This is a genomic window from Streptomyces sp. NPDC053665 (assembly GCF_055585285.1).
The window spans coordinates 1017825-1072974 of sequence record NZ_JBVJKK010000002.1 but is presented as its reverse complement, the minus strand read 5'-3'; the positions used below and the strand labels follow the sequence as shown (position 1 = coordinate 1072974).

At 70.0% G+C, this 55150-nt stretch carries 56 protein-coding genes, 1 tRNA gene and 1 riboswitch (2 of these 58 only partly in view); of the genes, 36 read left to right on the top strand and 21 right to left on the bottom strand.

From position 1 onward, the window contains the following. Window positions 1–640: the 3' portion of an RDD family protein gene (locus ACZ6ZN_RS12390; protein ID WP_469645492.1), read on the top strand. 140 nt of this gene lie to the left of the window's left edge; 640 of the gene's 780 nt are visible here — the last part of the coding sequence; its start codon lies off the left edge, out of view; it ends in the stop codon at window positions 638–640. Window positions 641–657: 17 nt separating this feature from the next. Here ACZ6ZN_RS12390 and ACZ6ZN_RS12385 read toward each other — a convergent pair whose 3' ends face one another. Continuing rightward, window positions 658–933, bottom strand: a complete 276-nt coding sequence (locus ACZ6ZN_RS12385; protein ID WP_469645691.1) for a hypothetical protein — start codon at window positions 931–933, stop codon at window positions 658–660. Between the two features lie 412 nt (window positions 934–1345). On the opposite strand from ACZ6ZN_RS12385, the gene ACZ6ZN_RS12380 reads away from it, so the two are divergent. Together ACZ6ZN_RS12380 and ACZ6ZN_RS12375 are read left to right on the top strand one after the other, a co-directional pair. Further along, entirely contained in the window at window positions 1346–3700 is a 2355-nt protein-coding gene (locus ACZ6ZN_RS12380; RefSeq protein WP_451877790.1) for an immune inhibitor A domain-containing protein, read from the top strand. Window positions 3701–3822: 122 nt separating this feature from the next. Then, entirely contained in the window at window positions 3823–4167 is a 345-nt protein-coding gene (locus ACZ6ZN_RS12375) for a hypothetical protein (RefSeq protein WP_469645487.1), read from the top strand. A 27-nt stretch (window positions 4168–4194) separates the two neighbouring features. Here the strand turns inward: ACZ6ZN_RS12375 and ACZ6ZN_RS12370 are convergent, their stop codons facing one another. Together ACZ6ZN_RS12370 and ACZ6ZN_RS12365 are read right to left on the bottom strand one after the other, a co-directional pair. Continuing rightward, window positions 4195–4785, bottom strand: a complete 591-nt coding sequence (locus ACZ6ZN_RS12370; RefSeq protein WP_469645485.1) for a nicotinamidase — start codon at window positions 4783–4785, stop codon at window positions 4195–4197. A 112-nt stretch (window positions 4786–4897) separates the two neighbouring features. After that, window positions 4898–6247 (bottom strand): nicotinate phosphoribosyltransferase, encoded by a 1350-nt coding sequence (locus tag ACZ6ZN_RS12365; protein ID WP_469645482.1) that lies wholly within the window; start codon window positions 6245–6247, stop codon window positions 4898–4900. A gap of 107 nt (window positions 6248–6354) precedes the next feature. Here ACZ6ZN_RS12365 and clpS point away from each other — a divergent pair, with 107 nt between their 5' ends. From clpS to ACZ6ZN_RS12330, 7 genes are all read left to right on the top strand, one after another. Beyond that, window positions 6355–6672 (top strand): ATP-dependent Clp protease adapter ClpS, encoded by a 318-nt coding sequence (gene clpS / locus ACZ6ZN_RS12360; protein ID WP_020270284.1) that lies wholly within the window; start codon window positions 6355–6357, stop codon window positions 6670–6672. Between the two features lie 32 nt (window positions 6673–6704). Then, window positions 6705–7313, top strand: coding sequence for a DUF2017 domain-containing protein (locus tag ACZ6ZN_RS12355; RefSeq protein ID WP_398110033.1), 609 nt, complete (start codon window positions 6705–6707; stop codon window positions 7311–7313). 365 nt (window positions 7314–7678) lie between these two features. Beyond that, a complete protein-coding gene (locus ACZ6ZN_RS12350; protein ID WP_467734052.1) occupies window positions 7679–9103 on the top strand; it encodes an amino acid permease in 1425 nt (474 codons plus the stop codon). Window positions 9104–9235: 132 nt separating this feature from the next. Continuing rightward, window positions 9236–9658: a M67 family metallopeptidase gene (locus ACZ6ZN_RS12345; RefSeq protein WP_451877787.1), complete on the top strand. Its 423-nt coding sequence runs from the start codon at window positions 9236–9238 to the stop codon at window positions 9656–9658. A 100-nt stretch (window positions 9659–9758) separates the two neighbouring features. After that, window positions 9759–9854: a putative leader peptide gene (locus tag ACZ6ZN_RS12340; RefSeq protein ID WP_349362267.1), complete on the top strand. Its 96-nt coding sequence runs from the start codon at window positions 9759–9761 to the stop codon at window positions 9852–9854. Window positions 9855–9975: 121 nt separating this feature from the next. Next, window positions 9976–10254, top strand: coding sequence for a MoaD/ThiS family protein (locus ACZ6ZN_RS12335; protein WP_333933582.1), 279 nt, complete (start codon window positions 9976–9978; stop codon window positions 10252–10254). 6 nt (window positions 10255–10260) lie between these two features. Beyond that, a complete protein-coding gene (locus ACZ6ZN_RS12330) occupies window positions 10261–11211 on the top strand; it encodes a PLP-dependent cysteine synthase family protein (RefSeq protein ID WP_398110037.1) in 951 nt (316 codons plus the stop codon). 76 nt (window positions 11212–11287) lie between these two features. On the opposite strand, the gene ACZ6ZN_RS12325 is transcribed toward ACZ6ZN_RS12330, so the two are convergent. Beyond that, window positions 11288–11737 (bottom strand): type II toxin-antitoxin system PemK/MazF family toxin, encoded by a 450-nt coding sequence (locus tag ACZ6ZN_RS12325; RefSeq protein WP_469645477.1) that lies wholly within the window; start codon window positions 11735–11737, stop codon window positions 11288–11290. A 212-nt stretch (window positions 11738–11949) separates the two neighbouring features. Here ACZ6ZN_RS12325 and ACZ6ZN_RS12320 point away from each other — a divergent pair, with 212 nt between their 5' ends. Next, the gene (locus tag ACZ6ZN_RS12320; protein WP_398110039.1) at window positions 11950–12702 is read left to right on the top strand and encodes an MBL fold metallo-hydrolase; all 753 of its coding nucleotides are present in this window, start codon (window positions 11950–11952) and stop codon (window positions 12700–12702) included. Between the two features lie 65 nt (window positions 12703–12767). On the opposite strand, the gene ACZ6ZN_RS12315 is transcribed toward ACZ6ZN_RS12320, so the two are convergent. Together ACZ6ZN_RS12315 and ACZ6ZN_RS12310 are read right to left on the bottom strand one after the other, a co-directional pair. Beyond that, entirely contained in the window at window positions 12768–14030 is a 1263-nt protein-coding gene (locus tag ACZ6ZN_RS12315; RefSeq protein ID WP_398110040.1) for a PTS transporter subunit EIIC, read from the bottom strand. Between the two features lie 176 nt (window positions 14031–14206). Beyond that, window positions 14207–15520, bottom strand: coding sequence for a PTS transporter subunit EIIC (locus ACZ6ZN_RS12310; protein WP_398110041.1), 1314 nt, complete (start codon window positions 15518–15520; stop codon window positions 14207–14209). Between the two features lie 176 nt (window positions 15521–15696). Here ACZ6ZN_RS12310 and ACZ6ZN_RS12305 point away from each other — a divergent pair, with 176 nt between their 5' ends. The 4 genes from ACZ6ZN_RS12305 to rdgB all read left to right on the top strand — a co-directional run bounded on the left by ACZ6ZN_RS12305 (window position 15697) and on the right by rdgB (window position 18040). Beyond that, the gene (locus ACZ6ZN_RS12305; RefSeq protein WP_398110042.1) at window positions 15697–15930 is read left to right on the top strand and encodes a glucose PTS transporter subunit EIIB; all 234 of its coding nucleotides are present in this window, start codon (window positions 15697–15699) and stop codon (window positions 15928–15930) included. Window positions 15931–16033: 103 nt separating this feature from the next. After that, window positions 16034–16771, top strand: a complete 738-nt coding sequence (gene rph, locus ACZ6ZN_RS12300; RefSeq protein ID WP_398110043.1) for a ribonuclease PH — start codon at window positions 16034–16036, stop codon at window positions 16769–16771. Between the two features lie 141 nt (window positions 16772–16912). Further along, complete coding sequence (locus ACZ6ZN_RS12295) at window positions 16913–17311, top strand: hypothetical protein (protein ID WP_469645472.1); 399 nt, start codon at window positions 16913–16915, stop codon at window positions 17309–17311. A 126-nt stretch (window positions 17312–17437) separates the two neighbouring features. Continuing rightward, the gene (rdgB, locus tag ACZ6ZN_RS12290) at window positions 17438–18040 is read left to right on the top strand and encodes an RdgB/HAM1 family non-canonical purine NTP pyrophosphatase (protein ID WP_398110045.1); all 603 of its coding nucleotides are present in this window, start codon (window positions 17438–17440) and stop codon (window positions 18038–18040) included. A gap of 43 nt (window positions 18041–18083) precedes the next feature. Here rdgB and ACZ6ZN_RS12285 read toward each other — a convergent pair. The 4 genes from ACZ6ZN_RS12285 to bcp form a co-directional block, all read right to left on the bottom strand. Next, window positions 18084–18158: transfer RNA gene (locus ACZ6ZN_RS12285), tRNA-Leu, on the bottom strand. Window positions 18159–18173: 15 nt separating this feature from the next. Next, complete coding sequence (locus ACZ6ZN_RS12280) at window positions 18174–18593, bottom strand: HNH endonuclease (RefSeq protein WP_469645469.1); 420 nt, start codon at window positions 18591–18593, stop codon at window positions 18174–18176. Between the two features lie 71 nt (window positions 18594–18664). Beyond that, window positions 18665–19327 carry an HNH endonuclease signature motif containing protein gene (locus ACZ6ZN_RS12275; RefSeq protein WP_469645466.1) on the bottom strand — a complete coding sequence of 221 codons (663 nt, stop codon included), beginning with the start codon at window positions 19325–19327 and terminating at the stop codon, window positions 18665–18667. Window positions 19328–19470: 143 nt separating this feature from the next. Next, window positions 19471–19938: a thioredoxin-dependent thiol peroxidase gene (bcp, locus tag ACZ6ZN_RS12270; protein ID WP_398110048.1), complete on the bottom strand. Its 468-nt coding sequence runs from the start codon at window positions 19936–19938 to the stop codon at window positions 19471–19473. 105 nt (window positions 19939–20043) lie between these two features. Between bcp and ACZ6ZN_RS12265 the strand changes: the two genes are divergently transcribed. The 3 genes from ACZ6ZN_RS12265 (at window position 20044) to ACZ6ZN_RS12255 (ending at window position 21256) form a co-directional block, all read left to right on the top strand. Next, window positions 20044–20373: a DUF3618 domain-containing protein gene (locus ACZ6ZN_RS12265; protein ID WP_369196487.1), complete on the top strand. Its 330-nt coding sequence runs from the start codon at window positions 20044–20046 to the stop codon at window positions 20371–20373. A 44-nt stretch (window positions 20374–20417) separates the two neighbouring features. Next, on the top strand, window positions 20418–20774 hold the full coding sequence (locus tag ACZ6ZN_RS12260) for a GroES family chaperonin (RefSeq protein ID WP_369196488.1): 357 nt from the start codon (window positions 20418–20420) through the stop codon (window positions 20772–20774). A gap of 57 nt (window positions 20775–20831) precedes the next feature. Continuing rightward, a riboswitch (guanidine-III (ykkC-III) riboswitch) is annotated at window positions 20832–20900 on the top strand. Window positions 20901–20935: 35 nt separating this feature from the next. Then, complete coding sequence (locus ACZ6ZN_RS12255) at window positions 20936–21256, top strand: DMT family transporter (protein WP_333933570.1); 321 nt, start codon at window positions 20936–20938, stop codon at window positions 21254–21256. A gap of 34 nt (window positions 21257–21290) precedes the next feature. Here the strand turns inward: ACZ6ZN_RS12255 and ACZ6ZN_RS12250 are convergent, their stop codons facing one another. Then, on the bottom strand, window positions 21291–23681 hold the full coding sequence (locus ACZ6ZN_RS12250; protein ID WP_469645464.1) for a transglycosylase domain-containing protein: 2391 nt from the start codon (window positions 23679–23681) through the stop codon (window positions 21291–21293). 469 nt (window positions 23682–24150) lie between these two features. On the opposite strand from ACZ6ZN_RS12250, the gene ACZ6ZN_RS12245 reads away from it, so the two are divergent. The 4 genes from ACZ6ZN_RS12245 to ACZ6ZN_RS12230 are packed head-to-tail and all read left to right on the top strand — an operon-like array spanning window position 24151 to window position 27533. Next, window positions 24151–24951 carry an ABC transporter permease gene (locus ACZ6ZN_RS12245; RefSeq protein ID WP_451877828.1) on the top strand — a complete coding sequence of 267 codons (801 nt, stop codon included), beginning with the start codon at window positions 24151–24153 and terminating at the stop codon, window positions 24949–24951. After that, window positions 24944–25765 carry an ABC transporter permease gene (locus ACZ6ZN_RS12240; protein WP_398110050.1) on the top strand — a complete coding sequence of 274 codons (822 nt, stop codon included), beginning with the start codon at window positions 24944–24946 and terminating at the stop codon, window positions 25763–25765. The genes ACZ6ZN_RS12245 and ACZ6ZN_RS12240 overlap by 8 nt, the downstream gene beginning before the upstream one ends. Before the next feature lies 1 nt (window position 25766). Then, window positions 25767–26774 carry an ABC transporter ATP-binding protein gene (locus tag ACZ6ZN_RS12235; RefSeq protein ID WP_469645462.1) on the top strand — a complete coding sequence of 336 codons (1008 nt, stop codon included), beginning with the start codon at window positions 25767–25769 and terminating at the stop codon, window positions 26772–26774. Window positions 26775–26807: 33 nt separating this feature from the next. Next, the gene (locus ACZ6ZN_RS12230) at window positions 26808–27533 is read left to right on the top strand and encodes a DUF1707 SHOCT-like domain-containing protein (protein ID WP_469645459.1); all 726 of its coding nucleotides are present in this window, start codon (window positions 26808–26810) and stop codon (window positions 27531–27533) included. Window positions 27534–27653: 120 nt separating this feature from the next. Here ACZ6ZN_RS12230 and ACZ6ZN_RS12225 read toward each other — a convergent pair whose 3' ends face one another. Next, entirely contained in the window at window positions 27654–28988 is a 1335-nt protein-coding gene (locus ACZ6ZN_RS12225; RefSeq protein ID WP_469645457.1) for an SGNH/GDSL hydrolase family protein, read from the bottom strand. 196 nt (window positions 28989–29184) lie between these two features. Between ACZ6ZN_RS12225 and ACZ6ZN_RS12220 the strand changes: the two genes are divergently transcribed. Both ACZ6ZN_RS12220 and ACZ6ZN_RS12215 read left to right on the top strand, forming a co-directional pair. Continuing rightward, a complete protein-coding gene (locus tag ACZ6ZN_RS12220; RefSeq protein WP_451877778.1) occupies window positions 29185–30525 on the top strand; it encodes a DUF445 domain-containing protein in 1341 nt (446 codons plus the stop codon). A gap of 53 nt (window positions 30526–30578) precedes the next feature. Then, on the top strand, window positions 30579–32111 hold the full coding sequence (locus ACZ6ZN_RS12215) for an MFS transporter (protein WP_398110055.1): 1533 nt from the start codon (window positions 30579–30581) through the stop codon (window positions 32109–32111). A gap of 790 nt (window positions 32112–32901) precedes the next feature. Here the strand turns inward: ACZ6ZN_RS12215 and ACZ6ZN_RS12210 are convergent. Next, window positions 32902–33216, bottom strand: a complete 315-nt coding sequence (locus ACZ6ZN_RS12210; protein WP_398110056.1) for a hypothetical protein — start codon at window positions 33214–33216, stop codon at window positions 32902–32904. A gap of 212 nt (window positions 33217–33428) precedes the next feature. Between ACZ6ZN_RS12210 and ACZ6ZN_RS12205 the strand changes: the two genes are divergently transcribed. The 8 genes from ACZ6ZN_RS12205 to ACZ6ZN_RS12170 all read left to right on the top strand — a co-directional run bounded on the left by ACZ6ZN_RS12205 (window position 33429) and on the right by ACZ6ZN_RS12170 (window position 43276). Further along, window positions 33429–33851: an Hsp20/alpha crystallin family protein gene (locus tag ACZ6ZN_RS12205; RefSeq protein ID WP_398110057.1), complete on the top strand. Its 423-nt coding sequence runs from the start codon at window positions 33429–33431 to the stop codon at window positions 33849–33851. A gap of 154 nt (window positions 33852–34005) precedes the next feature. Then, window positions 34006–34503: a DUF2267 domain-containing protein gene (locus ACZ6ZN_RS12200; protein ID WP_469645455.1), complete on the top strand. Its 498-nt coding sequence runs from the start codon at window positions 34006–34008 to the stop codon at window positions 34501–34503. 303 nt (window positions 34504–34806) lie between these two features. Further along, a complete protein-coding gene (locus ACZ6ZN_RS12195; RefSeq protein ID WP_469645453.1) occupies window positions 34807–35181 on the top strand; it encodes a VOC family protein in 375 nt (124 codons plus the stop codon). 186 nt (window positions 35182–35367) lie between these two features. Further along, entirely contained in the window at window positions 35368–36897 is a 1530-nt protein-coding gene (locus tag ACZ6ZN_RS12190; protein ID WP_469645450.1) for an ATP-binding protein, read from the top strand. After that, complete coding sequence (locus ACZ6ZN_RS12185) at window positions 36897–37910, top strand: PD-(D/E)XK motif protein (protein ID WP_469645449.1); 1014 nt, start codon at window positions 36897–36899, stop codon at window positions 37908–37910. Before ACZ6ZN_RS12190 ends, ACZ6ZN_RS12185 begins: the two co-directional genes overlap by 1 nt. Before the next feature lie 50 nt (window positions 37911–37960). Further along, window positions 37961–40939: a Z1 domain-containing protein gene (locus ACZ6ZN_RS12180; RefSeq protein ID WP_469645447.1), complete on the top strand. Its 2979-nt coding sequence runs from the start codon at window positions 37961–37963 to the stop codon at window positions 40937–40939. Window positions 40940–41024: 85 nt separating this feature from the next. Continuing rightward, entirely contained in the window at window positions 41025–42053 is a 1029-nt protein-coding gene (locus ACZ6ZN_RS12175) for a DNA cytosine methyltransferase (RefSeq protein WP_469645445.1), read from the top strand. A gap of 44 nt (window positions 42054–42097) precedes the next feature. Further along, window positions 42098–43276: a DNA cytosine methyltransferase gene (locus ACZ6ZN_RS12170; RefSeq protein ID WP_469645443.1), complete on the top strand. Its 1179-nt coding sequence runs from the start codon at window positions 42098–42100 to the stop codon at window positions 43274–43276. A 61-nt stretch (window positions 43277–43337) separates the two neighbouring features. Here ACZ6ZN_RS12170 and ACZ6ZN_RS12165 read toward each other — a convergent pair whose 3' ends face one another. From ACZ6ZN_RS12165 to ACZ6ZN_RS12145, 5 genes are all read right to left on the bottom strand, one after another. After that, a complete protein-coding gene (locus ACZ6ZN_RS12165; protein WP_469645440.1) occupies window positions 43338–44306 on the bottom strand; it encodes a DUF6339 family protein in 969 nt (322 codons plus the stop codon). Continuing rightward, entirely contained in the window at window positions 44306–45280 is a 975-nt protein-coding gene (locus tag ACZ6ZN_RS12160) for a hypothetical protein (RefSeq protein WP_469645439.1), read from the bottom strand. The genes ACZ6ZN_RS12165 and ACZ6ZN_RS12160 overlap by 1 nt, the downstream gene beginning before the upstream one ends. Further along, the gene (locus tag ACZ6ZN_RS12155; RefSeq protein WP_469645438.1) at window positions 45277–47394 is read right to left on the bottom strand and encodes a helix-turn-helix transcriptional regulator; all 2118 of its coding nucleotides are present in this window, start codon (window positions 47392–47394) and stop codon (window positions 45277–45279) included. Before ACZ6ZN_RS12155 ends, ACZ6ZN_RS12160 begins: the two co-directional genes overlap by 4 nt. Window positions 47395–47526: 132 nt before the next feature. Beyond that, window positions 47527–48021, bottom strand: a complete 495-nt coding sequence (locus ACZ6ZN_RS12150; RefSeq protein ID WP_469645435.1) for a very short patch repair endonuclease — start codon at window positions 48019–48021, stop codon at window positions 47527–47529. After that, window positions 47993–49009: an SEC-C domain-containing protein gene (locus ACZ6ZN_RS12145; protein WP_469645432.1), complete on the bottom strand. Its 1017-nt coding sequence runs from the start codon at window positions 49007–49009 to the stop codon at window positions 47993–47995. Before ACZ6ZN_RS12145 ends, ACZ6ZN_RS12150 begins: the two co-directional genes overlap by 29 nt. Window positions 49010–49211: 202 nt before the next feature. On the opposite strand from ACZ6ZN_RS12145, the gene ACZ6ZN_RS12140 reads away from it, so the two are divergent. The 3 genes from ACZ6ZN_RS12140 to ACZ6ZN_RS12130 all read left to right on the top strand — a co-directional run bounded on the left by ACZ6ZN_RS12140 (window position 49212) and on the right by ACZ6ZN_RS12130 (window position 51350). Continuing rightward, window positions 49212–49523, top strand: a complete 312-nt coding sequence (locus ACZ6ZN_RS12140; RefSeq protein ID WP_398110068.1) for a DUF6412 domain-containing protein — start codon at window positions 49212–49214, stop codon at window positions 49521–49523. 114 nt (window positions 49524–49637) lie between these two features. Beyond that, window positions 49638–50348, top strand: coding sequence for a YidC/Oxa1 family membrane protein insertase (locus ACZ6ZN_RS12135; protein WP_469645429.1), 711 nt, complete (start codon window positions 49638–49640; stop codon window positions 50346–50348). A 144-nt stretch (window positions 50349–50492) separates the two neighbouring features. Next, entirely contained in the window at window positions 50493–51350 is an 858-nt protein-coding gene (locus ACZ6ZN_RS12130) for a fumarylacetoacetate hydrolase family protein (protein ID WP_469645427.1), read from the top strand. 122 nt (window positions 51351–51472) lie between these two features. On the opposite strand, the gene ACZ6ZN_RS12125 is transcribed toward ACZ6ZN_RS12130, so the two are convergent. From ACZ6ZN_RS12125 to ACZ6ZN_RS12115, 3 genes are all read right to left on the bottom strand, one after another. Continuing rightward, window positions 51473–52339 (bottom strand): LLM class F420-dependent oxidoreductase, encoded by an 867-nt coding sequence (locus ACZ6ZN_RS12125; protein WP_469645424.1) that lies wholly within the window; start codon window positions 52337–52339, stop codon window positions 51473–51475. Between the two features lie 80 nt (window positions 52340–52419). Beyond that, window positions 52420–52938 (bottom strand): heme-degrading domain-containing protein, encoded by a 519-nt coding sequence (locus ACZ6ZN_RS12120; RefSeq protein ID WP_398110072.1) that lies wholly within the window; start codon window positions 52936–52938, stop codon window positions 52420–52422. Beyond that, window positions 52935–54026 carry a Gfo/Idh/MocA family protein gene (locus tag ACZ6ZN_RS12115; RefSeq protein ID WP_469645422.1) on the bottom strand — a complete coding sequence of 364 codons (1092 nt, stop codon included), beginning with the start codon at window positions 54024–54026 and terminating at the stop codon, window positions 52935–52937. The genes ACZ6ZN_RS12120 and ACZ6ZN_RS12115 overlap by 4 nt, the downstream gene beginning before the upstream one ends. Before the next feature lie 95 nt (window positions 54027–54121). Here ACZ6ZN_RS12115 and ACZ6ZN_RS12110 point away from each other — a divergent pair, with 95 nt between their 5' ends. Further along, window positions 54122–55150, top strand: the 5' portion of a protein-coding gene (locus ACZ6ZN_RS12110; RefSeq protein WP_469645686.1) for an ROK family transcriptional regulator. It continues 57 nt past the right edge of the window; the window shows 1029 of its 1086 coding nt (coding positions 1–1029); the start codon lies at window positions 54122–54124; its stop codon lies off the right edge, out of view.

Here is a 55150-nt window from a genome sequence, read left to right as displayed (position 1 = left end):
CGGTCCCGGCGGCCCGGGGAGCCCCGGCGGCGGCCCCGGGGGCCCGTACGGCGACCCCCCGGGCGGTGGCGGCGGCCCGTACGGCGGCGGCCCTCCCGGGGGCGGTGGCGGCCCCTACGGCGGCCCTCCGGGCGGTGGTGGCCCCTACGGCGGCGACCCCTACGGCGGTGGCCCCGCCGACCCCCTCGCCGGCATGCCGCCGCTCGCCGACAGCGGCAAGCGCACTCTCGCCCGCATCATCGACATGATCCTGGTCGGGGTCGTCGTCTGGCTGCTCACCTGGGGCTTCGGGGTCAGCGAGTACGACGTGGACAGCGACCGCATCGAAGTCGGCAAGTCCTTCTGGCAGTCGGCGGTCGCCGCCGTGCTGTACATCGCGTACGACACCATCATGACCGTCCGGACCGGCCAGACGCTGGGCAAGAGGCTGCTGCACCTCCGCGTGGCCAACCTGGACAACGGCGCCACGCCCTCCGTGCAGAACGCGCTGATGCGCGCGGCGGTGCTGTGGATCCCCTTCGCCTTCTGCTGCGCCTGCGTGTGGACCGCCATCGCGGGCGGCTGGAGCTTCTTCGACCGGCCCTACAAGCAGGGCCTGCACGACAAGGCGGCCAAGACGGTCGTCGTCAGCACCAGGTGAGGCCGCGGGCGGGCCGCTCAGGCCGCCCGCTCGCGCACCGGCTCCTGGGCCGGCGCGGTCTTCGACGCCCGTACGGGTTCCCGCGGCGCGGGCTGCTCGACGGCGGCCTGGCGCCGCTGGGGCAGCGGTACCGTCATGGCGACCAGCAGCCCCAGGGCCAGGGCCGCGACGGCGATGACGGCGATCCAGGCACCCGAACTCGTCTGCGACAGCAGCAGCATGGCGAGGGTCGAGAAGATCACGGTGCACGCGCCGTAGGCGAGCTGTGCGGCAGTCGGACGGGGCATGGCCATCATGTCCTCGGAAGTGGGGGTCCACGGGGGTGTCGTCCTGGCATGGCGCCGGCTTCCGGGCGTCTGCCGACCGACATTCTCTCCCGCAGGGTGCCCGAGCGGAACGCGCGGTAAGCGTGACCTGCTCAACAAGGGCGGTGCACGGGGGGCGCACGGAGTCATGACGTCCACGGAGTGGACGGGGCACGCGCCCGAGGGCCCGGCCCCGGAGCTTCGGGACAACCGTTTGGTTGTTCGTAAAACGAACGTCGACTCCGCATAGTGCACTTGACTTGTCCAAGTCAAGGTCTGTCTTTTCCGGTGAACCTCTAGTCAAATGTCGTCACTTGACTACACGCGTTGATCACGCGCGCTTGCGGACCGCACCTACCCCCTTCCCTTCCGCACGCGCGAACGCGGGGGAGGAAAGCAAGTGACCAGTAGACCCTGGACGTTCAGAGCAGCCGCCATCTCAGTGGCGCTCGCGGCGGCCACCGCCACCGTCACCGCCTCGACGTACGCGGTGGCCGACGACGCCTCCGCACCCCGGTCCACCACCGTGGACCGGCACGACCCGGCGGACCGTCACCACGACGGGCACGACCTCGAAGGCCCTCTGAGCAAGACCCAGGAGGCGCAGCGCCAGGAAGCCCTCAAGCAGGTCATATCCGGCAAGACCAAGGTCAAGAACCGCGAGGGTTCCAAGGTCGTCCAGCTCGCGAGCAAGAAGGGCGACAACAAGTACGTCGAGCTCGGCCGCGAGAAGACCGACAAGATATTCACGATCCTGGTCGAGTTCGGCGACCAGGTCGACAGCCGCTACGGCGGCACCCCGGGACCGCTGCACAACACGATCCCCAAGCCCGACCGCAAGAAGGACAACTCCACGGCCTGGCGGGCCGACTACGACCAGGAGTACTTCCAGGACCTGTACTTCGGGTCCGGCAAGGGCGTCGACTCCGTCAAGACGTACTACGAGAAGCAGTCCTCGGGCCGCTACTCGGTCGCCGGTGAGGTCTCCGACTGGGTCAAGGTGCCCTACAACGAGGCCCGTTACGGCAACAACGCCTGCGGCGACACCAACTGCCCGAGCGTGTGGAACGTCGTCAGCGACGGTCTGAACGCCTGGGTCGCCCAGCAGAAGGCGGCCGGCCGCACCGACGCCCAGATCAAGGCGGACGTGGCGCGGTTCGACGAGTGGGACCGCTACGACTTCGACGGCGACGGCGACTTCAACGAGCCCGACGGCTACATCGACCACTTCCAGATCGTGCACGCGGGCGAGGACGAGTCCGCGGGCGGCGGCGCCCAGGGCACCGACGCGATCTGGGCGCACCGCTGGTACGCCTTCGGCACCGACGCCGGCGCCACCGGCCCGGCGAACAACAAGCTCGGCGGCGCGAAGATCGGCGATACCGGCATCTGGGTCGGCGACTACACCGTCCAGCCGGAGAACGGCGGACTCGGCGTCTACGCCCACGAGTACGGCCACGACCTCGGTCTGCCGGACCACTACGACACCGCGGGCGGCGAGAACTCCACGGGCTTCTGGACGCTGATGTCGTCCGGTTCCTGGCTGGGCACCGGCAAGAACGAGATCGGTGACCTGCCCGGCGACATGACCGCCTGGGACAAGCTCCAGCTCGGCTGGCTGAACTACGACAAGGCCAAGGCCGGCGTCAACTCCTGGCACAAGCTGGGCGTGGCGGAGTACAACACCAAGCACAAGCAGGCTCTGGTCGTCGACCTGCCCAAGAAGGCGGTCACCACCGAGATCGTCACGCCCGCCGAGGGCAAGACGCAGTGGTGGAGCGGCAGCGGTGACAACCTCAAGAACACCCTGACGCGTCCGGTCGACCTCACCGGCAAGTCCAAGGCGCAGCTGACCCTCGACGGCTGGTACGACATCGAGGCCAACTACGACTACCTCTACACCGAGGTCTCGACCGACGGCGGCGCCAACTGGACCGCCCTCGACGGCACGGTGGACGGCCAGCCGATCCCGCGCGACGGCAGCGACAAGCCGGTCCTGACCGGCACGGTCGACGGCTACAAGAAGCTCGCCTTCTCGCTGGACGCCTACGCGGGCAAGAAGATCGACCTGCGCTTCCGCTACCAGACCGACGGCGGCGTGGCCCAGAAGGGCTTCGCGGCCGACTCGATCACGGTGACCGCCGACGGCACGCCGGTCTTCTCCGACAACGCCGAGAGCGCGGACGCCGCGTGGAAGGCCACCGGCTTCTCCCGCATCGGCGCGTCCTTCACCAAGGACTACGCGCAGTACTACATCGCCGAGAACCGCCAGTACGTGTCGTACGACAAGACGCTGAAGACGGGTCCGTACAACTTCGGCTTCACGGCGCGTCCCGACTGGGTGGAGCACTACGCGTACCAGAACGGCCTGCTGATCTGGAAGTGGGACACCTCCCAGGCGGACAACAACACCAGCCAGCACAAGGGCACCGGTCTGGTCCTGCCGATCGACTCGCACCCGGACGCGCTGAAGTGGGCCGACGGCACGCTGATGCGCAACCGCATCCAGGCCTACGACTCGCCGTTCAGCCTCTACCGCACCGACGGCATGACGCTGCACAAGGCGGACGTGGCGAAGTACATCCCGGGCTCGAAGGGCGTCTCGGTCTTCAACGACCGCAAGAACGACTACTACGACGAGTCGAACCCGACCGCGGGTGTCAAGATCACTGACACCAACACGAAGATCAAGATCCTCAAGGAGGCCAAGAACGGCTCGACCATCGAGCTGGAGGTCGGCCCCGCGGGTAGGTAATCCGCATCCTTGCAGGTCAGAACATGATCGGCGGTGACCCACTGGCGGGTCACCGCCGATCCGTGTTTAGGTGCGTCCTGTGGCTCTCTTATTGACACCGACCGACACGGGGGGATGAGCGCATGGCCGCAGGAGGCTTCTGCAAGCTGCCGAACGGCACGGTGGTGGTGGCGCTGAACCTGCCCAGCCCCGCCGCCGACAGCCCCGGGGCGGTCCGCGTCCTCGTCCACTCCGTGAACCGCGCGCGGGCCCTGACCAGGCTCCGCAACCTCGGTCTGCGGTCGGTCTACCTGCGCGGCAACGCCGCCCCGCCCACCCCGGACGAGATCACGGCCGTGCTGCACCACCCCGACGGCCTCATATGGCGCACGGCCCCCGACAACGGTGTCGCGACGGCCCCGGAGCTGGTCCAGGAGCTGTGGCGCCCGATCAGGTCCCTGCTGCGGCGTCCGCCGGCCCGGACCTGACCCGGCCCGGGCCCGCCGAGGCCCGGACTACTGCACGACCGGCTTGCCCGACAGCTCCACGCCCGCCGCGCGCAGCTCCTCCAGCGCCCGGTCCGTCGTCTCCTGCGCCACCCCGGCCGTCAAATCCAGCAGCACCTGGGTGCGAAAGCCCTCGCGGGCGGCGTCCAGGGCCGTGGCCCGTACGCAGTGGTCCGTGGCGATGCCGACCACGTCGACCTCGGTGATCTCGCGCGAGCGCAGCCAGTCGGCCAGCGCGGTGCCGTTCTCGTCGGTGCCCTCGAAGCCGCTGTAGGCCGCCGAGTACGCCCCCTTGTCGAAGACGGCGTCGATGGAGCCGGAGGCGACCGCCGGCGCGAAGTTCGGGTGGAATCCGACGCCCTCCGTGCCGGCCACGCAGTGCGCGGGCCAGGAGTGCACGAAGTCGGGGCTGGCGGAGAAGTGCCCGCCCGGGGCGATGTGGTGGTCCCGGGTGGCCACGACGTGCCGGTAGCCGGAACCGGCCGCCTGCCCGACCAGCTCGGTGATGGCGGCGGCCACGTCGGCACCGCCGGACACCGCGAGGCTGCCCCCCTCGCAGAAGTCGTTCTGCACGTCTACGACGATCAAGGCGCGGCGCATGGTCGGCATCCTTCGGCTATGGGGTCGGCGGGCCCGGCCGGTGGACGGCCGAGCCGGGGAGCGGGGACGGGAGGAGGGGAGAGGGGACGGGTCGGCGCGTCACGGCACACCGCTATTGGCTACCCGAGGTGCCGTGCACGTACTCCGTGGGAAGCACGGGCTCCCCGCGCGAGAGCTGCGTGGCCGACATCGGCAGGCCCGCGCGCGCGGTGATGTGCCGCTCCCGTGCCGCGTCCAGCGGCTCGCGCGCCACGACCTCGCCGCCCTTGACCAGCTCCACCAGCAGCTGCCGGCCGGCCAGCTCGCCCGGCACGGGACCGGTCCCGACGACCTCGGCCTCCGCGATGCCGTGGGCGTCCAGCCGCCGCGCCGCCCACTTGCGCCCGCCGACCGACGTCTTGCCGCCGCTGGACTTCTTCGCCACCGCCACCAGCGGCGCGTCCGGGGCGTCGGACCCGGCCCGGGCCACCAGCTTGTAGACCATCGAGGACGTGGGGTGGCCGGAGCCGGTGACCAGCTGCGTGCCCACGCCGTAGGCGTCCACCGGCGCCGCCGCCAGGGAGGCGATGGCGTACTCGTCGAGGTCGGAGGTGACGACGATCTTCGTGCCGGTGGCGCCCAGCTCGTCCAGCTGCCGGCGCACCCGGTGCGCCACCAGCAGCAGGTCCCCGGAGTCGATCCGCACCGCGCCCAGCCCGGTCCCGGCGACCTCCACGGCCGTACGGACCGCCTCGGCGACGTCGTAGGTGTCCACCAGCAGCGTCGTGCCCCGGCCCAGCGTCTCCACCTGCGCGCGGAAGGCGTCCCGCTCGCTGTCGTGCAGCAGGGTGAAGGCGTGCGCGGAGGTGCCGACCGTGGGGATCCCGTAGCGGAACCCCGCGGCCAGGTCCGAGGTGGTCGCGAAGCCGCCGACGTAGGCGGCCCGGGAGGCGGCCACCGCGGCCAGCTCGTGGGTGCGCCGGGCGCCCATCTCGATCAGCGGCCGCTCGCCCGCGGCGGCCGACATCCGCGAGGCCGCCGCGGCGATCGCCGAGTCGTGGTTGAGGATCGACAGGATCACCGTCTCCAGCAGGACGCACTCGGCGAAGGTGCCCTCGACCCGCATGATCGGCGAGCCCGGGAAGTACACCTCGCCCTCGGGGTAGCCCCAGATGTCCCCGCCGAAGCGGTAGCCGGACAGCCACTCCAGCGTCCGCCCGTCGACGATCTCCCGCTCCTGGAGGAAGCTGAGGACGGCCGGGTCGAAGCGGAAGTTCTCCACCGCGTCCAGCACCCGCCCGGTGCCCGCCACGACGCCGTAGCGGCGCCCCTCCGGCAGCCGCCGGGTGAAGACCTCGAACACGCTGCGCCGCTCGGCCGTGCCCGCCGCCAGGGCGGCGCGCAGCATCGTCAGCTCGTACTGGTCCGTGAAGAGCGCCGTCGACGGGACATCCACCGGCAGCGAAAGGTCCGCTGTGTTCATGGGAAGGAGCGTACCCCCATTTCGTCAATCTGACGATTGCAGGTCCGCGGTCGCCGATCGCCTTGCGGCCAGGCCCGTTTGTGCGACCACCCCCCTCGGGTGGCAGCATGGGCAGTGTGACGTCACCCGCGCCCCTGGAGATCGAACGCACCGAGTCGGCGGAGGAGGTCTTCGCCGTACCCGAGCCGGACCTCCCGTGGGTCACGATCGTCCACAACGACCCGGTCAACCTCATGAGCTACGTGACGTACGTGTTCCAGACGTACTTCGGCTACTCCAAGGACAAGGCCACCAAGCTCATGCTCGACGTCCACCACAAGGGCCGGGCGGTCGTCTCCAGCGGCAGCCGCGAGGAGATGGAGCGCGACGTGCAGGCCATGCACGGCTACGGCCTGTGGGCCACCCTCCAGCAGGACCGCAAGTAGCCAGCACCCCGCCCAGCAGCGAAAAGGCGTTCATGCCCGGAACCTTCGAACCGCTCCCCGGCGGCGGCGCGGCCGTCGCCCTCGACGACGTCGAGATCTCCATCATCCGGTCCCTGGCCGTCCAGCTCCTGGAGCTGATCGGCCCCGGCCCCGCCGAGGACGCCTCCGCCGATCCGCTCGCCGGGCTGTTCGCCGAGGGCCCGAGCGAGCCGCCCTCCGACCCGGTGCTCAGGCGCCTGTTCCCGGACGCCTACGGCGACCCCGAGCAGTCCGCCTCGCCGCGCGACGCCGAGGAGCAGCGCGCGTACTCCGCCGAGTTCCGCCGCTACACGGAGAACGACCTGCGCGCCGGCAAGCGGGACAACGCCCTCGCCGTGGTGCGCTCGCTGGACGCGCTGTCCTCCGCCTCGGCCGGCGAGGGCGGGGCGGTGCTGAAGCTGTCCCCGCAGGAGTCGCAGCAGTGGCTGGGCGCCCTGAACGACCTGCGGCTGGCCATCGGCTCGCGCCTGGAGATCACCGACGAGGAGGACAGCGACCTCCTCTTCCGCCTCCCGGACGAGGACCCGCGCAAGCCCATGGTCATGGCCTATCTGTGGCTGGGCGGACTGCAGGAAACGCTGGTCACGACGCTGATGCCCTGATGCGTGCGGGTTCGGTGACCGTCGGGTGACGGCGCGGTGTTCGCTCAGAGGACACTCAAATCCGGATAACGATCGCGTCACCGCACCCGCCCTCTATGACCCCTTCAGGTGCTCTTTGTCCGGTTCTTCCTGTGCAGTGCGCCACATCGCCCACCTGTGATCAGTGTTGCGGCCGTGATAAATCTTCACGACCGCCCGGCGAGCACCACCCGAATGTTCGGCCGGGTGCGCCACCGAGCCGGCGACCGCCGGCCAGGCACGAGCGGGCTCGCGGGCTCGCTCAACTCCATCATTTCCGGGGGGATCGAAACCCGATCCGAGGCCGACGAGAGGCCCGGGTCGGCATGGAGAAAGGCGCACCACACATGACCTCTGCGAAGGTCGACACGGAAAACGTGCCCGAAGAGGGGTACGAGCGGGGACTCGGCAGTCGCCAGGTCCAGATGATCGCGATCGGCGGCGCCATCGGCGTCGGCCTGTTCATGGGTGCCGGAGCGAACATCGCCAAGGCGGGACCCAGCATCATCCTCATGTACGCCCTCGCGGGCGTCGTGATCTTCTTCATCATGCGGGCCCTGGGCGAGCTGCTCCTCTACCGGCCCGTCTCCGGCTCCTTCGCCGAGTACGCGCGCGAGTTCCTCGGCCCGTTCTTCGGATTCGTCACGGGCTGGACCTACTGGCTCATGTGGGTGGTCACCGGCATGGCCGAGCTCACGGCCGCCGCCATCTACATCCACTTCTGGTTCCCGGAGATCCCGCAGTGGGTCAGCGCCCTGGTGTTCCTGGTGGTGCTCTTCGGCGTCAACCTGATCTCCGTCAAGATCTTCGGCGAGGTCGAGTTCTGGTTCTCGATGATCAAGGTCACGGCCATCATCGGCATGATCGTCATCGGCCTCGGCGTGCTCACCCTCGGCTTCTCCGACGCCGGTGACACCGCCACCGTCTCCAACCTCTGGTCGCACGGCGGCTTCTTCCCCAACGGCATCGGCTCCAGCCTGATGACCCTCCAGGGCGTCATGTTCGCCTACCTCGCCGTCGAGCTCGTCGGCGTCACCGCGGGCGAGTCCGAGAACCCCGAGAAGACCCTGCCCAAGGCCATCAACACCCTGCCCTGGCGCATCATCGTCTTCTACGTCGGCGCCCTGCTGGTCATCCTCTCCGTCGTGAAGTGGACCGAGTTCTCCGCCGGCGAGAGCCCCTTCGTGCACGCCTTCGGCAAGATCGGCATCCCGCTCGCCGCGGGCATCGTCAACTTCGTCGTGCTCACCGCGGCCCTGTCGTCCTGCAACTCCGGTATGTACTCCACCGGCCGCATGCTGCGCGACCTGGCCGCCAATAGCGAAGCCCCGCAGGCGTTCGGCAGGCTCAACGCCCGCAAGACGCCCGCCGTCGGCATCACCGTCTCCGTGGCCCTCATGGGCATCGGCGTCGTGCTGAACTACGTCGTCCCGGAGAAGGCGTTCCTCTACGTCACCTCCGTCGCCACCGCGGCCGGCATCTGGACCTGGATGATGATCCTCGTCAGCCACATCCGCTACCGCGCGGCGGTCGACGCGGGCCGGCTGCGCGCCTCGGCCTTCCCGGCCCCCGGCGGCGCCCTGTTCAGCTGGGTCGCGCTCCTCTTCCTCATCGGCGTGACCTGCATGATCGCCTACGACAAGGACGCCCGGGTCTGCCTGTACGTCGCCGCCGGCTGGGCCGTCGCCCTCGGCATCGGCTGGGCGGTCCTCAAGCGCCGCAACCCGCAGCTCACCGAGCGCCGCGACCCGGAGTTCGAGCAGGTCGGCTGACCATCCGGCAGGACGCCCGCCGCAGGGAGTACTCGTGGCACTCCCTGCGGCCGCCGCTCAGGGTGTCCGGCATACGGGCCGTTCCGTACCAACCCTCGGTACGGAACGGCCCTTCTGCTTATCCTTGCCCGCATGCTGACCATCACCCAGGCCCTCGTCGACCAGATCGTCGCCCACGCGCGCAAGGACCACCCCGACGAGGCGTGCGGCGTCGTCGCGGGTCCGGCCGGCTCCGACCGCCCGGAGCGCTTCATCCCCATGCTGAACGCGGCCATGTCGCCCACGTTCTACGAGTTCGACTCCGGTGATCTGCTCAGGCTCTACCGCGACATGGACGACCGCGACGAGGAGCCGGTGGTGATCTACCACTCCCACACCGCCACCGAGGCCTACCCCTCGCGCACCGACATCTCCTACGCCAACGAGCCCGGCGCCCACTACGTCCTGGTCTCCACCGCCGACACCGACGGGGCCGGCCCGTTCCAGTTCCGCTCCTTCCGGATCGTCGAGGGCCAGGTCACCGAGGAGGACGTCGAGATCGTCGAGGCCTACTGATCCCGGCCCAGGAAGCGCTGATCTCGACATGTGGATGAATAGCGTCCGAAGAGTGGGATCACACTCCGGAAGCCGGACCGGGAATCGATACGATGAGCCCATGGTTCTCCACGACGTGAGCGAAAAGACGCCGGGCGATCTGCTCGTGGCGCGGCTGCACGTCGACCTGTGCAGGCTCGCCAGCGCCATCTGTTGACGCACCCTGACGCCGTACGGCCGTGAGCCGCGGCGAAACGCTCCGCCCGCGTACGACCACGCACCCCCGCGCCGCCGCGCGCCACTCACCCGACGACACCATCCGACAGGAGCCCCAGGCCATGGCCATCGAGGTCCGCATCCCGACCATCCTCCGCACCTACACCGACGGCCAGAAGGCGGTGGAGGGCACCGGGGACACCCTCGCCGAGCTGTTCAACGACCTCGAGACCCGGCACGCGGGCATCCAGGCCCGCATCGTGGACGGCGACCAACTGCGCCGCTTCGTCAACGTCTACCTCAACGACGAGGACGTCCGCTTCCTCGACGGCATCAACACCAAGCTGTCGGACGGCGACAACGTCACGATCCTGCCGGCCGTCGCCGGCGGCATGGCCTGATCGACGATGCGCTACGACTCCCCCCTGGCCGCGGTCGGCAACACCCCCCTGGTGCGCCTGCCGCGGCTGTCGCCGTCCGCCGACGTCCGCATCTGGGCGAAGCTGGAGGACCGCAACCCGACCGGCTCGGTCAAGGACCGCCCCGCCCTGCACATGATCGAGCAGGCGGAGAAGGACGGCCGGCTGACCCCGGGCTGCACCATCCTCGAGCCGACGTCGGGCAACACCGGCATCTCCCTGGCCATGGCGGCCAAGCTCAAGGGCTACCGCATCGTGTGCGTGATGCCGGAGAACACCTCGCAGGAACGCCGGGACCTGCTGGGCATGTGGGGCGCGGAGATCATCTCCTCCCCGGCCGCGGGCGGCTCCAACACCGCCGTGCGCGTCGCCAAGGAGCTCTCGGCCGAGCACCCCGACTGGGTGATGCTCTACCAGTACGGCAACCCGGACAACGCCGGCGCCCACTACGCCACGACCGGCCCGGAGATCCTCACCGACCTGCCGTCCGTCACCCACTTCGTCGCCGGACTCGGCACCACCGGCACCCTCATGGGCGTCGGCCGCTACCTGCGCGAGCACAAGCCGGACGTCCGGATCATCGCCGCCGAACCGCGCTACGACGACCTGGTCTACGGCCTGCGCAACCTCGACGAGGGCTTCGTCCCCGAGCTCTACGACGAGTCCGTCCTCACCAGCCGCTTCTCCGTCGGCTCCGCCGACGCGGTCACCCGCACCCGCGAGCTGCTCCAGCAGGAGGGCATCTTCGCCGGCGTCTCCACCGGCGCCGCGCTGCACGCCGCGATCGGCGTCGGCAGGAAGGCCGTCAAGGCCGGCGAACCGGCCGACATCGTCTTCGTCGTCGCCGACGGCGGCTGGAAGTACCTCTCGACCGGTGTCTACACCGCGGCCACCACCGAGGAAGCCATCGACACCCTCCAGGGCCAGCTCTGGGCGTAGCACGGCTGCCCGAGGGCCGGAGCCGGCAGCGGCTCCGGCCCTTTGCGCTCCTCATCCGGCCAGGTAGCGCACCCGCTCACTTGGCCAGATAGCGCACCCGGTCCCACAGCGCCGGGTCCACCACGCCGATCCGGCGGCGAAAACCCCGCACCGGCACCTCGCGCAGCTCGTCCGTCTCCAGGAAACTCGCCCGGCCCCGCGCGTCACCGACCGAGCCGGGCGGCAACGGGATCACCCCCGCACGCTCGTCGCGGAACCGCGTGGTGATCTTCACGACCGTGGCCCGCTCACCGCGCACCGCCAGCACCAGGCAGGGCCGGTCCTTGCTGCGCGGCTCGTCCTCGTAGGGCACCTCGGCCCACCAGATCTCCGCCGCCCGCGGCCGGCCCGCCGGCGCGGTGCCCGGTCGCCTCGTGCGGTCCCGCCGCTTCGGCGGCCGCCGGCTGCGCCCCCAGCCGTCGACGAGCGTGGCGACGAGCGCGAGCAGTACCACCGCGGCGAGCGCCAGCCACCAGGACGTGTCCATACTGAGACGTTACCGGCGCCACGCCTGTCGCGCGCCCCCCTCACCAGGATCACCTCCGGCCCTGCCAGCCGAACCGGTGACAGCACAGGTGAGTTCGCCCACAACAGGCCTTGGCGGAGGAGCTGCCGGAGGATTCGCGCCGTACGCTCGACGGACCGCACGACCCCCGACGCCCCTCACCGAATCGTCCCGCCAGCGGAGGTTTCTGCTTCATGAAGCTCACCGTCGTCGGCTGCTCGGGGTCGTTCCCGTCCGCGGAATCGGCCTGCTCGAGCTACCTCGTCGAGGCCGACGGCTTCCGGCTGCTTCTCGACATGGGCAACGGTGCCCTCGGCGAGCTGCAGCGCCACTGCGGTCTCTACGACCTCGACGCGATCTTCCTCAGCCACCTGCACGCCGACCACTGCATCGACATGTGCGCGTACTTCGTCGCGCGCTACTACCGCCACGACGGCGGCCGCTGCGATCCGCTCCCCGTCTTCGGGCCCGAGGGCACGGAGCACCGGCTGACCACCGCCTACGCGGACACCCCCTCCGCCTCCTCGATGAGCGAGGTCTTCGACTTCCACACGGTCAAGCCGTCCACGTTCGAGATCGGCCCCTTCACGGTGCACACCGAGCGGGTGGCCCACCCCGTGGAGGCGTACGGCATCCGCATCGAGCACGGCGGCCGGGTCCTGACGTACTCCGGCGACACCGGCGTGAGCCCCGCCCTGGACGAACTGGCCCGGGACAGCGACCTGTTCCTGTGCGAGGCGGCGTTCACGCACGGCAAGGAGAACATCCCCGACCTGCACCTCAACGGCCGCGAGGCGGGGGAGACGGCGGCCCGGGCCGGCGCCCGCCGCCTGGTCCTCACCCATGTCCCGCCGTGGACGGACCCCCAGGTCAACCTCGCCGACGCCCGCGAGGTGTACGACGGCCCGGTGAGCCTCGCCGCACCCGGGCGGACGTACGAGATCTGAGGACCCGGCGCACGCGAAAGGCCCCGGAACCCGCTCGGGTTCCGGGGCCTTCAGCCGTCAGCGGGCTACTTCGCCTCGGCCTTCTGCAGCTCGGCGAGTTCCTCGTCCGACTCCCGGCCCGGCGTGGGCAGGTTGAACTTGACGATCGCGAAGCGGAAGACCACGTAGTAGAGCGCCGCGAAGCACAGTCCGACCAGGGCCAGGCCCCAGGGGTTGGTCGCGATGCCGAGGTTGAGGAAGTAGTCCACCGCACCGGCCGAGAAGCCGAAACCGTCCTTCATGCCGAGGGCCCAGGTCAGGGCCATCGAGACACCGGTGAGCACGGCGTGGATCGCGTACAGCACCGGCGCGATGAACATGAAGGTGAACTCGATCGGCTCGGTGACACCGGTGACGAACGAGGTCAGCGCCAGGGAGAACATCATGCCGCCGACGACCTTGCGGCGCTCGGGCCGGGCGCAGTGCACGATCGCCAGGCAGGCGGCCGGCAGGGCGAACATCATGATCGGGAAGAAGCCGGTCATGAACTGCCCGGCGGTCGGGTCACCGGCGAGGAAGCGCGCGATGTCGCCGCTCTTGCCCTCGTAGGTACCGGCCTGGAACCAGGGGAAGGAGTTCAGCAGGTGGTGCATGCCGATCGGGATCAGCGCACGGTTGGCGACACCGAAGATGCCCGCGCCGACGGCACCGGAACCGACCAGCCACTCACCGAAGTTGTGCAGACCCGTGCCGAGGACCGGCCAGATGTAACCGAAGACGATGCCGATGATCAGACCCGCGAAGGCCGACAGGATCGGCACCAGACGGCGGCCACCGAAGAAGCCGGCCCAGTCGGGCAGCTTCGTGCGGTAGAAGCGCTGGTAGAGCAGGGCCACCACGAGGCCCATGACCACACCGCCGAGGACCTTGGCGTCCACCGGCGCGTCCGTCATCACGACCTTGCCGTCGACGACCTTCGCGACCTGGGGCAGGTTCTTGTCGGTGAAGGTGGCCAGCACGTTCTTGAAGACCAGGTAACCGACCACGGCGGCCAGCGCCGTCGAGCCGTCCGACTTCTTGGCGAAGCCGATCGCGATGCCCACGGCGAACAGCAGCGCCATGTTGTCGAGGATCGCGTTGCCGCCGGCCGCCATGAAACCGGCGATCTTCGTGATGAAGGCGGGGAACGACTCGCGCCCGAGCATGTCGGTGTTGCCGAGCCGGACCAGCAGGGCGGCGGCGGGCAGCACGGCGACCGGCAGCATGAGGCTGCGGCCGATGCGCTGCATGACGGCCATCACGGCCGAGCCCTTGCTCGGGCTCGCGGGCGCGGCTGTGTCTGTGGACATGAACTTCCTCCAGGGGGCACGGCGCCGCCCAGGAAGCATGAGAAGGGGGACGGCGGCGTCTCAAAGAAAGGGTGACGCGGTGACCACCGCGCGACCTCCACCAGTGAGTGGTGTAGACCAGTTGTAGCACGGTAGGCCGAACGAGTGGAACCCGCCAATTCCGCCCGCTGCGGGGATCACGCCTTGGCGCTGTCCTCCACGTCCTCCTCGGGCTCCCGCCCCGGGGTCCTCAAGTCGAACTTCGTGATCGCGAACCGGAAGATCACGTAGTAGACCAGCGCGAACGCCAACCCGATCGGAACGATCAGCCACGGCCGCGTGGCCAGATTCCAGTTGATGACGTAGTCGATCAGCCCCGCCGAGAAGCTGAACCCGTCGTGCACACCCAGCCCCCACGTCACCGCCATCGACACACCCGTCAGCAGCGCGTGCACCACGTACAGCACCGGCGCGACGAACAGGAACGAGTACTCGATCGGCTCCGTGATGCCCGTGACGAACGACGTCAGCGCCACCGACAGCATCAGACCGCCGACCTCCTTGCGCCGCGCCGGCCGCGCGCAGTGCGTGATCGCCAGAGCCGCCGCCGGCAGCGCGAACATCATGATCGGGAAGAACCCCGACGTGAACTGACCCGCATCCGGGTCACCCGCCAGGAACATGTTGATGTCACCGTGCACCACCGTCCCGTCCGGCTTCGTGAACGAACCGAACTGGAACCAGATGGGCACGTTCAGGAACTGGTGCAGCCCCACCACCAGCAACGCCCGGTTCGCCACCCCGAACACGCCCGCACCCCACGCGTCCAGGCCGTCCATCCAGTCGCTGAAGCTCTCCAGCGCGTCACCGATCGGCGGCCACACCCACAGGCACAACGCCGCGAACGCGATCGCGACGAACGCCATGATGATCGGCACCAGCCGCCGCCCGTTGAAGAACCCCAGCCAGTCCACCAGCCGCGTCCGGTGGAAACGCGCCCAGAAGAACGCCGCCAGCAACCCCATGACGATCCCGCCGAACACCCCCGGATTCTGGAACGCGAACGCCGTCACCTCGCGGCCGCCGTCCGTCACCTGGCACCCCACGTTGGGCACCGCGACCGACCCTTCCGGACAGTCCTCCGGGAACTGCCGCAGCACCGTGAAGTACACGAGGAACCCGGCCACCGCCGCCAGCGCCGTCGAACCGTCCGACTTCTTCGCCATCCCGATCGCGACACCCACACAGAACAGCAGCGGCAGACCCAGCGCACTGTCCAGCAGCGCACCGCCCGCCCCCACCATCACCTTCGAGACGTTCGTCCAGCCCAGCCCGTCGTCCCCGAACACGTCCGGCTGCCCCAGCCGGTTGAGGATGCCCGCCGCCGGCAGCACCGCGATCGGCAGCTGCAGACTCCGGCCCATCTTCTGCAACCCCTGGAACAACCGGTTCCAGCGAGCACGCCCCGGACTCACCGCCGCCTCCGAAGCGGCCGGGCTGTCGGCACTCATTCCGCTCCCCTTCGCCGAGAGACTTTTGTCGAGAGACGCACTCGTGGTGTAGACCAGTCGAACGGACGGTCGCGCAGACGTGACGCCATCCTTCGGCACACACGACACGACCGCTCGCGAAGATGGGCCAACTGTGGGTTACTGCGACAAAGCGGTTCGGATCAGGGAGAACGAAGATGGCCAGCAAGGCTGAGAAGATCGTTGCCGGGCTCGGCGGCATCGACAACATCGAGGAAGTCGAAGGCTGCATCACGCGCCTGCGCACCGAGGTCGTGGACCCCACCAAGGTCGACGAGACCGCCCTGAAGGCCGCCGGCGCCCACGGCGTCGTCAAGATGGGCAGCGCCATCCAGGTCGTCATCGGCACCGACGCCGACCCCATCGCGGCGGAGATCGAAGACATGATGTGACGCACGGGGCCGCCGCCCCGGCAACGCCCCCGGCAGCCACACCCAAGAGGCCCCTCCCACCGCGGGAAGGGCCTCTTCCGCACCTCCCGATAGGCTCAGCCGCATGTCTCGAATCGACGGCCGCACCCCCCAGCAGCTCCGCCCCATCACCATCGAGCGCGGCTGGAGCAAGCACGCCGAAGGCTCCGTCCTCGTCTCCTTCGGCGACACCAAGGTCTTCTGCACCGCCTCCGTCACCGAAGGCGTCCCCCGCTGGCGCAAGGGCAGCGGAGAAGGCTGGGTCACCGCCGAATACTCCATGCTGCCCCGCGCCACCAACACCCGCGGCGACCGCGAATCCGTCCGCGGCAAGATCGGCGGCCGCACCCACGAGATCAGCCGCCTCATCGGCCGCTCCCTGCGCGCCGTCATCGACTACAAGGCCCTCGGCGAGAACACCATCGTCCTCGACTGCGACGTCCTCCAGGCCGACGGCGGCACCCGCACCGCCGCCATCACCGGCGCCTACGTCGCCCTCGCCGACGCCGTCGCCTGGGCCCAGCGCAAGAAGCTCGTCAAAGCCGGCCGCCGGCCCCTCACCGGCACCGTCTCCGCCGTCTCCGTCGGCATCGTCGGCGGCATCCCCCTCCTCGACCTCTGCTACGAGGAAGACGTCAAGGCCGACACCGACATGAACGTCGTCTGCACCGGCGACGGCCGCTTCGTCGAGGTCCAGGGCACCGCCGAAGCCGAACCCTTCGCCCGCGACGAACTCAACGCCCTCCTCGACCTCGCCGTCACCGGCTGCACCGAGCTCGCCGCACACCAGCGCACCGCGCTCGACACCCTCCTCGAAAAGTAAAGGACGCGCCAAGAACGGTGCTCGGCCCGGGCAACCAGGCCGAGCACACCCGCGTCTGAAGGAGTACGGGCGCACGGCTCACCCTGTGCGCCCGGCCAGCCACCGGGCCCGACCGGCCCGTCGAACGAGAGGGACCGTTCCATGGCCGCGAGCCGCCGACGCCGCACCGCAGCCGTCGCCGCCACCCTGGCGGCCGTCGCGCTGACCGCCGGACTCACCACCGGCTGCGCCGCCGTCGACAAGGCACTGGACTGCGTCCAGACCGCCGACGCCATCGCCGACAGCGTCACGGAACTCCAGCAGGCCGTCGACAACGCCGCGAACGACCCGGCACAGCTCGACGCATCCCTCGACTCCATCGACAAGAACCTCGGCCGCATCGGCGACAAGACCGACAACGCCGACGTCGGCAAGGCCGTGGACGACCTGAACAAGGCCGTCGACAACGTCCGCACCTCCCTCGGCAACGGCGACGAGACCCCGGACATCAGCCCGGTCACCGACGCCGCGGGCGAGCTGACGAAGGTCTGCACGCCGTGAGCTGCGCCGACTGAACCCACTGCGGCCCCTCGCGTGCCGGGTATCCGTCGTCGGGCGGGTGCGGGTCCGCGGGGGCCGATCACGCAGTTCCCCACGCCCCTGACGGCGCGCAATAGTCTGGGGCCCATGAGCCGCCTGATCCTCGCCACCCGCAACGCCGGGAAGATCACCGAACTGCACGCCATCCTCGCCGAAGCCGGACTGCCCCACGAACTCGTCGGCGCCGACGCCTACCCGGACATCCCCGACGTCAAGGAAACCGGCGTCACCTTCGCCGAGAACGCCCTCCTCAAGGCCCACGCCCTGGCCCGGGCCACCGGCCTGCCGGCCGTCGCCGACGACTCGGGCCTGTGCGTCGACGTCCTCAACGGCGCCCCCGGCATCTTCTCCGCCCGCTGGGCCGGCCGCCACGGCGACGACAAGGCCAACCTCGACCTGCTCCTCGCCCAGCTCTCGGACATCGCCGACGAACACCGCCAGGCCCACTTCGCCTGCGCCGCGGCCCTGGCCCTGCCCGACGGCACGGAGCGGGTCGTCGAGGGCCAGCTGCGCGGCGTGCTCCGCCACGCACCGGCGGGCTCGGGCGGCTTCGGCTACGACCCGATCCTCCAGCCGGACGGCGAGACCCGCACCTGCGCGGAACTGACCCCCCAGGAGAAGAACGCGATCAGCCACCGCGGCAAGGCGTTCCGGGCGCTGGTACCGGTGGTGCGTGAGCTGGTGGGCTGACGCATGGAGAAGGGCGCCCACTCACGTGGTGCGCCCTTCCGGATGGGCCCGGTGGGACTCGAACCCACGACACACCGGACCTAAACCGGCGCCCTCTGGCCAGCTGGGGTACGGGCCCACAGCGGTGCCCACTCTACTGGGCTCCGGAGCTCGTCCGACGGCCTCCCCGGCACCATGTGGTGGTGATCGCATGGCAATTCGGACACAGCAGCCGCAGGTTCTGCCGCCGGTCGTCGCTCCAGTCCCCGTTGATGTGATCAACCTCGAGCGTCATGGGATTGCCCTGCCACTCGGGACCGGTGCCGCATCGTGCGCACACCTCCGGGACACCGACAGCTCGAAGCGCGCGGCGCAGCAGTGAGGCCCCGGTCCGGCGCCGACCCTCGTGCCGGACCAGGATCTGCTCGGGCGGCTTGACCGGAACCGTTCCCGGCCTGCCCCGGGCGTGTGCCTGCCCGAGGAAGTGTGTCGTGTCGAGGCGCTCTTGGGCGATCCAGCGCCGCAGCGTCGTCCGCTGCCCGCCGTTGTCCGGCCGGCTCAGGCGGCGCAGCACCTGGGCAAGGGAGGTGGACTCGGCGACCGCGGCCCTCAGTTGTTCGGAGGTGGGACGGGCCCGTCGTCCGCTCATGCGGGACGGCCTTGCGGGCGTCGGGCGCCCCGTCCCCGGTACCTGTCGGTCGTCGCATGGCAGTTGGGGCACAGGAACCGGACGTTGTCGATCCTGTTGTTCCGCCAGTCGCCGTCGATGTGGTCGACCTCCAGGGACAGTGGTTCCCCCAGCCAGAGCGCCCCGGTGCCGCACAAGGCGCAGCGCTCCTCCACGCCCAGCTCCCGCATCGCCCTCCTGAGGCGGGCGCTGGGTACGCGGCAGGCGCGTGGCGAGGTGTCCTGGACGAGGATCTCCTCCGCGGTTCGACGACGCTGGTTGTACCTCATCCGCTCCGTCCGGACCACAGGCACGAAATGCGACGTGTCGATCCCGTACGCCTTGATCCGGCGGCTGATGTGCGTGTGATGTCCGCCCACCACATCGAGTCCGAGATGCCGCAGCACCTCGCACATGTTCGTCGACGCCCCCACCGCCCGCTCGAGGACGGTCCTCGTCCACCGGACCCCCTCCCGCTCGAAGTGCGACACGTCCACGCCGAGCTTCCTCATCCGCTCGGACACGTAGCGTCGCGTCGCACTCTGCGGATCCACCCCCAGCCTCTCCAGCGCCTCCGACAACGACCGAGCCCCCCGAGCCGCTTCCTCCAGCCGCTCCCTGGTGTACGCACTGGCCCCCACGAAACACCCCTCCGTCCCCGACCACCCGTTCGTGGTCTCGCACGGAGTAACGAACCGCTTATCGGACAGTCACGCCCGAAACGCGGAGCGGCTCGTACTGGGGATCTCCGGTACGAGCCGCTCTCGGAACGATCGGTGGGGTCTCAGACGCCTAGGTCCTTGATGATCTTGGCCACGTGGCCGGTCGCCTTGACGTTGTACAGGGCGCGTTCGACCTTGCCCTCCTCGTCCACGATCACCGTGGAGCGGATGACGCCGACCACCGTCTTGCCGTACAGCTTCTTCTCACCGAAGGCGCCGTAGGACTCCAGGACCTGCTTGTCCGGGTCGGCGAGGAGCGTGACCTTCAGGGACTCCTTGTCGCGGAACTTCGCGAGCTTCTCCGGCTTGTCGGGGGAGATGCCGATGACGTCGTACCCCGCGCCGGCCAGCAGCTCCAGGTTGTCCGTGAAGTCGCAGGCCTGCTTCGTGCAGCCGGGGGTGAGGGCGGCCGGGTAGAAGTAGACGATGACCTTGCGGCCCTTGTGGTCCGACAGGGACACCTCGGTGCCGTCGGCGTCGGGGAGGGTGAAGGCGGGGGCCACGTCCCCCGGCTGGAGTCGCTCGCTCATCGGACCAGGGTAACCGGGGGTCCTGACAGTGCGGCGAGCCGTGGAGCTGACAGACTGTCCGGCACAGGCTTGCACAGGCTTCATACCGACTTCGGAGGCGACACGGTGGCGGACACGGCGGACACCAGGACCCCGGCGCAGATCGAGGCGGACATCAGGCGCCGCCGCGCGACCCTGGCCGAGACGCTCGACGAGATCGGGGTGCGGGTGCACCCGAAGACGATCGTCGGGGATGCCAAGGCCAAGGTCGCGTCGAACATCGACCACACCCTCGGGCGGGCCTACGTGGGGGTCAACAAGGCCGTCACCGATGTGCGCGCCCGGTTCGTGGACGAGGACGGGGCGCCCCGCCTGGAGCGCGTGGTGCCCGTCGCGCTCGTCGTGGTGGGTGTGGTGGGGCTGCTCGCGCTGGGCACGCGGCGGCGCAAGGGCTGACCCGACTGCCGACGCGGACCGGGAAGACAGGTAGGTTTCAGGGCGTGAGCGCCAAGAGAAACGAGCACAGCACCCACCCGGACAAGCTGCCCATCCGGATGCTGCACGATCGCGTACTCGTGCGGCAGGAGACCGGTGAGGGCGAGCGGCGTTCCGGTGGCGGCATCCTGATCCCCGCCACGGCGGCGGTGGGCCGGCGGCTGGCCTGGGCCGAGGTCGTCGCGGTGGGGCAGAACGTACGGACGGTGGAGCCGGGCGACCGGGTCCTGTTCGACCCGGAGGACCGGGCCGAGGTCGAGGTGCGGGGCATCGCGTACGTGCTGATGCGCGAGCGCGATCTGCACGCCGTGGCCGCGGACCGGTTCGAGGGGTCGGAGGACTCGACGGGCCTGTACCTGTAGGCCGGCCGGCAGGGCCGTGAAGGGGCCGGTGACCATGGTCACCGGCCCCTTCGGCGTGCCGTTTGCTAGCGTGGAGGGACCCCCGACGAGACGCGCCGTACCGGGCCAAGGCAAAGACGACGCACCGATTCCGTCAGCCCGTCTCCCGGAAGGTGCCCGTCGTGGCCTGGGTTCTGCTCGTCGTCGCCGGTCTGCTCGAGGTGGCGTGGTCCGTCGGCATGAAGTACACCGACGGTTTCACGCGTCCCGTTCCGAGTGTGCTCACCGGCGCCGGGATCGTCGTCAGCATGCTGCTGCTGTCGCAGGCGGCCAAGACCCTGCCCATCGGTACCGCCTACGGCGTGTGGGTGGGGATCGGTGCCGCCGGGGCGGCGGTGTTCGGCATGGCGGTGCTGGGGGAGCCGGCGACCGCCGCCCGGATCTTCTTCGTGTGTCTGCTGCTGGTCGCCGTGGTGGGGCTGAAGGCGACCTCGGGTCACTGACCGCTCGCGCGGCTGACCGGCCCTTCGTGGGGCCTTAGTCGCGGCGGACGGTCTGCGGGACGACGCCCCAGCCGGGGCCGGTCGGGCCGCCGGTGGCGCCGCCGTCGTCCGTGTCGCCGCCGGTCGTGCCGCCGTCGGTGGTGCCGGCGTCGCCGCCGGTGGCCCCGCCGTCGCCGGTGCCGCCGTCCGTGGTGCCGCCGGTGGGGGACTCGCCGCCGGTGGTGCCGTCGGTGGTGCCGCCGGTCTGGCCCTCGTTCTGCCCCTCGGGGGCGCTCGGGCTCTGCTCGGGCGTCTGGCTGCCCTCGTCCTCGCCGCCGGTGGTGCCGTTGTCGTCGGGCTCGCCGGTGGCCGGGTCGGAGGGGGCCGTGGTGCGGGGGATCTCGGTGACGTCGGAGCCGGCCTGGAGGTCGAGGTCGAAGGCCTTGACCGGCTTGCCCTTGAGGGCGTCGCGGGTGAACTGGGCCCAGATCTCGGCGGGCGGTCCGCCCCCGTTGATGCGGGGCAGGCCGAGCGCGCCGTACAGCGGCTTCTGGGCGGCGGTGACGGGGTCCTGGCCCATGACGGAGACGACCACGGCGAGGTCGGGCGTGTAGCCGGCGAACCAGGCGGCCTTGTCCTTCTCGGCGGTGCCGGTCTTGCCGGCGACGGGGCGGCCGGTGGCCTGCGCGGCGGAGGCCGTGCCGTTCTGCACGACGCTCTGGAGGACCTTGGTGGTGGTGTCGGCGGCCTGGCGGCTGACGGCCTGCCGGGTGCGCCGGTCGGGCAGGTCGACGGGGACGCCTCCCTTGGTGACCTTCTCGACGATCGTGTAGGTGCCGTGGCGGCCGTGGTTGGCCAGGGTGGCGTAGGCCTCGGCCATGTCCAGGACGCTGGCGGTGGCCGTGCCGAGCGCGATGGCGGGGCCGTCGGCGAGGTCGGGGGTGGTCTCGGGGATGCCGAGGTCGATGGCGGTCTGCTTGACCTTCTGGGGGCCGACGTCGGCGGCCATCTGCGCGTACACCGAGTTGACGGACTTGTCGGTGGCCTCGGTGACGGTGATGTCGCCGTAGGAGACCTGGTCCTCGTTCTCGGGGGCGTACGGCTGGCCGGTCCAGCCCTGGACGGGGCGCTGGTTGGTGCCGTCGTAGACGGTGTTGGGGGTGATCGTGCGGCCGTCCTGCGTCCGGGAGCCGTTCTCGACGGCCGCGGTGAAGACGAACGGCTTGAAGGTGGAGCCGACCTGGAAGTCGCGGCGGGTGGCGTTGGGGGTGTACTGCTTGACGTAGTCGATGCCGTTGTACATCGCCACGACCTTGCCGGTCTTGGGGTCGACGGCGGCGCCGCCGGCGCGTACGGAGCGGTCGACCTTGTTCTTCTTGTCGAGCTTGCTCATGAGCTTGTCGTCGACGGCCTTGACGAAGGCGTCCTGCTTGGGCTTCTGCAGGGTCGTCGTGATGCGGTAGCCGCCGGCGTCGAGCCTGCTCTCTTCGACGATCTTGTTCTGGACGAGGTGGTCCTTGACGATCCGGACGATGTAGCCGCGCTGGCCGGACATGCCGGTGGAGAGGGTGGACTCCTTCGGCACGGGGAACTTCATGCCGGTCCGCTCCGACTGGCTGAGCCAGCCCTTCTTGACCATGCCGTCCAGGGTGTAGTTCCAGCGGGCCTCGGCGGCCTTGCGGTTCTCGGGGTGGGCGACGACGTCGTACTGGCTGGGGGCGTTGACGAGGGCGGCGAGGTAGGCGGCGCGGGCGGGGTCGAGGTCCTTGGCGTCCATGCCGTAGTAGGCCTGGGCGGCGGCCTGGATGCCGTAGGCGTTGCGGCCGAAGTAGCTGGTGTTGAGGTAGCCCTCGAGGATGTGGTCCTTGCTGACCTCGCGGTCCAGCTTGATCGCGATGAAGAACTCCTTGGCCTTGCGCGTGACGGTCTGTTCCTGGCGCAGGTAGTAGTTCTTCACGTACTGCTGGGTGATGGTGGAGCCGGACTGCTTGCCCTTGCCGAGGGCGGTGTTCCAGGCGGCGCGGACCATGGCCTTGGGGTCGACGGCGGACTCGGTGTAGAAGTCGCGGTCCTCGGCGGCCAGGATGGCGTGCTGGGCGTCCTTGGAGATCTGCCCGAGGGTGACGTTCTCCCGGTTGACCTCGCCGTCGCGGGCGATGACGGAGCCGTCCGCGTAGAGGTAGACGTTGGCCTGCTTGGTGGCGAGCGCGTTGGCCGGGGGGATCTTCACCAGCGAGTAGCCCAGGAAGAACGCGCCGATGAGCAGCAGGGCCGCGACGAGGAAGGTGCCCAGGGTCATGCGCCAGGTGGGGATCAGCCGGCGCCATCCGGTCCGCTTGCGCTTCCCGGCGGCCTGGCCCTCGGGCGCGCCCGGGTCGCCGCCGGCGTCCGCCTGCGGCTCTCGCGGTGCCCAGCCCTGACTCGGCTGCTGAGACTCGTCACTCATGTCGTGCACGGACTCCTGTGTCGCGTCGTACGTCGTTGCCGTACGTCTCTGCTCGCTCTTGCGCCCCTGTGATGAAGACTGTCGCATCCGGCGATCAGTTCCCTGATCGAGGGCCGTGTCGTGGGGCGGTGGCCGGTCGGGGCCGGGCGGGCGGACGTGCAGGCGGGTGCGGGGTGGCTCCCCGCCCGGTACGCCTGTTCGTCACCGTCCTGCTCGTGCCGGGTCCCCCGAAGGGGGCACGGCCGACGGTGCGAGCGGGTCGCGCGCCCCGCTCCGGCCGGTCCCGCTGCCGCACTGCTCGTCCCGGCCGTGTGCGCCCCGGCCCGCGCGGACGTGTCGGATCGTACCGCCTGGCCCGGCCCGGCCCGTCGTGCGCGCCCGGGGCCGCGGTGAAAACCCGTGGCGGGCGCCGTGGGCGCGCCACTAGGCTCCTGCGCTTCGGTGCCCGGTGGCGAGGAGGGTGGTGGAGGTGGGTTCGTGGCGGTTGTACGCGGCCGTCGCGGCGGGCGGCTTCCGGCGGTTCGCGACCTATCGGGCGGCCACGCTGGCCGGGGTGTTCACCAACACGGTCTTCGGGGTCATCCTCGTGTACACCTACCTGGCGCTGTGGGAGGAGAGGCCGCACCTCGGCGGGTACGGCCAGGCGCAGGCGGTGACCTACGTGTGGCTCGGGCAGTGCCTGTACGCGACGCTGGCCATCCAGGGCGGCGGGGCGGAGAAGGACCTGATGGGGCGGATCCGCACCGGTGAGATCGCCGTCGACTTGTACCGTCCGGCCGATCTCCAGCTGTGGTGGATGGCCGGTGACCTGGGCCGGGCGCTGTTCCAGCTGCTGGGGCGCGGGGTGGTGCCGTTCCTGTTCGGTGCGCTGTTCTTCCCCATGGCGCTGCCGTCGGACGTGGGCCGCTGGGCGGCGTTCGCGGTGACGCTGCTGCTGGCGGCGGTGGTCAGCTTCGCGTTGCGGCATCTGGCGGCCCTGAGCGTGTTCTGGCTGATGGACGGCATGGGGGTCAGTCAGGTGCTGGCGGTGACGGGGATCTTCTTCTCGGGCATGGTGCTGCCGCTGAACGCCTTCCCGGGCGTGCTCGGCGAGGTGGTGCGGGTGCTGCCGTGGGCGGCGCAGATCCAGATGCCGGCCGATGTGCTGATGGGGGAGACGGGGGTGCTCGGGGCGCTCGCCTTCCAGGCGGGCTGGGCGGTGGTGCTGCTGGCGGCGGGCCGGGCGGTGCAGTCGGCGGCGACGCGGCGGGTGGTGGTGCAGGGTGGGTGAGCGCGGTGCCCTGCGGGAGGGGGTGCGGGCCTACCGGCTGATCGCGGCGATGTGGGTCCGCTCCAGCATGACCTACCGCGCGTCGTTCGCCGTCACGCTGTGCGGCAACCTCGTGCTGACGGGCCTGGACTTCGTGGGGATCCTGCTGATGTTCTCGCAGGTCGACTCGCTGGGCGGCTGGTCGCTGCCGGAGGTGGCGTTCCTGTACGGGCTGTCGGTGACGGCCTTCGGCTTCGCGGACCTGGCGCTCGGGTCGATGGACGTGCTGGGTGCCCGGATGCGCGACGGGTCGTTCGACACGCTGCTGGTGCGGCCCGCGCCGGTGCTGGCGCAGGTCGGCGCCGACCGGTTCGCGCTGCGGCGGCTGGGCCGGATCACGCAGGGCGTGGTGGTGCTGGGCTGGGCGCTGGTGTCGGTGGACGTCGACTGGAGCCCGGGGAAGGTGCTGCTGGTGCCGGTGATGGTGGTGAGCGGGGCGGTGATCTTCTCGTCGGTGTTCGTGGCCGGCGCGGCCTTCCAGATCTTCGCGCAGGACGCCGCCGAGGTGCAGAACGCCTTCACCTACGGCGGGACGACGCTGTTGCAGTACCCGCCCGGCGTGTTCGGGAAGGACCTGGTGCGGGGGGTGACCTTCGTGCTGCCGCTGGCCTTCGTGAACTGGGTGCCCGCCGCCCATGTGCTGGGCCGGCCGTATCCGGTCGGTCTGCCGCAGGGGGCGGCCTACGCCTCGCCGCTGGTGGCGGTGGTCTGCTCCGTGCTGGCCGGGCTGGCCTGGCGGACGGGGCTTCGCTCGTACCGGAGTACAGGGAGCTGAGTTGACCGGGTCGGACAGTGACTTCATCGAACTCGACGGTGTGGAGAAGGTCTTCGAGGTGCGCCGCAGGACCGGCTTCCTGAAGCGTGAGCGGCGGCTGGTGCGGGCGGTCGACTCGATCTCCTTCCGGGTGCGGCGCGGTGAGATGGTCGGCTACATCGGTCCCAACGGCGCCGGGAAGTCGACCACGATCAAGATGCTGACGGGCATCCTGACGCCCAGCGCGGGCCGGCTCCGGGTGGCCGGGATCGACCCCTCGGCGCAGCGCACGCGGCTCGCGCACCGCATCGGGGTGGTGTTCGGGCAGCGCACCACCTTGTGGTGGGACCTGCCCCTGGTCGACTCCTACCGGCTGATGCACCGCATGTACCGCATCCCGGACGCCCGTTACCGGGAGAACCTGGACCGCCTGGTCGAACTCCTGGACCTTTCGAGCCTGCTGGACGTGCCGGTGCGGCAACTCAGCCTGGGCCAGCGGATGCGCGGGGACATCGTGGCGGCGCTGCTGCACGACCCGGACGTGCTGTACCTGGACGAGCCGACCATCGGCCTGGACGTCGTCTCCAAGGCGAAGGTGCGGGAGTTCCTGCGGGAGGTGAACGCCGAGCGCGGCACGACGGTGCTGCTGACCACCCACGACCTGCAGGACATCGAGCAGTTGTGCCGGCGGGTGATGGTCATCGACCACGGGCGCCTGATGTACGACGGGGCGCTCGCCGGGCTGCACTCGGTGGGGGAGAGCGAGCGGACCCTGGTGGTGGACCTGGAGCGGGAACTGCCGCCGGTGGAGGTGCCGGCGCCGGCGCGGGTGGTGCGGGTGGAGGGGCCGCGGCAGTGGCTGGCGTTCCCCGCCGCCGAGTCGGCGGCGCCGCTCGTGGCGCGGATCGCGGCGCAGTACCCGCTGGTCGACCTGTCGGTGCGGGAGCCGGACATCGAGGCGGTGATCGCGAAGATGCTGCGTTCGCCGGGCGAGGCGCCGGAACCGCCGGCGGAGCGTGCGACCGCATAGTGCCCGGCGCGGTCAACTCGTAGGCTGCTGGGTATGACCGACGACGCTGTGCCGGACCTCCGCGCCTCCGACGCCGACCGTGAGCGGGTCGCCGACATCCTGCGGGACGCCCTCGCCGAGGGCCGGTTGGACATGGAGGAGTTCGAGGAGCGGCTGGACGCGACCTACCGGGCGCGGACGTACGGGGAGCTGGCGCCGATCACCCGGGATCTGCCCGCCACGGGTGTCACGGCGCCGGTCGTGTCGCTGGACAAGGAGCCGGCCGCCGGGCCGGACTGGCGGGGGCGGATCGTCGGCGGCGAGGGTTCCTCCACGTGGGCCGTGGCCGTGATGTCCGGCTTCCAGCGCAAGGGGCGCTGGACGATGCCCCGCCGGTTCACCTGCTTCGCCTTCTGGGGCGGCGGCGAGATCGACCTGCGCGAGGCGAACTTCACCGACCGCGAGGTGGAGATCAACGCGATCGCGGTCATGGGCGGTGTGGACGTCGTCGTCCCGCCCGGCGTCGAGGTCGTCGTCCGCGGCGTCGGCGTCATGGGCGGCTTCGACCACCGCGAGGAGGGCGTGCCGGGTGAGCCGGGGGCGCCGCGGGTGATCGTGACCGGGTTCGCCCTGTGGGGCGGTGTCGGGGTGCAGCGCAAGCTGAGCCGGGCGGAGAAGCTGCGCATCCGTGAGGAGCGGCGCCGCGAGAAGCTGGAGCGCAAGGAGGGCCGGCGGGAGCTGGACTCCTCGCGCCGCCGGGACTCGCACTGGGAGCACTGAGCGCCTGAGCGGGGCGTCGGCGCTGCCCGCGGTCGGCGTGGGGCGCCGGCGGCGGGTCCGGGTGCGGCCCGCGGGGTGTGGGCGCCCGCCCTGTCGGGGCCGGGCGGGCGCGCGGCGGACCTACAGTTTCGCGGGCGCGGAGCCCGTCAGCGTCCGCAGGTCGAAGGAGTGCGCCATCCGCGCGTAGCCCTGGTCGCTGGGGTGCAGGTGGTCGCCCGAGTCGTACACCGGGCGCAGCCGGAGCGGGTCGTACGGGTCGCGCAGTGCCTGGTCGAAGTCGACCACGGCGTCGAAGACGCGGCCGGCCCGGATCCGAGCGTTGATCTCCTGCCGTACCGCCTCGCGCGCCGGGGTGTAGCCGCGGTGGCCGCGGAACGGCATGAGCGTGGCGCCGACGACCTTCACGCCGCGCGCGTGGGCCTGGTCGACCATCGTGCGCAGGCCCGCGAGGATGGCGTCGGGGTCGGCGAGGCGGGGGTTGCGCAGGATGTCGTTGACGCCGAGGTCGACGACGACGACCTTGACGTTGGTCCGCTCCAGTACGTCCCGCCGGAAGCGGTTCAGGCCGCTGGGGTTGTCCGCCGGGCGGCCGAGGCCGTCGGCGAGGACCTGGTTGCCGCTGATGCCCTGGTTGACGACGCTGTAGCGGGGCAGGTCCCGCCCGGCCGCGATCTCCTCGCGCAGCCGGTCGGCCAGCACGTCGGTCCACCGGCTGTTGGCGCCGACGGTGGAGGTGACGCCGTCGGTCAGCGAGTCGCCGAGGGCGACGACGGTGCCCTCGGACTCGTTGCTGAGCACGTCCAGCGCGGTCAGGTAGCGCCAGGAGCCGGTCCGCTCGGTGTAGGGGACGCCGGTGGCGTCCCGGGTGTGGTCGCCCGGGGCGGCGTAGGAGACCTGCCGGGCGTGCCGGTGGTAGGTCACCGGGCCGGAGGCGGCCGGGGTGTAGGTGGTGACCAGGACGTCCGTGTCGGCCGGGACCGTGAGGCGCACCGCGTCGCTGAGGACCTGCCGGCCGGGCGGGATGACGACCGCGGGGCCGCCGTTGAAGGTCAGCTGCCGCATGGTGTCGGCGACCGCCGCGGGCGTGCCGCTGCCGGCGGCGAGCGCGATCGAGGCCTGGGTGATGGTCAGCGGCGACTGGCCGTAGAGATTGGACAGCGTGACGCGGGCACTCGTACCACCGACGCTGGTGTGGACGACGTTGCGCACGGATCGGTCCGCCATGCCGGTCACCTCGGTGCCGGGCTCGGCGGCGGAGGGAGAGGTGGACCAGGTGCCGACCCAGGTGCCGGTGGAGGCGGGCGCGGCGGAGTTGCGGGGGGCGCGGCCGTCGCCGAGGGCGCTGCGGCCGCGGGTGCCGTCGTCGGACGCCGCACCGGCGTACAGGGCGGCGGAAAGGGCCATGATCGCTGTGACGACGACGGCCAGGAGGGCGTAACCACGTCCTCGGGTCATGCTGTGCAGTTCTCCTCGGGCGATGGGAGCCCAAGGCTCCGATCTGATGTGCCCATGATGCGTCATGGGCCGGGGGAAGCTCACAGGGCCCCGTGGCAAAGCCCCCTTCCGGCAGACGCCGGGAACTCCTGTTCCGTTCCAGGAGTCGGTCAGGAAGGGACAATGTGTGTGCGGGATCACCGAGCGGGTGGAGCGGATGGATCGGACGAAGAGCGAACAAACGGGCGAGGCCGTGGGGCAGCATGCCCGCCCCGGCGCCGGGGTGAACCGTGCGATGACGACCTTCAGCCCGGCGGACGAGGAGAAGCGGCGCGGCGTACGCCGTATGAAGCTCACCGCCACGGGACTGCTGCTCTTCGTCGCCGTGGTCTACGTGCTCGCCAAGTGGGCCCAGAACTCGGGGGCCGGTGCCTGGGCGGGCTATGTCGCCGCCGCCTCGGAGGCCGGCATGGTCGGTGCCCTGGCGGACTGGTTCGCCGTCACCGCCCTCTTCCGCCACCCCCTGGGCATCCCCATCCCGCACACCGCGATCATCCCCAAGAAGAAGGACCAGCTCGGCGTCTCCCTGGGCGAGTTCGTGGGGGAGAACTTCCTCTCCGAGGACGTCGTGCGCCAGCGGCTGCGGGCCGTCGGCATCGGCAGCCGCCTCGGCGCCTGGCTCGCCGTCCCCGAGAACGCCGACCGGGTCACGGCCGAGCTGTCCGCCGCCCTGCGCGGCGCCCTGACCGTGCTGCGCGACTCCGACGTCCAGGCCGTCGTCGGGGAGGCGATCACCCGCCGGGCGGGCGCCCAGGAGATCGGGCCCGGCCTCGGCAAGATGCTGGAGAAGGTGGTCGCCGACGGCGGCCACAGACGCGTCGTCGACCTGGTCGTCACCCGCGCGCACGACTGGCTCGTGCTGCACGGCGACTCCGTGATGGACGCCGTGCAGGGCGGCGCCCCCGGCTGGACCCCGAAGTTCGTCGACCGGAAGGTCGGCGAGCGCGTCTACAAGGAGCTGCTGCGCTTCGTCACCGAGATGCGCGACATGCCCGCGCACCCCGCCCGCGGCGCCCTCGACCGCTTCCTCACCGACTTCGCCTCCGACCTCCAGTCCGACACCGACACCCGCGCCCGCGTCGAGCGGCTCAAGGGCGAGGTCCTCGGCCGCGGCGAGGTCCAGGACCTCATCGCCAGCGCCTGGACGGCCGTACGATCCATGATCGTCGCGGCCGCGGAGGACGAGCGCAGCGAGCTGCGGCTGCGCGTGCGGGCCTCCCTGCTCTCGCTCGGCTCCCGGATGGCGGCCGAGCGCAAGGTGCAGGACAAGGTCGACAAGTGGGTGGAGGACGCGGCCGTCTACGTCGTCACCACCTACCGCAAGGAGATCACCTCCCTCATCACCGACACCGTGGCGAGCTGGGACGCCGAGCACACCACCAAGAAGATCGAGGCGAACATCGGCCGCGATCTGCAGTTCATCCGCATCAACGGCACGGTCGTCGGCTCCCTGGCCGGACTGCTGATCTACACGGTGACGCATGCGCTCGGGGCGTAAGCGGATCGGGTCAGGGCACTTGGGAAGCGTTCTTCTCGCTGAGGAGGGAGCCCATGACCACCACGCAGGCCGGGACCGGCCGAACCGTGACGACCAGCATCCCCGCCCGCCTCGACCGCCTCCCCTGGTCGCGCTGGCACTGGACCATCGTCATCGGTCTCGGCACCGTGTGGATCCTCGACGGTCTCGAAGTCACCGTCGTCGGCAACATCGCAGGCCGTCTGTCCGAACCGGGCAGCGGCCTGCCCATCACCTCGGGCGAGGTCACCGGCCTGGCGGCCGCCCTCTACGTGGCGGGCGCCTGCATCGGCGCCCTGTTCTGGGGCCGCCTGACCGACAAATGGGGGCGCAAAAAACTCTTCATGATCACCCTCGCGGTGTACCTGGCGGCCACCGCCCTCACCGCGATCTCCTTCGACACGTGGTGGTTCCTCCTCTTCCGCTTCCTCACCGGCTTCGGCATCGGCGGCGAGTACGCGGCCATCAACTCCGCGATCGACGAACTGATCCCCAAGGAGTACCGCGGCCGCGTCGACCTGATGATCAACGGCAGCTTCTGGCTGGGCGCGGTCTTCGGCTCCCTGCTGTCGATCGTCGCCCTGGACACCGACATCTTCGCGGCGAACGTCGGCTGGCGCCTGACCTTCGCCCTCGGCGCGGTCCTGGCCCTGGTCATCCTCCTCGTCCGGCGGCACGTCCCGGAGAGCCCGCGATGGCTGCTGATCCACGGCCGCGACGACGAGGCGGAACGCATCGTCTCCTCCATCGAGCAGGAGATCGAACGGGAGAACGGCAAGCCGCTGCCGCCCGCCGAGGGTGAGATCACCATCCACCAGCGCCGCAGCGTCTCCTTCCTGGAGATCGGCCGCACGGTCTTCTCCGACTACCGCAAGCGGGCCGTCCTCGGCTTCTCCCTCTTCATCGGCCAGGCCTTCCTCTACAACGCCATCACCTTCGGCTTCGGCGCGATCCTCACGAAGTTCTTCGACGTCCCGAGCGGCAACACCGGCTACTACTTCGCCGTCATCGCCGTGGGCAACTTCTTCGGCCCGCTGCTCCTCGGCAAGCTCTTCGACACCGTCGGCCGCCGCATCATGATCTCCGGCACCTACCTCCTGTCCGGCGTGCTCCTGTTCGGCACGGCCTGGCTGTTCGACCAGGGCTCGCTGAGCGCGACCACGATGACGGCCTGCTGGTGCGCCGTCCTCTTCTTCGCCTCGGCCGGTGCGTCCAGCGCCTACCTGACGGTCTCCGAGGTCTTCCCGATGGAGACCAGGGCCATGTCCATCGCCTTCTTCTACGCCATCGGCACGGCGGCCGGCGGCATCAGCGGCCCGCTGCTGTTCGCCTCGCTGACGGAGAGCGGGGTCGTCGGCGACGCGGTCCTCGCCTTCTGCATCGGCGCGACGCTGATGTGCCTGGCGGGCCTGGTGGCGGTGTTCTTGGCCGTCAACGCCGAGCAGCGCTCCCTGGAGGACATCGCCAAGCCGCTCACCGCGGCGGCCGGCAAGGTCAAGCGCGGGGGCGGAGGCGGGAGCGACCCCGACGGCCCCGGAGCGGGGGGCTCCACGCCGGCGACGGCCTGAGTGTGAGTGTGAGCGTGAGGACGGGCGGGCCTCTGGCGCCGCCCGTCCTCGGCCACGCTCGTCCCCCTGGCTCCCCGGTCGGCGAGCGGCACGCCGGAACTGCGCTATAGTTGATCTGCGTCCAGTCGCCGGAACTCCGGTCGGCGGACAGTGCGTTGGTGGTCCAAGGAAAGACGCCCCACTTCCTGTGGGGAGATGCAGGTGCAAGGCCTGCCCGGCGCTCCAGAACAAGAACCCGGCCCTGGGATTTAGGGCCGGGTTCTTTGCTGTGTGCGGGTGCGGGTGCGGGTGCGGGTGCGGGTGCGGGTGTGTGGGCGTGGGCTCGGGTGGTTGGGTCGGCTGTACGGGCCTGGCCTGCCGTGAGCCGGTCGCGCCTTGGGGGAGGGCGATCGGCGGGCGTCAGGCGCCTGGCCGGTAGGCACCGGATGCCCTAGGGGCGGTCCGCCGAGCCCGGTCGCGGGCCGGTATGCGTGCGGTCGGCGGTCCGCCGGGCGGAGCCGACGGGCCGGGCGGAGCCCGACGGACCGGGCGGAGCCAGACGGACCGGGCGCGGTCCGACGGACAGGCGGCCGAACGCCGCGGCGCGCAGCCGCACCAGTCCGACCGCGTGCCACACACGCGACCGCCCCTGCCCACGGAGTACCGGCGTGCGGGCCTGTGGCGTACTGGCTTGCAGGTCGATCGCGTACGCGGGGCCTACGGCGTACCGGCGCGGGGCCAACGGCGTATGGGCCCCGGGGCCAACGGCATGCGGGCCCGAGGTCTACGGCGTACCGGCGGCCCGGGGCGACTACGCGTCGCCGCGCCCCCGTCGGTCCGCCACCGCCCAGGACGCGAGCGCCACGGCCCCGGCGACGCCGAACACGGCCGGCCAGGCACCCACCTTCTTGGCCAGCGGATGCGATCCCGCGAACGCGGCGACGTACGCGGCGGACAACGCGCCCGCGGCCACCCCACCCGCCTGCTGGCGCCACTGCCGGGCGGCCACCGCCCCGGCTGCCGCCAGCACGACCCCGCCGAGCGGCCGCTGCCTGGTCCAGCGGGCCGCCCCGTATCCGCCCACGAGCCCGCTCGCGGCGACCACCGCGCTGGGAACCTTCGCCATTACCTGCCTCCTGCGTGCCGCGCTCTCGCCGGGAAGAACGCTCCGGGCCCGAGGCTAACCCGCATGCACCCGGGCACCTCAGCCAGGGCAGGGCAGGACACCTCACCCCAACATGAGTCGAGGCTTGTCAACTTTCCTCGTCCGAGCTATATAAGAAGACGCAGACCGTTGGGCATCGCACCTACTGCGCCTGAAGAGAGGAGTGACCCGTGATGCTCATGCGCACGGACCCCTTCCGTGAACTCGACCGTCTCACCCAGCAGGTCCTCGGCTCCGCCGCCCGCCCGTCCGCGATGGCGATGGACGCCTACCGCACCGGGGACGACTTCTTCGTCCACTTCGACCTGCCCGGCATCGACCCCGAGACGATCGAACTGGACGTGGAGCGCAACGTCCTCAACGTCCGGGCCGAGCGCCGCTCGCCGGCCCCCGAGGGTGCGGAACCACTGGTGGCGGAGCGTCCCACCGGCACGTTCACCCGCCAGCTGTTCCTCGGCGACACGCTCGACACGGAGCGCATCGACGCGTCCTACGAGGCCGGCGTGCTGACCCTGCGCATCCCGGTGGCCGAACAGGCCAAGCCCCGCCGCATCCAGATCACCGGCGGCGACGCACGCAGGCAGATCAGCGGCTGACCCGGCCGACCGCACCCACGCAGATGCGGAGGCCGTCCCCCGCCGTCCCCCGGGGACGGCCCCCGCGCACCCCACCCACGCCCCGTGCCGCCGGTGTCGCAGGATCCCGGCGGCACGGAAGGCGGCAGCACCGGATCCGGAGGAAGACCCGCAGATGAGCGTGACGACGGTGCCCAGTGTGACGACGACACCCATGGCTCCGAAGACCCTGATCCCCAGCCCGCCCCGGCACCGCGGGCCCCGGGACGACGACAGCGCCTGGGCCCGACTGGTCGACGCCGTACGGGACTCGGGCCAGTACCCCACCAGGCCGGAGGCCGAGCGGATCACCCGTATCGTCCTGTCCGCCCTCGGCGGTCACGTCGTCGGTGACGAACGGGTCGACCTCGCACGCGCCCTGCCGGAGGAGGCGGCCCGGGTCGTCGCCTCACAGATCCCGGCCACGCGCCGGCTCACCGCCGCGGAGTTCGTCGACTCCGTCGCGGCCCGCGTCGAAGGGGCGACACCCGCGACGGCCCGCTGGGACGTCAGCTCCGTCCTCAGCGTGCTGCCGCCCCTGATCGGCGACGACCTGGTGACCCGCATCCTGGCCCAACTCCCGCCCGGCTACGCCCTCCTGTTCGGCCGAGCGGACCTGAGCCCGGCATCGTAGGCTCCCGGTGCCCTGCGCGACGGCCACTCCGGCAAGGCCCGGACGGTGGCCGTCGCGCCCGGGCCCCCGCCCCACACGCCAGGAGCCCCATCACGCGAACAGGGTCCACAACCCTCACCACCCCCAACGGCACCCGCCGCGACTGAACGCGAGGCCCTGACGCCGTCGGGACGGAACCCACGGAGCGCAGACTTCGCGAGGCGGTCCACCCGTCCCCGCCAAATGGTTCGACAGCACCCGCCCCTGCCGAGGATGCTGCGGAGCGCACGGCACCTCTGCCAACCGACGGGACGGAACCGACCCTTGAACCCCACCCTGCGCCACATCACCTTCGACTGCACGGGCGAGCCCTACGAACTGGCCCGGTTCTGGTCCGAGTTCCTCGGCCACCCCCTCTCGGAGACCGACAAGCCGGGCGACGACGAAGTCCTCATCGAACTCCCGGCCGGCACGCCCGGCCTGCTCTTCGTGAGGGTCGAGGAGCCGAAGACGGCCAAGAACCGCCTCCACTTCGACGTCGCCCCGACGGGCCGCACCCGCGCGGAAGAGGTGGACCGAGCAGTGTCGTTGGGCGCCCGCATCGAGGCGGACCGCACCCTCCCGAACGGCCGAGGCTGGGTCGTGCTGACGGACCCGGAGGGCAACGAGTTCTGCATCGAACGCGGCGAGCGAGATTAGCCAGAGCGGTGTTCCCGCCCACCCGCATAAGGCTCAGGACCCGCCCAAGGGGTCGACCGTGCCTGGGCTGAGGAGCGTTGTCCAAGTTCGAACCATGACGCTCGTTGTCGACTACCGTTATGTCGGCGTCGCAGCATGATGACGCCGAAACGTCTATAAGCAGGTGCTCGCCCGTAAAGGCAGGTCATGGTCACCGAGTGGCAGTTCGAGGTCCCGACGACGGGTAGCAAGCGCCTGCCTCCCGATGGGCGCTACATGGAAGCGCTCAGCAGTCAGGGCTACGGCTTCGACGCCGCCGTTGCCGACCTCGTCGACAACTCCATCGATGCCGGGGCTCAGAACGTCGTCATCCACTTCCTCCGCGACGGGGACGAACTCGTCAGCCTGGTGATTGTCGACGACGGCAAGGGGATGGACGAGGAAGAGCTCGATGTCGCCATGACCGTCGGTGGTCGTCGCGGTTACGAGAAGCGGTCACTCGGTATGTTCGGCACGGGTCTGAAGTCGGCCTCGCTCAGCCACGCCGACTCGGTCACGGTTGTCAGCCGGACCAAGCGCAGCCGACCTGCAGGCCGCCGTTGGCTCATGGAGCATGCGAAGCGGGGCTTCGAGTGCGACATCATCGATCCGCACTTCGCCCAGGACTTCGTCGACTTCTATCAGGGTCGTCCCATCGCGTTCCAAGGGACCATCGTCCGTTGGGACGGCGTGAAGGACTTCCCCAACCATGGAGGTGGCGGTCAGACGGACCGTTACCTGCACCGGACCGTCAACAAGCTCGGTCTGCATCTGGGTCTTCACCTGCACCGCTTCCTTGCGCGGGACGACTTCCACATCACCATCTCCATCCAGGACGTGCGCACCGGCGTGGAGTACGCGAATTACGGAGTGGAATCGCTCGACCCATTTGCGTATCCCGTTCCCGGGGACTCCGCATATCCGAGTGTTTTCACCGCTCTCGTCCCGTCGGTCGGGCCCGTTGATCTCACAGCACACATCTGGCCGCCACGGTCCTCCCTCGACGAGTACAAGGCGTTCGGTGCAGTAGTCGAGCGGGAGGGGTTCTACTTCTACCGAAACGACCGGCTCGTACAAGCCGGAGGTTGGAACAACTACCGTCAACCCGAGCAACACCTCGCCCTTGCCAGGGTGGCCGTGGACCTGCCGGACGACCCCGAAGGCAAGGTATTTCGACTGACGGTCAAGAAGGAAGGCGTGCAGGCGTCTCCGGAGTTTATCGACGCACTCGACGCCGCCGTGGACACTCGAGGCCGGACGTTCGCCCAGTACGTTCTGGACGCGGAGCGGGTTTACCGGGACGCCCGAAAGCGCGCCGGGGTGGAGCGGAAGCCCGTTGTCCCACCAGGTTGCGGGATCGATCCCCAAGTACGCCAGGTGATCGAGGAGGAACTGCCGGTCCTCACCCAGGAGGAGCCGGTGCAGTTTCGTTGGCAGCAGCTGTCCAACGAGAAGTTCTTCGAGATCGACCAGGACTCGCATGTGCTCCTGCTCAACCAGCACTACCGTGCTGCCCTGCTCGGCGGTCGTAGCGGGTCCCTCAACGATGCGCCGATGGTCAAGTCGTTGATCTACCTACTCATGCAAGATGCTTTCCGGCATGAACGGATGGGAAGCCGCCTCAAGGACAACATCGAGTTGTGGCAGTCCGTCCTCGTTGCCGCCGCGCGTGCGGAACTCGACCGAGTAGCCGACTGATGGGTCCGCGTCAGGACGGAACATCGGAGACCTCGGCCTCCGCAGCGTCGCCTGTCGAGCTGCCGTGGACCACGGTCGAGCACTATCTGGGGCGCAGGCTTGCCGCGAGCTATCGCCTTTCTCCCATCGGTAGTCCCCTCGTTTCGTACGAAATTTCCGATAGTGGTCGTGACGTAGCGCTACATGTCGAGCTCGAGGGTCGGCATCTTCCGCCACGCTCATCCTTGCCCGCCGTGCGCATCGAGCACATCTCCCATGCCGGACGGCGCCTGGCGCGTCTCACCACGCCCCAACCCGAGTTGCTCCGCGATTTTCACGATCTCCTGCTGGCCGTAGCGGACCGCGTCGTCCGGGGAGGACACGATCTGACCGAGGCATTCAACGAGACGGTGCACGGCTGGAGCGCGCTGCTCGGCAGGCCGCGGGGGATGTCGCCGGAGAAGCGATTGGGCCTCCATGGTGAACTGGCCGCCCTCGTCAGGATTGCCGGGTGCATCGGATGGCCGGCGGCACTCGACACCTGGGTGGGACCGACGGGCGAAGAGCATGATTTCGCCCTGGGAGCGGACGACTTGGAGATCAAGACGACGGCTTCCGAGCGGCGCAGACACACCATTCACGGTCTCGGGCAACTTTCGTCGTCCCCGGGACGGTCCCTGTGGTTCGCGTCGCTCCGTCTCACGCGAGGAGGAGCGGGAGGCCGCACCCTGAAGGATTCGGTCACTGCCGTCCGCGATGCAGCCGCATCCGAGAACATCGCCCTCGGACGACGGCTGGATCACCTGCTGGCAGCCGCCGGCTGGGATCCGGATGAGCCGGACGACGAACGCTGGACCCCACGTGACAGCCCCTTGCTGCTGCGGGGTGACGAGCTACCCCGCATTACGGACTCCGATGTGCCCGCCGGTAGCCGAGCGAGGATCGATCACGTCGTCTACGACATCGACGTCACCGGACTGCCACCAGCCCAGGGTCCTTCGGCGGTCGACCTTTCCGACCTGCCGTTGCCCTGACCCGCCACAGCCCACGTCCATCCGGCCCCGTTCGGCACTTGAGGAAGATCATGACCAGCGGTTCCAACGACGCGCTTCTACTGCAGCTGCATCATGCCGCTCTTTCGGACATGCAGAGCAGTCGTCCAAAGAAGCTGAAGAGGGCGCTCGTCTATCAGGCGGAGGACCTGTCGCCGGAGGCGGAGGAGCTCGCCACAGAGGAGGTTCTGCGGGGAGCGTTGGAAAAAGCACGTTCCACAGACCCCCTGGTCGAGTTGTGGCGCAAGAGGCTGACGGAGTGGGACTTCGCCACGCACCCCGCCTGGTCGAATAGCCCGGAGCGCACAGAAGGGCGACGGGAGGATGTGTACGCGCTTCTGGGCCTTGCCCAGGAGACCTGCACGTTGTTGGACGACCTGATCCCCGTCTCCACCTCCGAAGCGCCGGTCGTCATCTCGGACGAATTCACTCCCTGGTACACACCGCAGTCGCAGCAGGGCCGTCCCTGGTATTGGCCGTCTTACCGCACCTACCTGGAACAGAAGGGGTGGGACCCAGCGGCCGTCGCCGATCTGGATGTGGCCACCGACGCCGTCGTCGAGCGCCTTGCCGACCCCACCCAGGCGAGTGCTTACCAATCCAAAGGCCTGGTCGTCGGATATGTGCAATCGGGCAAGACGGCGAACTTCAGCGGTGTGATCGCGAAGGCCGTCGACGCCGGATACCGACTGATTATCGTCCTCGGCGGTACGCTCAACATGCTGCGCGCCCAGACCCAGCGTCGCCTGGACATGGAACTGGTGGGTCGTGAAAACATCCTGCGCGGGGCGAGCGAGTTCGAGTCGGACTATGCCGACGACCCGGCGTGGAGCCAGGGCAGGTTCGTCACCTTCGGTGCTCTCCCGTCCGCCCTCGGCGCCTTCGACATCGTTCGGTTGACCACCCGGGACGACGACTACAAGAGTCTGCTTCAAGGTATCACCGCGCTCGAATTCGAGAAGAGAGAACGAGCGCTGCCCCTCTATGACCCGCAGAATCTGCACCGGTCGTCGGCTCGGCTCATGGTGGTCAAGAAGAACAAGACCGTGCTCGGCAGGCTCGTGAAGGACCTCAAGAAGATCAAGACGCCGCTGGCCGAGATTCCCGTGCTCATCATCGACGACGAGTCGGATGAGGCCTCGGTGAACACGTCGAATCCGGCCAAGCCGGATGCCGAGCGCACCGCGATCAACCAGAAGATCTCCGACCTGCTGCGGATGCTGCCGCGCTCGCAGTACGTCGGCTACACGGCCACCCCATTCGCCAACGTCTTCGTCGACCCCAGCGACGTCGAGGACGTCTTCCCGAAGGACTTCATCGTCTCCCTGCCTCGTCCGGAGGGATACATGGGGGCCAGGGACTTTCACGACCTCGACTCTTCTGTGCCGGAGGAGAGCCGAACGTTTGCCAACTCGAATGAACTGGCCCACGTGCGCAACATCACCGTGGACGACGACGGTGGAGAGGACGACATCTGCCTCCAGCGAGCCATGGACATGTTCGTCCTCACAGCGGCAATGAAACTGTACCGAGAGGACCGGGGAGGCCTGGGCGATCGGTACTTCCAGCACCACACCATGCTCATTCATGAATCGGTCCGCACCGACGTCCACCGCGAACTCCTGGGCAAAGTGACTCAGATGTGGTGGAACGCCGGGTACATGGGTCCGCGGGGTCACGAGCGCCTCCGCAGCCTGTTCGAGAGCGACATCGCTCCGGTATCGGCTGTCCGAGCCGATGGTTACGCGGTTCCTTCCTCCTTTGAGGACCTCAGTCGCTACGTCGGCCCGGCTGTCACCCGAATCGGCGGAGACGACAACCCCATCATCGTGGTCAACGGTGACAAGGACATCGAAACCGGCGAAGCCGACTTCGACAAGCGCTCGATCTGGAAGATCCTCATCGGAGGGCTGAAGCTGGCTCGCGGCTTCACCGTCGAAGGGCTCACTGTCTCCTACTTCCGTCGCCGAGCGGGCAACGCTTCCACTCTGATGCAGATGGGGCGCTGGTTCGGATTCCGCGAGGGCTATCGGGACCTCGTACGTCTCTTCCTCGGGCGGGCTGAGACTGTAGGGGCGAAGGAAATCGACCTGTACGCGGCGTTCGAGGCGATCTGTTTGGATGAGGAGAACTTCCGCGCCGAATTGAAGCAGTACGCCACCATGGTCGACGGGAAGCCGCAAGTCACACCGGCCCAGGTTCCGCCCCTGGTATCCCAGCACTTGCCCTGGCTCAAGCCGACCAGCCCCAACAAGATGTACAACGCGCGTCTGGTCGAGCTCCACTCGCCGGGGCAGTGGCAGGAACCCACCGCCTACCCGACGAAGGCCGCAGATCTCCGGCACAACACCCGACTGTGGTCGCCGATCCTGGAAGCGTTGCCGCCCACCCTGACGTCGCTGGCGTATCACTTCCCGCCGGAGAAGGGGCACGCGGCCGTCACCCACAGGTTCGACGCTTTCGTCGGTTTGCTCGGCCCAGAGGAGTTCCTGCACCTCGTGCGCGAACTGCGCTGGGGTACCACTTCCCAATTCGCTCCCAACCTCGCGTACCTGGCCGAGATCACTGGAGACGCGCCAAGGGAAGTGGACGACTGGCTGGTCATCGCACCGCAACACTCCAAGCAGGGGCAGCGAGTGGCGCTCGACTCCGATGACCGCACCTTCGCGTGGTTCGGACGTGATCGTAGGCGCGGACCGTTGTTCGGTGCCATCAGCGAGCCCAAGCACCGAGCCGTTCCTCTGCGCATCGCAAGGTCCCTCGCCGACTCGGGCGACCCCGTCACCGAGAGCCTCGTCGCACCCCGCCGAGGCGTCGTCGTCGTCTACCCGGTCGTCGAAGGGAAGCACCGGTCCCCGATCCTCGACGAGCGCCGACCGGCACCGGACAAGGTGGTCATGGCATTCTCCTTCGTGGCTCCCGCCACTGCCCGTCGAGGTGACGGTCGCGTACTCCGCTTCACCACCGTCGACTCCGCCAAGGAAGGGCAGGCCATCATCGATGCTCCCTGACGGGGTGGACGGATGCTTGTGGGGGGCGACGAGCGGGCGGCAAGCGAATTTCCGCTACTGCGGGGGGGTGAGGGAGATGACGGGGGTGAGGGAAGCGGTTGCCACCCGGCACGGGGACGATGGCGCCTTACGAGGCCGGTTCCGTTCGCTGGAGATCTGTGCAGGTGCGGGAGGGCTGGCGCTCGGACTCGAATCTGCCGGTTTCGATCCGGTATTGCTCATCGACAGTCGTCCCGTGGCATGTGAGACGCTGCGTTACAACCGTCCGTCATGGGATGTCCGTGAGGCAAACCTCCTCCACTTCGACCCCGCCGAGGATCGGAAGGTGTACGACGTTCACTTGCTTTCGGGCGGCCTGCCGCGAGTGAAGTCACCTGCGGCCGTAGCGCGGACACGTGGCGATGACGCGGAGTTGTCCGTCCTGAAGGCCGCAGTCGACCTCGTCTATGGTGTGCAGCCGCGTGCCATCTTGTTCGAGAACGTGCCGGAACTGATCCGAAAAAGCGACTACGAGCCGGTCCGGGAACTCGTTGCCAAGGAACTCGATCATCTTGGATACAAGTTCCGCTGGCATGTGTTGAACGCCAAGGGCTTCGGTGTGCCCCAGAGTCGGGAAGTAGGTTTCCTCGTTGCCCTCAAAGGCGAGCTGATGGATCACTTCGAGTGGCCGCGACCGCACACTGCTCCTGCTCCCACCGTAGGGGAGACCTTGCAGGAGTCGATGGGCGCCAGGGGGTGGTCGGACGTGGCCGGGTGGGCTGCCCAAGCCGACTCGATCGCTCCCACCATCGTGGGCGGCTCCTGGGAACGTGGGGGAGCGGATCTGGGGCCGACGGGCGCCAAAGCGAAGTGGGAACGTCTCGGGGTGGATGGTGCCACTGTCGCCGATCAGGTCCCGGACGCAACCTTCGTCTGGGATCCATCCCGGGGTCGTAGAGGTCGTGTCGCCCTCACGGTGGAGCAGGTGGCGCTATTGCAAGGTTTCCCGCCGACCTGGCAGATCGCGGGCCGTAAGACCGCGCGCTACCGACAGGTGGGCAACGCCACCCCGCCGCCTCTCGCTCACGCCTTGGGTAACTCGATCGCCAGCGCACTGCGAGCGGGGGAGGGCTGACAGTGGGGGCGCCTGCCTCCGGCCGCCCGATAGACTTCCGCACCATGACCAGCACGCCGCCCGGCCAGCCCAATTGTCGGGGTTTCCGCATTGTCGACCTGTTTGCGGGGCCCGGGGGCTTGGACATGGCAGCCGAAGTGTTGGGCATCCCCTCCGTTGGTATCGAGTGGGACGACGACGCAGTGGCCACACGGCACGCGGCCGGGCTGCCGACCGTCCATGGGGATGTGCGCCTGTTCGGGCCGGACAACCCCGGCTTCGAGGACTGCAATGTGCTGGCAGGTGGGCCCCCGTGTCAGACGTTCTCCATCGCCGGCAGCGGTTCCGGTCGCAAGGCATTCGACCTGGTTACGGGATTCATTCACCGCATGCACGCCTGGTACGAGCGGGAGAAGGTCGGTGCCAAGGGGGAAACGTGGGAGGACATCCAGCGAGAGCTGGACAAGCTCGACGACGAACGTACGGGGCTGGTTTTGCAGCCGCTGCGGTGGATCTTCGAGGCGATGCTGCGGCCACGTCACGGTGGCACGGATCCCGAGCCCTTCCAAGTGATCGTCCTGGAACAGGTCCCCGCCGTCATCGAGGTCTGGCATGAGTACGAAAAGGTCCTTAAGGCCATCGGGTACCAGACCGACGCGAAGGTCTTCCATACCGAGCAGTACGGCGTCCCCCAAACCCGTAGACGCGCCGTGCTCGTGGCTCGCCACGGGGATGAGCCCGCTCGGTTGCCCGACCCGACGCATCAGCAGTACCGCAAGGGCTCGCTGCCTGCTGACGCCCTCTTCGGTGGAGGTCGCGAAGCATGGGTCTCCATGGAGAAAGCGCTCAATGAGGTGTACACCCGGGTACAGGAGGCTCCTCGACGTCACATGCCGTTCTGCGTCGTCTCCAACTATGGCAGTGGTGGCGATCCCAAAGCACGCGGTCGTCGCTCGTCAGGCGAGCCGGCGGCGACGATCACCGGCAAGTGGAAACGCAATCGGATTGTCAGTGTCGATGTCCGGGAAACAGACCTCGGGCGCTTGAGCAATCAGGAGGCGGGGGTTCTCCAGAGCTTCCCCTACCGATACCCGTGGCGCGGCAATGAGCAGGCGCAGCAGATCGGTAACGCCGTGCCACCGCGGTTCGGAGTGCATGTGCTGAGCGCAGCCCTCGGCTTGGGCGTTCCCGGGAGCGACGTCTGGGAACGGCTGTTGTGCTGGGACCGAGAGAGAACTGCCTGAGCACAGGAGCGGGCGGTAGCTTCTGGCAGGGGACCGAGACGGACAGGGACGATCCGTCGCTCTAGGACATCCAAGAAGGTAGGTCCTTCGCCAGACTCACCCCTTCTCGCTGCCCCGGCACCCCCTGCTGCCGCAGGGACTCGCCCTGCTCCGCCGCGGTGGACGCGCGGCCTCGGCGACGAATCGGCGCCTCGGCCAGGAGTCTCTCGAACAGGGGCAGCAGGACGTCGATGGCGGCGCGCGGTACCCGGCCATCGTCGGGCCCCTCGGGAAGCCGGTCCCAGTGCACGGGGGGTGCCGTTGCGGCGTCGGCGATCCAGTCTTGCAAGTCCTCGACCAGAGGCGGCTGGTCAGGAGCGAGTACGTCGTACACCAGAGTGCTGCCTGCGGTATTGACGGCGGAGGAGAGCGCGTTGATGTGATCACCGGGTCGAGGGACGCCGGACGAGAGCAGTCCCTCGAACACGGCCAGCAAGGCCTGGGCCGTGGGCCGGTGGTCGATGACATCGAGACGAAGCGTGGTGTTCAGGATGTCCTGAACACTGCAGGCGACTTCGACGGGGCGATAGTCCGCACCGTCGCGGAACAACTCCGCCGCCCACCACAAGCGAGAGAAGCATTGCGTGTAGTGAGGGCCGGAGAAGCGGGAGCTCTGGGTGAGCTCGGTGCCCTTGTGTCGCCACACGACATAGTCGGGGGCCACCAACATCGCCAGATGGTTCCAGCGTCTGCTGTCTCCTGCTTCCGCGCGCGTCATGCGCAGTGTGGCGTGCAGACGTGGAGCGAGCCAGCCGTCCGCGGCCGTGCGCTGAGTTGCGAACCTCGTCATCGCGACATCGAGGAGCTCGCGGACGGGGGCGGTCTGCCACCGTGTCTCGTCCTCGGGCAGCAGCGTGCCGGCCTTGCGCAACGCGACCTGAGGCGGGTTCTCCTGACCCGACTGCATGCCCCGGCTCAGAAACTTGGCCACTGCGGCATCCGGCAGAAGGCCGAGCACCGGCGGGACCTCGAAAGGTACGGTGCGCGGCATCAGTCGGTCCTCTCGGCGCGGTCTGCGGTTCGCAGGGCAGTGGTGAGTTTCTTGGAGATCTGTGCGCGGCGGCCGGCTGCATACTGGATGCCGGTCTGGAGTTCCGACCAGCCGAACCCTTTGGTGCGACGCTCGCTGATCTCGAAGAGGGCATCCGTCGGCTGCCGGCCCGGTAGAACGTCGGGCAGCATCTGGCGCAGCACCGACTCTCGCCATCCGGTCGGCATGACGGGAGTTCCGTCTTCGTCCGCGTCGAGGTCACTGACAGCGGTCTGGAACATGGCTGTCCAGGCGTCCTGGGCGACCTGCGAGGCCGTCATCTCCCGCACGATCTTCTCCGTCGGGCTGCCGCCGCGGCTGCTGAGCAGTTCCATGAGCCCCTCGACCGCTGACGTATTGAGGTAGACGGTCGGTATGTCCCCCGAGGTTTCGATGATCCAAGGCGAGTCCTTGTACGGGCGCAGCCACTCGTAGGGCCCCTCGCGAAAATCGATCTCCACGATCTCGATCTCGCGCTGCCGGACCGGCGTGGCTTCTTCGAGGTCGAGGTACCAGTCCTGCTCGATCGCGCCTACAAGTCGTCCCGGGACGCCATGGACACTTGCCACCACCAGCAAGGACAGCGTCGCTCGTCGAAGATGCGAAGCTCGCGAGAGCGTGATCGAGCCCGTGTGCACACCCTCGCCGACCGAGGTGAGAGTCACGGTGGTGCGCGCGTTGGTCGCCTTCTCGGTCAGGGTCGCCAAGCAGGTCACGTCCTGCCAGGGGCCCTCCGCCAACTCCTTGGCGGGTAGGACGGCACGCAGGTCGAGGACGGCCTCGGCCCACCTGGCACGGCCCGACTGGTGGAGCGCGACGACGCGCTCCGCCACCGACACGTTGGTGTAGGGGAGCGGTTTGCCGTCGATGCTGACGGCGACCACGTCACACTCCACGTCACCGAGGAGGGTCGGGTAGGGGAACACCGGCTTCACACTCCACCTCCACGGGCCTTGGGCACATCCACGGCCAGTCGGGCATAGCCGCCACGGACGGGGTGTGACGCCGGATCGGTGACACCGCTGAACACCGCGGTCCGAACACCGGGTTCGATGACGATGGTGCCGTTCTCCGCGCGACACGACTCGGAGCCGACGAGCAACTCCCACTCCACTGAGGGGCGACCACCGGAACGCACGTCGAACTTGGCTACGGGAGCCAGCACCCAGGGGTCCGAGGCATCCGGTAGCCGCAGGTGGACGGTGACGTGCCAGGCGCCTCGTTCGTCGATGCGGGCCTCGACTCTCCGCACGGTCGGGAACGATTGGGCGCGACGTCCCAGGGGGCCGGAGTTCATATCGAGTTTGAGCAATTCCCGCAGCACGGCCGGACCACCGGTCCGTGTGATGTCTCGCTTGCCCAGCAGCGAACGAACGGTTTTGTCGATCGAGGACCTGAACTCCTTCAGCCTGGTCAACGCTCCGCGTTCGTAGGCCGTGGTCAGTTCCTCCGTCCTGTCCCAACGATCGTGTTCCGGTGGCTCAGAGGCGCGCAGAAAGGCTTCGGCGAATTCGACGTCCTCACCGTCACGGCCGGTGGCGTAACCCGCGAGAAGAACGGCTTGGAAAGGTGTCGTGCCCAGAGGAAGGTCGCGTGGACGGTGCTCGGTGATGCTCATGCGATTGCCGCGCATGCAGACGACACGATTGATGTGTGCGTCGTGGTCGTCGGCAGGAGTGAGCAGGAGTACGGCAAGATGCTCACGGCCTTTGTCACGAGGCCGCCCCTGGCCCTTGAGCGGAGTGACGATCATGGGGACATCGGCACGGACCACCTGGCCCGCAGACGTCAGTTCGGTGACCGTGTTGCCGTCGAGGTAGGCCTGCAGCGCTCGGCTGAGTGCGGGGTGGTGGTCATGTGGATCGACCCTCTTCGCCGGGATGTAGACCTCTCCGTTTCGGAGGGTCGTGACGCGCGCCTCCAGCAACGGGCCCGCCGAACTGCCGCCCAACATGGCCGCCCAGAAGCCGTCGGCGAGCGCACGGACGAGCTTGTCGTGCATTTCCTGCAAGGACTCGGCGTCTCCGGAAGCGTCATGCGCGCCGACAATCAGGAAAGAGGTGCCGGTCTCGGCGCTCCCGCGTTCGAGATGCAGGCCGTGCAGGGTCTCGTCGTCGGCCCACCATGACCTGGACACGCCCTCGTGCTCCGGATCGGTGTCCGGCTCACCGAGCCAGGCCGGCCCCGCGTATGCCTCCCCGCCCACCTCGTGCCAGGGCAGATCGATACGTCCGATGACACGCCCTTCGGTGCGTCCCTCATGCGGTTCCGAGAGCGTCGAATTGATCAGCACGAGTCCGAAACGGCTCGTTGCCCAAAGAGTGGCCTTGCCCAACCCGTAGGAACCGCCTGCCCGTCCGCCTGTGACCTTGTGGCTGTCGAGTTGTCGCCGGACCACGGCGGCGAATCGTCCGTCGCTGTACTCGGGGCCCGTCAGACCCGCTGCGTTGTAGTCATCGATGCGGAGGAGGAGCAAGCGACGCTCCTTTGACAGGTCCTCCAAGGCGGAGTGAAGGCTCCGCGATACTTTTTGGGTGCCCCGCGAGGCCTCGGTGTAGTGAGGGAGCAGTTCTCCCCACTGCAGGGTGGCCAGAAAAGCATCGAGGTGCGGCCCGTCCAGCTCATGCAGCGTGTAGTGCACACGCACGGGGGAGCGATCGTCGCAGCGTTCGTCCAGGGAGTTCTGCGTCGCCTCCCGAGCCAATACCGAGAGGTCCGCGTCGAAGGCGAAGGCGGCCGCGTTCCCGTATTCGCGACCACCGTCGGCGTGCGCGGGCCGGTGATGCCAGGCGACAGGCCGGCCCGTCGGTACGTCGACCGTGCGCGTCACGACGGCGGCAAGGTCGGTGCCGAGGATCTCCGCAATACGCGCCTTGGTCTCGTCGCGGGGTTCCGCGCGGCCGTTGATCCACGCGGAGACGGCGGCGCGGGTCTTGCCCACCTGTGCGGCCAAGTCCGTCTGCGACATGTCGGCTCGGCGCAGTTGGCGTTCCAACCACGAGCCGAAAGCCTCGCCGCGTACGACGGGCGGCGGAAGAGATTCGGGCATGGCGACATTCGCCTCCTGACACCGGGACCAGGCTGGTGGGGCGGAACGGGCCCAGGGTACAGGCTTGTTTGACACCATGAGGATGTGTCAAAAAAGAACTGACCGAGCCCTACCTACCAGCCCAACAGGGCATCACCTTCGACGGCTCGCCGCCTGCCGTGCTTTCACGACAAGCTGAACGCGAACCGCGGCGTCCACGGGATTCTCGTGCTCCCACACGCGCACAGCCAGCCACCCGGCGGCTGCCAGCCGTTCGTCCGTGTTCCGGTCCCTGCGCCGATTGCCCTCGATCTTCTCCCTCCAGAACTCCGAGTTCCTCTTGGGCCACGTTGCGTGTTCCGGGCAGCCGTGCCAGAAGCAGCCGTCCACGAATACGGCCACTTTGGTGGGACCGAACAGGATGTCTGCTTCCCGCCGGACCCCTTTGAGTGGCTTTCGATGGACTCTGTACCGCATGCCCGCGGCATGCAACGCCCGGCGCAGTGCCATTTCGACGTCCGTGTCCCGGCTGCGCTGCCGGCTCATCCGCGCACGCGTCTCAGGAGTGGTGTCCACCGTGGACCGTGTCTTCCGTTCCGACTGCTTCGTCACTGCCTGGCTATGCCTCCGAGCCGTGGCACTCCCCATACGCCCGCCCCGACCCGCACCAGCAGTTCGAGCCGTCCTGCGGCGGCCACGCCACCGCTCGCCCCCGGGCCGCGAGCGTCGTCGCGTACTGGGGGAGCAGCGTCGGGTCTCCCGGGGAGCTGCCCTCCGAGGCCGCGAAGGCCTCGTAGGACGGGACCGTGCCCGTGACGATGCCGAGGTTCGGGGTGCCGGAGGCGGACAGTTCCCGCAGGGCGCGCTCTATCGAGGCCAGGTGCTCCTCCTGGGACGGGTACTCCTCGGCGAGCGCCGGGTACGCCTCCAGGAGTTCCGTCAGTTCCGGCGCCGGCCAGTGCAGGATCGCCACCGGGAACGGGCGGGACAGCGCCGCGCGGTACGCGCCCAGTTCCGCTCGCAGGCGCAGGATCTCCGCCTCCAGTTCCGCCGGGTTCTCCGAGCCGAGGGACCAGACCCGCTTGGGGTCGTGCAGTTCGTCCAGGGAGACCGGCAGGGAGTGCACCGAGTCCGCCAGGGCGTCCCACTCGTCGTGGGAGCGGCCCAGCATCCGGCGGACCCGGTGGCGGCCGAAGAGCAGCGGGTGGGTCGGCTGCGCGGGGTGCGCCACGTCCGTCAGCAGATGGCGCACCGCCTCCGTGAAGGTCTCGTGCGCTGCTTCCAGCTCGTCGTGGTTCTCCAGGGCCTCCGCGACGATGACCCAGGGGGCCGGGTCCTGGGGGGCCGAGGCGCGGACGCCCTCGATGATCGCCCGGGCCTCGGCCTCGTGGCCGTACTCCCAGAGGTTCGAGGCCTTCAGGGCGCGGACCAGGTGCGGGTTGTCCAGACCGTCGGGGGAGGCCAGGAGGCGGTCGTAGAGCTTGGTGGCGCTGGGGCGGTCGCCGGACAGTTCCAGGTGGGCCGCCGCCCGCAGCAGCAGGGCCTCGGCGTCCTCGGGGTACAGGCCGGCGGTCCGCTCCAGGCGTGCCGCCTCGGCGGTGTGGTCGACGTTTTCGGCAGGCGTGTCGGGGCGCATGGGGGACACCGTACTGCCGGGAGGTGACAAGCGTGAGAGATCCGCAGGCCGGACCCGATGACGGACGTGCGGCGGCTCCCGCTCCTGCACCGGCGTCCACACCCCGGTCCGGCCGGGAGGGCGATCCTGTATAACGTCAGCAGGGATACGGTCGGCAGGGATACGGTCAGCAGGGATACGCACAGGGGAGGAGGGGCAGCCGGTGAACCGCACCAGGTCCGCGCTGCGTCCCGTCCTCGCGCTGTTCCTCCTCGTCGCCGGGGTGCTGCTGCTCGACACCGGCAGCCTCTTCGCCACGGTCGCCCTCGCCGCGACCGCCGCCGCCTCGGCCGCCCTCGCCGTCTGCTCCGTCGTCGCCTCGCGCTGCGCGCCCGCCGTGCCGCGCACCCGGGTGCGCACGGCCATCCGGGACCGCGACCGCCGTACGGCCTTCCTGCCCCAGCGTGATCCCGACGCCCGGGGGCGCACCCGGCCCCGGGCGCCCGGTCACGCCCTCCGGGCGACCGTCGCGTAGGGAACCCCTCGGGGAGTCAAGGGACTTCCGGGCCTCCAGGGGGGCCGATCCCGCGCGGGTCGTCATGCCGCCTTCTCCGATTCCGGCACGACGAGACCCCCGGAGGGCTCACCCATGTCCGTCTTCGCTCACCTGGTCGAGCAGCTCGCCGACCTGCTCCAGCCGCTGTTCGGCGCCTCCGCGGCCGCCGCCGCGATCGTCCTGTTCACCGCGCTCGTACGGCTCCTCGTCCATCCTCTGTCCCGGGCCGCCGCGCGGGGCCAGAAGGCGCGGACCGCACTGCAACCGCGGATCGCCGAGCTGCGCAGGAAGCACGCCGGGAATCCCGAGAAGCTGCAGCGGGCCGTGCTCGACCTGCACACCGAGGAGAAGGTCTCGCCGCTGGCCGGCTGCCTGCCCGGGCTGCTTCAGGCCCCCGCCTTCTTCCTGCTCTACCACCTGTTCTCCAGCGACACGATCGGCGGCGAGGCCAACGGGCTGCTCGGTCACCGGCTGCTCGCCGCGCCGCTCGGCGGGCGATGGGCCGACGCGCTCGACAGCGGGCTGTTCGGCGGGGCGGGGCTGGTGTACGCGGGGCTGTTCGCCGTGGTCGCGTGCGTCGCCGTGTTCAGCTACCGGCTCAGCAAGCGCATGATGGCCGCCAACCCGGTGCTGCCCTCCGGGGACGCCGAACAGGTGCCCGGGGCGGGGGCGGTGGCCAGGGTCATGCCGTTCATGTCGTTCTTCACGCTGGTCACCGTGGCCGTGGTGCCGCTGGCGGCCGCGCTGTACGTCGTCACCAGCACGACGTGGAGCGTCATGGAGCGGGCCGCGCTGTACCGCTGACCCGGCGGGGCGGGGTCCAGTACGTGAACGGGGTATTGCGGACTGCACCCCGACCTTGGAGGATCGACCAGCCCTGCCGATGGCTCCCCGCCGCATCCGGGTCGCGCGCGTCGGACGGGCGCCCGCGATCGAGGGAGACTGATCATGAAGCTGCTGCGAGTCGGTACGGCCGGGGCGGAGCGGCCCGCGCTGCTCGACACCGACGGGATCCTGCGGGACCTGTCGGGTGTCGTCCCGGACGTCGACGGCGCGCTGCTCGCCGACGAGGAGGCGCTCGCCCGGGTCCGGGCGGCCGCCGACGCCGGCACGCTGCCCGTCCTGGATGCGGCCGGACTGCGGATCGGGCCGCCGCTGGGGCGGATCGGCAAGATCGTGTGCATCGGGCTGAACTACCACGACCACGCCCGCGAGACCGGGGCCGAACCGCCCGCCGAGCCGGTCGTGTTCATGAAGGCGCCGGACACGGTGATCGGCCCCGACGACACCGTGCTCGTGCCCCGGGGCTCCCGCAAGACCGACTGGGAGGTCGAACTGGCCGTCGTCATCGGGCGGACGGCCAGGTACCTGGAATCGGCGGCGGAAGGGCTGGCGCATGTCGCCGGGTACGCGGTGGCGCACGACGTGTCCGAGCGGGAGTTCCAGATCGAGCGGGGCGGCACCTGGGACAAGGGCAAGAACTGCGAGACGTTCAATCCCCTGGGGCCGTGGCTGGTGACCGCGGACGAGGTGCCCGATCCGCAGGCGCTGTCGCTGCGGCTGTGGGTCAACGGGGAGCTGAAACAGGACGGGACGACCGCCGAGCAGATCTTCCCGGTCGGGGAGGTCGTGCGGTACGTCAGCCAATTCATGACCCTGTACCCGGGAGACGTCATCAACACCGGGACGCCGGCGGGCGTGGCCATGGGGCAGCCCGAGCCGAAGCCCTACCTGCGGGCCGGGGACGTCGTGGAGCTGGAGGTCGAGGGGCTCGGGCGGCAGCGGCAGGAGGTCAAGGACGCGTAGCGCTCCGCCGGGAGGGCGGGGAACCGCGGGTCCGTTTGCGGCTGCGGGCAGTGGCTGCCGGCAGTCCGTGGCCGGTCGCGCAGTTCCCCGCGCCCCTCAGGGCGCGACACGGTGCGCTCCCCTCACGCCAGTGCCGAAGCCAGGTTCCGCCACGCCTTCCTCGGCAGGGCGTCGCGCGGGGAGCCGTCCAGGACCTGGAGGGCCAGGTGGTCCGCTCCCGCGTCGAGGAACGCGTCGAGCCGGGCGCGGATCGCCGTGTCGTCGCCCCAGGCGAACAGGGCGTCCACCAGGCGGTCGCTGCCGCCGTCGCGCAGGTCGTCCTCGGTGAAGCCGTGCCGCAGGAAGTTGCCGGTGTAGTTCGGCAGCGGCAGGTAGAGCTCCAGGAACGCGCGGGCCAGCGCGCGGGCGCGGTCCGGGTCCCGCTCGGGGATCACGCCCAGCTCGGGGGCGAGCAGCGGGCCGTCACCCAGGATCTCACGGGCGTGCGCGGTGTGTTCGGGGGTGACCAGGTACGGGATCGAGCCCGCCGCCCGATCGCGGGCCAGGCGCAGCGACCTGGGGCCGAGCGCGGCCAGCAGCCGCCGGTCCGCCGGCATCCCGGCGGCGTCCAGCGCGTCGAGGTGACCGACCAGGGCCGTGTAGGGGCGGGCGTACTGCTCCACCCGCTGGGCGTGGCTGACGCCGAGGCCGAGCAGGAACCGGCCGGGGTGCGCGGACTCCAGGTCCGCGAAGGCCCGGGCGGCGGCGGCCGGTTCGTGCTCCCAGATGCTCTGGATGCTGGTGCCGACGACGATCCGGGAGGTCGCGTCGAGGAGCGGGGCGGCATTGGCCGCGGAGGAGTTGCCGCCCAGCCAGAGCGCGCCGAAGCCGAGTTCCTCCAGTTCGGCGGCGGCCTCGGTGAGTTCCCCGCGCCGCTGCGGGTCCTCTGCGCGCAGGCCCACGCTCCAGATGCCGTACCGGCCGACCGCTTCCTTGACGGGCGTGCTCATCTGTCCGTTCCCTCCGGTGGGCGCCAGGTGCTGCGTACGGCAGGTGCCAACCGGAGGGAGCCGGGGTTGATTCCGCCGGGCTAGCGGTCGAGGAACCGCTCCAGCGCCTCCACCACGAGCCGGTGGTCGTCGAGCTGCGGCAGGCCGGACACCGTCACCGCCCCGATCACGCCCACGTCCTCGACGGTGATCGGGAAGGAACCGCCGTGGGCCGCGTAGGTGTCCGGGTCGAGGCGGGAGGACTCCTCGAAGGTCGTGCCCTTGGCGCGGAAGCGGGCGCCGACCAGGTAGGAGGCGGAGCCGTACCGCTCGACCACCCGGCGCTTGCGGGCGATCCAGGCGTCGTTGTCCGGGGTCGAGCCGGGCAGCGCGGCGTGGAAGAGCTGCTGTCCGGCCCGGTGGATGTCCACGGCGACCGGGGCCTGGCGCTCCCGGGCCAGCTCGACCAGCAGCGAGCCGAGGGCCCAGGCGTCGTCGTGGGTGAACCGGCGGAACACCAGGCGGCGTTCCTGCTTCTCCAGCTCCTCCAGGCTCGGGGTCAGCTCCGGGTGGAACTTCGGCCCGAGCTCCTGGGTGTGCGGGGTGTTCCGGGCGGTCACAGCGTCACCGTCACCTTCTCGCGCGCCGAACGGCGGGCGGCTTCCAGTACGTCCAGGGCGGCGGCCGCCTCGCGTGCCGTCACCGGGTTGGGGGCCCCCTCGAGCAGGGCCTTCGCCACGGCGGCGTAGTAGGCGGGGTAGTCGCCCGGCAGGGTCGGCTCGGGGCGGCCGCCGCCGGTCACCGGGGACTCGCCGGCGCCCACCCGGCCCCACAGGGACTCGGGCTCCACGCCCCAGCCGGGCCCGGGGCGCCGGCCCTCGCGCAGGGCGGCCTCCTGGGGGTCCAGGCCGTGCTTGACGTATCCGGCGGTGGAGCCCAGGACGCGGAAGCGCGGGCCGAGCTGGGCGGTCGTCGCGGAGACGTACAGGTGGGAGCGGACGCCGCTTGCGTGCGTGAGGGCGATGAACGTGTCGTCGTCGGTCTCCGCGCCGGGGCGGCGGACGTCCGTCTCCGCGTACACCGAGGCCGCCGGGCCGAACAGGACCAGGGCCTGGTCGACGACGTGGCTGCCGAGGTCGTAGAGCAGGCCGCCGATCTCCGCGGGGTCGCCGGACTCCCGCCAGCCGCCCTTGGGCTTGGGCCGCCAGCGCTCGAAGCGGGACTCGAAGCGCAGGACGTCGCCCAGCTCGCCGTCGTCCAGCAGCTTGCGCAGGGTGAGGAAGTCGTTGTCCCAGCGGCGGTTCTGGAAGACGGACAGGAGCAGCCCGCGCTCCTCGGCCAGGGCGGCCAGGGCGCGTGCCTCGGCCGCGCTGCCCGCCACGGGCTTGTCGACCACGACCGGCAGGCCGGCATCGAGGGCGGTCGTCGCGAGCGGCACATGGGTCTTGTTCGGTGACGCCACCACGACCAGGTCCAGTTCGCCGGCCCGCGCGAACAGCTCGTCCGGTGAGGCGGCCAGGCGGACGTCCGGGAACTCGGCGCGCGCCTGCTGCTGCCGTTCCGGGTTCGAGGTGACGACCGTGTCGAGCACGAGGCCCTCGGTGGCGGCGATCAGCGGGGCGTGGAAGACGGAGCCGGCGAGGCCGTAGCCGACGAGGCCGACGCGGAGCGGCGGGCCGGAAGCGGTGCCGGTGGGTGTGCCAGTCATGCCGTCCACTTTCGCAACGCTGTTGCCAAAGTGCAAGCGGCGGGGACAATGGGGGCGTGAACAGGGCGGACGAGAGGACGGGCGGAGTGGGCGGCATGCGGGGCACGGGCGGCGGGGTGAACCTGCCGGCCCTGCGCAGCCACAACACCGCGCTGGTCCTGGACCTGCTGCGCACCGCGGGGGAGGAGGGGATCAGCCGGCTGGAACTCGCCGAGCGGACCGGTCTCACCCCCCAGGCGGTCAGCAAGATCACGGCCCGGCTGCGGCAGGACGGGCTCGCGGCGGAGGCGGGACGACGCGCCTCGACGGGCGGCAAACCGCGCACGGTCCTGCGGCTGGTGCCCGAGGCCGGGCACGCGGTCGGCGTCCACCTGGACCGGGACGAGGTGCGGGCCGTGATCGTGGACCTGCGCGGGAGCGTGGTCGGGGAGCGGCGGGCCGCGCTGGACCTGGGCGCGGGAGCCGCATCCGTGCTGGCGGCGGTGACGGGCGCGGTGCGGGAGGCGGCGCACGGGTCCGGCGGCGCCCTGCTGGGCGCGGGGGTCGCGCTGCCGGGGCCGCTCGACCACGCCCGGGGCGTACTCCACCGGGTGACCGGGTTCCCCGAGTGGGACGGCTTCCCGCTGCGGCAGGCCCTGGCGGATCGGCTCGCGATGCCCGTGGTCGTCGACAAGGACACCAACGCGGCGGCCCTCGGCCTGGCCGCCGGGGGAGAGGCGGGTTCCTTCGCCTACCTGCACCTCGGCACGGGCCTGGGCGCCGGGCTCGTCTTCGGCGGCGCCGTGCACCGGGGGGCCCGGACCGGGGCCGGGGAGTTCGGCCACCAGGTGATCCGGCTGGACGGCCCGCCGTGCACCTGCGGCCAGCGCGGCTGCGTCGAGGCACTGTGCCTGGCGGCGGTGGAACGCGGCGACCCGGCGGAGGCGGCCCGGGTGCTGGGCACCGCGGCGGGGAACCTGGTCGGCCTGCTCGACATCGACGTGGTCCTGCTGGGCGGGCGGACGGTGGCGGCGGCGCCGGAGGCGTTCGTGCGCGGGGTCGGCGCGGTCCTGGCGGCCCGGGCCCGGCGCACCGGGCAGGACGAGGTGCCCGTGCGGATCGCTCCGGGCGGTGACCGGGTCGTG

Coding starts and splice junctions, on each gene's coding strand:
- ACZ6ZN_RS12385 (WP_469645691.1), bottom strand. CDS start 933: ATGGCCATGCCCCGTCCGACTGCCGCACAGCTCGCCTACGGCGCGTGC.
- ACZ6ZN_RS12375 (WP_469645487.1), top strand. CDS start 3,823: ATGGCCGCAGGAGGCTTCTGCAAGCTGCCGAACGGCACGGTGGTGGTG.
- ACZ6ZN_RS12370 (WP_469645485.1), bottom strand. CDS start 4,785: ATGCGCCGCGCCTTGATCGTCGTAGACGTGCAGAACGACTTCTGCGAG.
- ACZ6ZN_RS12365 (WP_469645482.1), bottom strand. CDS start 6,247: ATGAACACAGCGGACCTTTCGCTGCCGGTGGATGTCCCGTCGACGGCG.
- clpS (WP_020270284.1), top strand. CDS start 6,355: ATGGGCAGTGTGACGTCACCCGCGCCCCTGGAGATCGAACGCACCGAG.
- ACZ6ZN_RS12355 (WP_398110033.1), top strand. CDS start 6,705: ATGCCCGGAACCTTCGAACCGCTCCCCGGCGGCGGCGCGGCCGTCGCC.
- ACZ6ZN_RS12350 (WP_467734052.1), top strand. CDS start 7,679: ATGACCTCTGCGAAGGTCGACACGGAAAACGTGCCCGAAGAGGGGTAC.
- ACZ6ZN_RS12345 (WP_451877787.1), top strand. CDS start 9,236: ATGCTGACCATCACCCAGGCCCTCGTCGACCAGATCGTCGCCCACGCG.
- ACZ6ZN_RS12340 (WP_349362267.1), top strand. CDS start 9,759: ATGGTTCTCCACGACGTGAGCGAAAAGACGCCGGGCGATCTGCTCGTG.
- ACZ6ZN_RS12335 (WP_333933582.1), top strand. CDS start 9,976: ATGGCCATCGAGGTCCGCATCCCGACCATCCTCCGCACCTACACCGAC.
- ACZ6ZN_RS12330 (WP_398110037.1), top strand. CDS start 10,261: ATGCGCTACGACTCCCCCCTGGCCGCGGTCGGCAACACCCCCCTGGTG.
- ACZ6ZN_RS12325 (WP_469645477.1), bottom strand. CDS start 11,737: ATGGACACGTCCTGGTGGCTGGCGCTCGCCGCGGTGGTACTGCTCGCG.
- ACZ6ZN_RS12320 (WP_398110039.1), top strand. CDS start 11,950: ATGAAGCTCACCGTCGTCGGCTGCTCGGGGTCGTTCCCGTCCGCGGAA.
- ACZ6ZN_RS12315 (WP_398110040.1), bottom strand. CDS start 14,030: ATGTCCACAGACACAGCCGCGCCCGCGAGCCCGAGCAAGGGCTCGGCC.
- ACZ6ZN_RS12310 (WP_398110041.1), bottom strand. CDS start 15,520: ATGAGTGCCGACAGCCCGGCCGCTTCGGAGGCGGCGGTGAGTCCGGGG.
- ACZ6ZN_RS12305 (WP_398110042.1), top strand. CDS start 15,697: ATGGCCAGCAAGGCTGAGAAGATCGTTGCCGGGCTCGGCGGCATCGAC.
- rph (WP_398110043.1), top strand. CDS start 16,034: ATGTCTCGAATCGACGGCCGCACCCCCCAGCAGCTCCGCCCCATCACC.
- ACZ6ZN_RS12295 (WP_469645472.1), top strand. CDS start 16,913: ATGGCCGCGAGCCGCCGACGCCGCACCGCAGCCGTCGCCGCCACCCTG.
- rdgB (WP_398110045.1), top strand. CDS start 17,438: ATGAGCCGCCTGATCCTCGCCACCCGCAACGCCGGGAAGATCACCGAA.
- bcp (WP_398110048.1), bottom strand. CDS start 19,938: ATGAGCGAGCGACTCCAGCCGGGGGACGTGGCCCCCGCCTTCACCCTC.
- ACZ6ZN_RS12250 (WP_469645464.1), bottom strand. CDS start 23,681: ATGAGTGACGAGTCTCAGCAGCCGAGTCAGGGCTGGGCACCGCGAGAG.
- ACZ6ZN_RS12230 (WP_469645459.1), top strand. CDS start 26,808: ATGACCGACGACGCTGTGCCGGACCTCCGCGCCTCCGACGCCGACCGT.
- ACZ6ZN_RS12225 (WP_469645457.1), bottom strand. CDS start 28,988: ATGACCCGAGGACGTGGTTACGCCCTCCTGGCCGTCGTCGTCACAGCG.
- ACZ6ZN_RS12220 (WP_451877778.1), top strand. CDS start 29,185: ATGGATCGGACGAAGAGCGAACAAACGGGCGAGGCCGTGGGGCAGCAT.
- ACZ6ZN_RS12215 (WP_398110055.1), top strand. CDS start 30,579: ATGACCACCACGCAGGCCGGGACCGGCCGAACCGTGACGACCAGCATC.
- ACZ6ZN_RS12210 (WP_398110056.1), bottom strand. CDS start 33,216: ATGGCGAAGGTTCCCAGCGCGGTGGTCGCCGCGAGCGGGCTCGTGGGC.
- ACZ6ZN_RS12205 (WP_398110057.1), top strand. CDS start 33,429: ATGCTCATGCGCACGGACCCCTTCCGTGAACTCGACCGTCTCACCCAG.
- ACZ6ZN_RS12200 (WP_469645455.1), top strand. CDS start 34,006: ATGAGCGTGACGACGGTGCCCAGTGTGACGACGACACCCATGGCTCCG.
- ACZ6ZN_RS12190 (WP_469645450.1), top strand. CDS start 35,368: ATGGTCACCGAGTGGCAGTTCGAGGTCCCGACGACGGGTAGCAAGCGC.
- ACZ6ZN_RS12185 (WP_469645449.1), top strand. CDS start 36,897: ATGGGTCCGCGTCAGGACGGAACATCGGAGACCTCGGCCTCCGCAGCG.
- ACZ6ZN_RS12180 (WP_469645447.1), top strand. CDS start 37,961: ATGACCAGCGGTTCCAACGACGCGCTTCTACTGCAGCTGCATCATGCC.
- ACZ6ZN_RS12170 (WP_469645443.1), top strand. CDS start 42,098: ATGACCAGCACGCCGCCCGGCCAGCCCAATTGTCGGGGTTTCCGCATT.
- ACZ6ZN_RS12165 (WP_469645440.1), bottom strand. CDS start 44,306: ATGCCGCGCACCGTACCTTTCGAGGTCCCGCCGGTGCTCGGCCTTCTG.
- ACZ6ZN_RS12155 (WP_469645438.1), bottom strand. CDS start 47,394: ATGCCCGAATCTCTTCCGCCGCCCGTCGTACGCGGCGAGGCTTTCGGC.
- ACZ6ZN_RS12150 (WP_469645435.1), bottom strand. CDS start 48,021: ATGGGGAGTGCCACGGCTCGGAGGCATAGCCAGGCAGTGACGAAGCAG.
- ACZ6ZN_RS12145 (WP_469645432.1), bottom strand. CDS start 49,009: ATGCGCCCCGACACGCCTGCCGAAAACGTCGACCACACCGCCGAGGCG.
- ACZ6ZN_RS12135 (WP_469645429.1), top strand. CDS start 49,638: ATGTCCGTCTTCGCTCACCTGGTCGAGCAGCTCGCCGACCTGCTCCAG.
- ACZ6ZN_RS12130 (WP_469645427.1), top strand. CDS start 50,493: ATGAAGCTGCTGCGAGTCGGTACGGCCGGGGCGGAGCGGCCCGCGCTG.
- ACZ6ZN_RS12125 (WP_469645424.1), bottom strand. CDS start 52,339: ATGAGCACGCCCGTCAAGGAAGCGGTCGGCCGGTACGGCATCTGGAGC.
- ACZ6ZN_RS12115 (WP_469645422.1), bottom strand. CDS start 54,026: ATGACTGGCACACCCACCGGCACCGCTTCCGGCCCGCCGCTCCGCGTC.